57 protein-coding genes, 2 riboswitches and 1 other annotated feature (1 of these 60 running past the window's edge) are annotated in these 57,671 nt (G+C 42.9%); of the genes, 6 read left to right on the top strand and 51 right to left on the bottom strand.

Going from position 1 to position 57,671, the window contains the following annotated elements; all coding sequences use genetic code 11:
* Positions 1-141 precede the first annotated feature (141 nt).
* From moaA to WFH04_RS07800, 6 genes are read right to left on the bottom strand one after another with little or no spacing between them, the layout of a single operon-like run.
* Positions 142-1,152, bottom strand: a complete 1,011-nt coding sequence (gene moaA / locus WFH04_RS07775) for a GTP 3',8-cyclase MoaA (protein ID WP_336823503.1) — start codon at positions 1,150-1,152, stop codon at positions 142-144.
* A gap of 6 nt (positions 1,153-1,158) precedes the next feature.
* Entirely contained in the window at positions 1,159-1,728 is a 570-nt protein-coding gene (gene mobA / locus WFH04_RS07780) for a molybdenum cofactor guanylyltransferase (protein WP_336823504.1), read from the bottom strand.
* Entirely contained in the window at positions 1,728-1,961 is a 234-nt protein-coding gene (gene moaD, locus WFH04_RS07785) for a molybdopterin converting factor subunit 1 (protein WP_336823505.1), read from the bottom strand. Before moaD ends, mobA begins: the two co-directional genes overlap by 1 nt.
* Positions 1,958-2,404, bottom strand: a complete 447-nt coding sequence (locus WFH04_RS07790) for a molybdenum cofactor biosynthesis protein MoaE (protein WP_336823506.1) — start codon at positions 2,402-2,404, stop codon at positions 1,958-1,960. Before WFH04_RS07790 ends, moaD begins: the two co-directional genes overlap by 4 nt.
* The gene (gene mobB / locus WFH04_RS07795) at positions 2,391-2,903 is read right to left on the bottom strand and encodes a molybdopterin-guanine dinucleotide biosynthesis protein B (protein WP_336823507.1); all 513 of its coding nucleotides are present in this window, start codon (positions 2,901-2,903) and stop codon (positions 2,391-2,393) included. Before mobB ends, WFH04_RS07790 begins: the two co-directional genes overlap by 14 nt.
* On the bottom strand, positions 2,900-4,156 hold the full coding sequence (locus WFH04_RS07800; RefSeq protein WP_336823508.1) for a molybdopterin molybdotransferase MoeA: 1,257 nt from the start codon (positions 4,154-4,156) through the stop codon (positions 2,900-2,902). Before WFH04_RS07800 ends, mobB begins: the two co-directional genes overlap by 4 nt.
* 120 nt (positions 4,157-4,276) lie before the next feature.
* On the opposite strand from WFH04_RS07800, the gene moaC reads away from it, so the two are divergent.
* Positions 4,277-4,768: a cyclic pyranopterin monophosphate synthase MoaC gene (gene moaC / locus WFH04_RS07805; protein WP_336823509.1), complete on the top strand. Its 492-nt coding sequence runs from the start codon at positions 4,277-4,279 to the stop codon at positions 4,766-4,768.
* A gap of 4 nt (positions 4,769-4,772) precedes the next feature.
* On the opposite strand, the gene WFH04_RS07810 is transcribed toward moaC, so the two are convergent.
* From WFH04_RS07810 to ric, 13 genes are all read right to left on the bottom strand, one after another.
* Positions 4,773-5,282, bottom strand: coding sequence for a MogA/MoaB family molybdenum cofactor biosynthesis protein (locus WFH04_RS07810; RefSeq protein WP_336823510.1), 510 nt, complete (start codon positions 5,280-5,282; stop codon positions 4,773-4,775).
* Positions 5,283-5,318: 36 nt separating this feature from the next.
* Entirely contained in the window at positions 5,319-6,338 is a 1,020-nt protein-coding gene (locus WFH04_RS07815) for a ThiF family adenylyltransferase (protein WP_336823511.1), read from the bottom strand.
* 48 nt (positions 6,339-6,386) lie between these two features.
* Positions 6,387-7,898: a nitrate/nitrite transporter gene (locus WFH04_RS07820; RefSeq protein ID WP_336823512.1), complete on the bottom strand. Its 1,512-nt coding sequence runs from the start codon at positions 7,896-7,898 to the stop codon at positions 6,387-6,389.
* Between the two features lie 73 nt (positions 7,899-7,971).
* Complete coding sequence (locus WFH04_RS07825) at positions 7,972-8,136, bottom strand: hypothetical protein (protein ID WP_336823513.1); 165 nt, start codon at positions 8,134-8,136, stop codon at positions 7,972-7,974.
* A gap of 65 nt (positions 8,137-8,201) precedes the next feature.
* Positions 8,202-8,741 carry a hemerythrin domain-containing protein gene (locus WFH04_RS07830; RefSeq protein ID WP_336823514.1) on the bottom strand — a complete coding sequence of 180 codons (540 nt, stop codon included), beginning with the start codon at positions 8,739-8,741 and terminating at the stop codon, positions 8,202-8,204.
* 15 nt (positions 8,742-8,756) lie between these two features.
* Positions 8,757-9,404 carry a response regulator gene (locus WFH04_RS07835; protein ID WP_336823515.1) on the bottom strand — a complete coding sequence of 216 codons (648 nt, stop codon included), beginning with the start codon at positions 9,402-9,404 and terminating at the stop codon, positions 8,757-8,759.
* 55 nt (positions 9,405-9,459) lie between these two features.
* On the bottom strand, positions 9,460-10,530 hold the full coding sequence (locus WFH04_RS07840; RefSeq protein WP_336823516.1) for an ATP-binding protein: 1,071 nt from the start codon (positions 10,528-10,530) through the stop codon (positions 9,460-9,462).
* Positions 10,527-10,991, bottom strand: a complete 465-nt coding sequence (locus WFH04_RS07845) for a GAF domain-containing protein (RefSeq protein WP_336823517.1) — start codon at positions 10,989-10,991, stop codon at positions 10,527-10,529. The genes WFH04_RS07840 and WFH04_RS07845 overlap by 4 nt, the downstream gene beginning before the upstream one ends.
* Before the next feature lie 27 nt (positions 10,992-11,018).
* Positions 11,019-11,711: a respiratory nitrate reductase subunit gamma gene (gene narI, locus WFH04_RS07850; RefSeq protein WP_336823518.1), complete on the bottom strand. Its 693-nt coding sequence runs from the start codon at positions 11,709-11,711 to the stop codon at positions 11,019-11,021.
* Entirely contained in the window at positions 11,704-12,273 is a 570-nt protein-coding gene (gene narJ / locus WFH04_RS07855) for a nitrate reductase molybdenum cofactor assembly chaperone (RefSeq protein ID WP_336823519.1), read from the bottom strand. The genes narI and narJ overlap by 8 nt, the downstream gene beginning before the upstream one ends.
* A complete protein-coding gene (gene narH, locus WFH04_RS07860) occupies positions 12,266-13,873 on the bottom strand; it encodes a nitrate reductase subunit beta (RefSeq protein WP_336823520.1) in 1,608 nt (535 codons plus the stop codon). Before narH ends, narJ begins: the two co-directional genes overlap by 8 nt.
* Entirely contained in the window at positions 13,863-17,540 is a 3,678-nt protein-coding gene (locus WFH04_RS07865; protein ID WP_336823521.1) for a nitrate reductase subunit alpha, read from the bottom strand. Before WFH04_RS07865 ends, narH begins: the two co-directional genes overlap by 11 nt.
* Positions 17,541-18,219: 679 nt before the next feature.
* Complete coding sequence (gene ric / locus WFH04_RS07870) at positions 18,220-18,921, bottom strand: iron-sulfur cluster repair di-iron protein (RefSeq protein WP_336823522.1); 702 nt, start codon at positions 18,919-18,921, stop codon at positions 18,220-18,222.
* A gap of 300 nt (positions 18,922-19,221) precedes the next feature.
* Here ric and WFH04_RS07875 point away from each other — a divergent pair, with 300 nt between their 5' ends.
* The 3 genes from WFH04_RS07875 (at position 19,222) to WFH04_RS07885 (ending at position 22,028) form a co-directional block, all read left to right on the top strand.
* The gene (locus WFH04_RS07875; protein WP_336823523.1) at positions 19,222-20,235 is read left to right on the top strand and encodes a LytTR family transcriptional regulator DNA-binding domain-containing protein; all 1,014 of its coding nucleotides are present in this window, start codon (positions 19,222-19,224) and stop codon (positions 20,233-20,235) included.
* 240 nt (positions 20,236-20,475) lie between these two features.
* Positions 20,476-21,324 carry an ABC transporter ATP-binding protein gene (locus tag WFH04_RS07880; protein ID WP_336823524.1) on the top strand — a complete coding sequence of 283 codons (849 nt, stop codon included), beginning with the start codon at positions 20,476-20,478 and terminating at the stop codon, positions 21,322-21,324.
* Positions 21,321-22,028 carry an ABC transporter permease gene (locus WFH04_RS07885; RefSeq protein WP_336823525.1) on the top strand — a complete coding sequence of 236 codons (708 nt, stop codon included), beginning with the start codon at positions 21,321-21,323 and terminating at the stop codon, positions 22,026-22,028. Before WFH04_RS07880 ends, WFH04_RS07885 begins: the two co-directional genes overlap by 4 nt.
* Positions 22,029-22,113: 85 nt before the next feature.
* Here WFH04_RS07885 and WFH04_RS07890 read toward each other — a convergent pair whose 3' ends face one another.
* The 6 genes from WFH04_RS07890 to WFH04_RS07915 all read right to left on the bottom strand — a co-directional run bounded on the left by WFH04_RS07890 (position 22,114) and on the right by WFH04_RS07915 (position 28,806).
* The gene (locus WFH04_RS07890) at positions 22,114-22,623 is read right to left on the bottom strand and encodes a YfiT family bacillithiol transferase (protein WP_336823526.1); all 510 of its coding nucleotides are present in this window, start codon (positions 22,621-22,623) and stop codon (positions 22,114-22,116) included.
* A gap of 153 nt (positions 22,624-22,776) precedes the next feature.
* Entirely contained in the window at positions 22,777-23,985 is a 1,209-nt protein-coding gene (locus WFH04_RS07895) for a S41 family peptidase (RefSeq protein WP_336823527.1), read from the bottom strand.
* A gap of 66 nt (positions 23,986-24,051) precedes the next feature.
* Positions 24,052-24,876 (bottom strand): GNAT family N-acetyltransferase, encoded by an 825-nt coding sequence (locus tag WFH04_RS07900; RefSeq protein ID WP_336823528.1) that lies wholly within the window; start codon positions 24,874-24,876, stop codon positions 24,052-24,054.
* 266 nt (positions 24,877-25,142) lie between these two features.
* Positions 25,143-26,204 carry a ribonucleotide-diphosphate reductase subunit beta gene (locus WFH04_RS07905; RefSeq protein ID WP_336823529.1) on the bottom strand — a complete coding sequence of 354 codons (1,062 nt, stop codon included), beginning with the start codon at positions 26,202-26,204 and terminating at the stop codon, positions 25,143-25,145.
* Positions 26,150-26,599: a flavodoxin gene (locus WFH04_RS07910; RefSeq protein ID WP_336823530.1), complete on the bottom strand. Its 450-nt coding sequence runs from the start codon at positions 26,597-26,599 to the stop codon at positions 26,150-26,152. The genes WFH04_RS07905 and WFH04_RS07910 overlap by 55 nt, the downstream gene beginning before the upstream one ends.
* On the bottom strand, positions 26,584-28,806 hold the full coding sequence (locus WFH04_RS07915) for a ribonucleoside-diphosphate reductase subunit alpha (protein ID WP_336823531.1): 2,223 nt from the start codon (positions 28,804-28,806) through the stop codon (positions 26,584-26,586). Before WFH04_RS07915 ends, WFH04_RS07910 begins: the two co-directional genes overlap by 16 nt.
* A 176-nt stretch (positions 28,807-28,982) precedes the next feature.
* Positions 28,983-29,163: riboswitch (cobalamin riboswitch) on the bottom strand.
* 146 nt (positions 29,164-29,309) lie between these two features.
* Here WFH04_RS07915 and WFH04_RS07920 point away from each other — a divergent pair.
* On the top strand, positions 29,310-29,675 hold the full coding sequence (locus tag WFH04_RS07920; protein ID WP_336823532.1) for a PH domain-containing protein: 366 nt from the start codon (positions 29,310-29,312) through the stop codon (positions 29,673-29,675).
* A gap of 83 nt (positions 29,676-29,758) precedes the next feature.
* On the opposite strand, the gene WFH04_RS07925 is transcribed toward WFH04_RS07920, so the two are convergent.
* Positions 29,759-31,009, bottom strand: a complete 1,251-nt coding sequence (locus tag WFH04_RS07925) for an erythromycin esterase family protein (RefSeq protein ID WP_336823533.1) — start codon at positions 31,007-31,009, stop codon at positions 29,759-29,761.
* 570 nt (positions 31,010-31,579) lie between these two features.
* Positions 31,580-31,795, top strand: a binding site (T-box leader).
* Positions 31,796-31,860: 65 nt separating this feature from the next.
* On the opposite strand from WFH04_RS07925, the gene argS reads away from it, so the two are divergent.
* Positions 31,861-33,525 (top strand): arginine--tRNA ligase, encoded by a 1,665-nt coding sequence (gene argS / locus WFH04_RS07930; protein ID WP_336823534.1) that lies wholly within the window; start codon positions 31,861-31,863, stop codon positions 33,523-33,525.
* A 43-nt stretch (positions 33,526-33,568) separates the two neighbouring features.
* Here argS and WFH04_RS07935 read toward each other — a convergent pair whose 3' ends face one another.
* From WFH04_RS07935 to WFH04_RS08055, 25 genes are all read right to left on the bottom strand, one after another.
* Entirely contained in the window at positions 33,569-34,201 is a 633-nt protein-coding gene (locus tag WFH04_RS07935; protein WP_336823574.1) for a hypothetical protein, read from the bottom strand.
* Between the two features lie 153 nt (positions 34,202-34,354).
* Positions 34,355-34,530, bottom strand: a riboswitch (cobalamin riboswitch).
* A gap of 51 nt (positions 34,531-34,581) precedes the next feature.
* A complete protein-coding gene (locus WFH04_RS07940; protein ID WP_336823535.1) occupies positions 34,582-36,684 on the bottom strand; it encodes a methyl-accepting chemotaxis protein in 2,103 nt (700 codons plus the stop codon).
* A gap of 617 nt (positions 36,685-37,301) precedes the next feature.
* Positions 37,302-38,243, bottom strand: a complete 942-nt coding sequence (mdh, locus tag WFH04_RS07945) for a malate dehydrogenase (protein WP_336823536.1) — start codon at positions 38,241-38,243, stop codon at positions 37,302-37,304.
* A gap of 21 nt (positions 38,244-38,264) precedes the next feature.
* A complete protein-coding gene (locus WFH04_RS07950) occupies positions 38,265-38,624 on the bottom strand; it encodes a BMC domain-containing protein (RefSeq protein WP_336823537.1) in 360 nt (119 codons plus the stop codon).
* Positions 38,599-38,901: a EutN/CcmL family microcompartment protein gene (locus WFH04_RS07955; protein WP_336823538.1), complete on the bottom strand. Its 303-nt coding sequence runs from the start codon at positions 38,899-38,901 to the stop codon at positions 38,599-38,601. The genes WFH04_RS07950 and WFH04_RS07955 overlap by 26 nt, the downstream gene beginning before the upstream one ends.
* Before the next feature lie 15 nt (positions 38,902-38,916).
* Entirely contained in the window at positions 38,917-39,774 is an 858-nt protein-coding gene (gene pduL, locus WFH04_RS07960) for a phosphate propanoyltransferase (protein WP_336823539.1), read from the bottom strand.
* Between the two features lie 61 nt (positions 39,775-39,835).
* The gene (locus tag WFH04_RS07965; RefSeq protein WP_336823540.1) at positions 39,836-40,120 is read right to left on the bottom strand and encodes a BMC domain-containing protein; all 285 of its coding nucleotides are present in this window, start codon (positions 40,118-40,120) and stop codon (positions 39,836-39,838) included.
* A 21-nt stretch (positions 40,121-40,141) separates the two neighbouring features.
* Positions 40,142-41,605, bottom strand: coding sequence for an aldehyde dehydrogenase family protein (locus WFH04_RS07970; RefSeq protein ID WP_336823575.1), 1,464 nt, complete (start codon positions 41,603-41,605; stop codon positions 40,142-40,144).
* Between the two features lie 68 nt (positions 41,606-41,673).
* On the bottom strand, positions 41,674-42,324 hold the full coding sequence (eutL, locus tag WFH04_RS07975) for an ethanolamine utilization microcompartment protein EutL (protein WP_336823541.1): 651 nt from the start codon (positions 42,322-42,324) through the stop codon (positions 41,674-41,676).
* Positions 42,325-42,335: 11 nt separating this feature from the next.
* Complete coding sequence (gene eutC / locus WFH04_RS07980; protein WP_336823542.1) at positions 42,336-43,319, bottom strand: ethanolamine ammonia-lyase subunit EutC; 984 nt, start codon at positions 43,317-43,319, stop codon at positions 42,336-42,338.
* Between the two features lie 13 nt (positions 43,320-43,332).
* Positions 43,333-44,697, bottom strand: a complete 1,365-nt coding sequence (locus WFH04_RS07985) for an ethanolamine ammonia-lyase subunit EutB (protein ID WP_336823543.1) — start codon at positions 44,695-44,697, stop codon at positions 43,333-43,335.
* 14 nt (positions 44,698-44,711) lie between these two features.
* The gene (locus WFH04_RS07990) at positions 44,712-46,127 is read right to left on the bottom strand and encodes an ethanolamine ammonia-lyase reactivating factor EutA (protein ID WP_336823576.1); all 1,416 of its coding nucleotides are present in this window, start codon (positions 46,125-46,127) and stop codon (positions 44,712-44,714) included.
* A gap of 222 nt (positions 46,128-46,349) precedes the next feature.
* The gene (locus tag WFH04_RS07995) at positions 46,350-46,859 is read right to left on the bottom strand and encodes a EutP/PduV family microcompartment system protein (protein ID WP_336823544.1); all 510 of its coding nucleotides are present in this window, start codon (positions 46,857-46,859) and stop codon (positions 46,350-46,352) included.
* A 15-nt stretch (positions 46,860-46,874) separates the two neighbouring features.
* Positions 46,875-47,216 carry an ethanolamine utilization microcompartment protein EutS gene (gene eutS / locus WFH04_RS08000; protein WP_336823545.1) on the bottom strand — a complete coding sequence of 114 codons (342 nt, stop codon included), beginning with the start codon at positions 47,214-47,216 and terminating at the stop codon, positions 46,875-46,877.
* Between the two features lie 23 nt (positions 47,217-47,239).
* The gene (eutH, locus tag WFH04_RS08005) at positions 47,240-48,574 is read right to left on the bottom strand and encodes an ethanolamine utilization protein EutH (RefSeq protein ID WP_336823546.1); all 1,335 of its coding nucleotides are present in this window, start codon (positions 48,572-48,574) and stop codon (positions 47,240-47,242) included.
* 261 nt (positions 48,575-48,835) lie between these two features.
* Positions 48,836-49,405 carry an ANTAR domain-containing response regulator gene (locus tag WFH04_RS08010; protein WP_336823547.1) on the bottom strand — a complete coding sequence of 190 codons (570 nt, stop codon included), beginning with the start codon at positions 49,403-49,405 and terminating at the stop codon, positions 48,836-48,838.
* Complete coding sequence (locus tag WFH04_RS08015; RefSeq protein ID WP_336823548.1) at positions 49,374-50,822, bottom strand: sensor histidine kinase; 1,449 nt, start codon at positions 50,820-50,822, stop codon at positions 49,374-49,376. Before WFH04_RS08015 ends, WFH04_RS08010 begins: the two co-directional genes overlap by 32 nt.
* Positions 50,823-50,910: 88 nt before the next feature.
* Positions 50,911-52,308 (bottom strand): alanine/glycine:cation symporter family protein, encoded by a 1,398-nt coding sequence (locus WFH04_RS08020; protein ID WP_336823549.1) that lies wholly within the window; start codon positions 52,306-52,308, stop codon positions 50,911-50,913.
* A 1,411-nt stretch (positions 52,309-53,719) separates the two neighbouring features.
* Complete coding sequence (locus tag WFH04_RS08025) at positions 53,720-54,025, bottom strand: hypothetical protein (RefSeq protein WP_336823550.1); 306 nt, start codon at positions 54,023-54,025, stop codon at positions 53,720-53,722.
* Positions 54,026-54,280 (bottom strand): hypothetical protein, encoded by a 255-nt coding sequence (locus WFH04_RS08030; RefSeq protein ID WP_336823551.1) that lies wholly within the window; start codon positions 54,278-54,280, stop codon positions 54,026-54,028.
* Between the two features lie 100 nt (positions 54,281-54,380).
* Positions 54,381-54,737, bottom strand: coding sequence for a VOC family protein (locus tag WFH04_RS08035; protein WP_336823552.1), 357 nt, complete (start codon positions 54,735-54,737; stop codon positions 54,381-54,383).
* On the bottom strand, positions 54,734-55,522 hold the full coding sequence (locus WFH04_RS08040; RefSeq protein ID WP_336823553.1) for a nucleotidyltransferase domain-containing protein: 789 nt from the start codon (positions 55,520-55,522) through the stop codon (positions 54,734-54,736). The genes WFH04_RS08035 and WFH04_RS08040 overlap by 4 nt, the downstream gene beginning before the upstream one ends.
* Positions 55,523-55,666: 144 nt before the next feature.
* Positions 55,667-56,194, bottom strand: coding sequence for an isochorismatase family protein (locus tag WFH04_RS08045; protein ID WP_336823554.1), 528 nt, complete (start codon positions 56,192-56,194; stop codon positions 55,667-55,669).
* 235 nt (positions 56,195-56,429) lie between these two features.
* The gene (locus WFH04_RS08050; RefSeq protein ID WP_336823555.1) at positions 56,430-57,602 is read right to left on the bottom strand and encodes a serine hydrolase; all 1,173 of its coding nucleotides are present in this window, start codon (positions 57,600-57,602) and stop codon (positions 56,430-56,432) included.
* A gap of 28 nt (positions 57,603-57,630) precedes the next feature.
* On the bottom strand, positions 57,631-57,671 hold the 3' end of the coding sequence (locus tag WFH04_RS08055; RefSeq protein ID WP_336823556.1) for a hypothetical protein. Its footprint extends 262 nt past the window's final position; 41 of the gene's 303 nt are visible here — the last part of the coding sequence; its start codon lies beyond the right edge, outside the window — the gene reads right to left on this strand; its stop codon occupies positions 57,631-57,633.

The raw sequence follows: 57,671 nt of genomic DNA on the forward strand, positions 1-57,671 counted from the left end.
GCGTGCGCCTGGAACGGAAAGCGACGGTTGTCAGGGGTTCCCCATTTATTCTCCAACCAGAAAGGGACTATCACAGAAAATCAGTTTTCACTGACTTTCTGGACAGCCCCTCAGTTTTTTTAATTTCAATACCGTCTTTCTTCAACCGCCAATATAACTCATATTAATTTTCTTTTTATTTTTCACCGTCTGTTCTGTCCGTTCGTCAGAATAACGATCTCCTCTCCGTTCCCATACCGCGATAATTTCCTGCAGCAGTTCCTCATCTGTTTTACCGCCGCGGACCAGCTCTCGCAAATCAAACCCTTCTGAAGCAAACAAGCAAGTGTAAAGCTTTCCGTCAGAAGACAATCTTGCGCGCGTGCATGATGAGCAAAATGATTCCGATACCGATGTAATGAAACCTACTTCTGCCCCATTATCCACATAACGATAACGCTTGGCAACTTCCCCGAAATATGCTTCTTCCGTAGGCTCCAGTTCGTATTGACCCTTCAGCATGCCATAGATTTCTTGTTTCGTCACAACGCTATCAAAGCTCCACCCGTTGTCATTGCCGACATCCATAAATTCGATAAACCGTAAACTAATGCCCCGCTCTTTAAAGTAGGAAGCCATTGGTAAAATTTCACTTTCATTTACGCCCTTTTTCACGACCATATTAATTTTGATCGTAAAGCCGATCTCTTTAGCCCGATCGATATTGGAGAGGATTAGACCCGGTTTAATGCCCCTGCCGTTCATTTCGCCAAAAATTTGAGGATCCAATGCATCGAGGCTCATATTCAATCGGCGCAAACCTGCATCATACAACGGTTGCGCATACTGTCCCAACAATACGCCATTCGTCGTCAATCCGATATCCTCAATACCGTCGACCGACGTCAACTTCGCAATCAATTCCGGCATATTGCGTCTCATGAGCGGTTCTCCGCCGGTTACCCGAAGCTTCTTCACGCCTAAAGAAGCAAACAACCGTGCAAAGCGCTCAATCTCCTCGAATGACAATAGCTCACTCCTCGGCAAAAACACGTAATCATCTCCGAAAATCTCCTTCGGCATACAGTACGTGCAACGGAAATTACAGCGGTCCGTCACCGAGATTCTGAGATCTCTAATCGGGCGCCCTAATTTATCAACAATCGGATTCATCTTTCCTCAGCTCCTCTCCAAGATATCCGGTGTATTTACATTCTCAAATGCTATTCGAGCATTTTTCGTCAATTCGTGGCCATCTATCCATCGAACGCCATGATTTTCTTGGACAATCATTACTCTTCGCTGGCCATTTTCAAGTGCGTTTCGAAGCCCTTTCTTAACAGAAGCATCCCAAATCGAACAGAGCGGGTGGCGTTTTCCATCTACTTCGACGGCAGTTACACCACCATGATGCCGTCTTATTAATTCTCTCATGACCTCTTCTGTGGTGAATGGCATGTCGCAAGGCAAGACGATGTAACGATCTGCTTCAATAGCTTCCATTCCGGATAATATCCCTGCTAGTGGGCCATCTCCGACGAATGGCTCAATATCCGTCACTACGTGGAGCTCTTTTGGAAATCGATCGACCAATTCTTGTCGCGTAACGATAACAAGTTCTTCGCAAAGCTGCCCAATCGCATCAATTGAACGTTCATAAAATTGACGGCCTTGCCACGATGCAAAAGCCTTTGGAGAACCAAATCGTCTTGACAAACCGCCTGCTAAAAGAATGCCGGCAGTCTTCATTAGCCTCCACTCACTGGAGGAATGAACGCACAAACATCACCGGACTGAATGATGTCATCCAATAATGTATACTCTTCATTGACAGCGACTTGGACATAATCAGCACCAAAGCCGGGATATGTCGTTTCTGCCCATTCCAACAATTCTCGAACCGTTATTTCATCCCGTTCCAACATTTCTTCGCTTTTTCCTGTCAATTCCCTTAACCGCGCAAAATAATGCAGCTTAATCATTGTTGCGTAACCCCACTTTCAGGATATTTTTTCTGTGAACCAATCCATTCTTCGCCGTCTTCCCAAATTTCTTTCTTCCATATAGGCACAACTTCTTTTATTCGATCGATCGCATACTCATTCGCCTCGTAAGCGGACTTCCTATGAGGAGAGGAAACAGCTATGACGACAGCGATGTCAGAAATTTGCAGTTCCCCGATCCGGTGGGCAATTGCCACACGGATACCTGGCCACTTCTCTTCCATTTCCTTGCCGATCTCCGCCAATTTCTTTTCAGCCATCGGAACGTATGCCTCATACGACAAGTAGAGCGTTCGTACACCATGCGTCCATTCACGGACATTGCCAGTGAAAATCGTGACGGCTCCCGCAGACGGATGCAACACATAATCCGCATATTTTTGAATATCAATCGGTTCTTCTACTATTTCAAACGGTTTCATTGCCATCATCCTTTCCAATCCACTCTAAAAACCAACAATCGATTGCCTCAATTTCTTCTCTGCTTCGAATATGGCTCACTTCACCTGCTATTTCGGGACATCCGACTAACAAGCGAATCCCCTGTAGATCACAAAGCGTCTCCCAATCTGATCTGTCCCGCAGCAGCAGCACTTTATCTCCTTTTTCCTGTTTATATCCTTCAATTAATAAAACATCTGGTTTACCGATCGAAGCGATTTCCTTCAGCTTATGGAAATTAGGCTCTTCATTCCAAATGAATTGCACTGCCCCTCCGCCGGCTACTGCTGCCGCATCGGCACCTTCATACAAAAATTGCATCGTGTCAGTGTTTCCATCAGGCATTTGTGGTTTTCCCCCGTGGCCGTGATGTTTCAAAACGGAGACGGATAAACCTCTTTCCTTCAATAAACGGACCCACCGCGCAATTAACGTCGTCTTTCCGCTATTTTTATAGCCGACGATATGGAGGGTCTTCATACTGTCCACTCCTGAACACCAGTCTCACTTCCGATAAGCAAAAGATCAACGACAGCGCCTTTCTCATATCCTCTCGTTCCACTTGGCAAAACGATTAAGCAATTCCCTCTCGCAATTGAGGAGACGGCATTCGACTTATTGAATCCCGCGGGCAATGCGATTACCTTCCCATCTCTAAATTCCCACGTTGCACGGATAAAACGCATGAACGGATTCGGTTTCGTAAAGTCCTCCCATAGAACCGCTGACATCTTAGGCATGTAAGGCGCATTGCAGCCCATCATCTTTAGAATTGCAGGCCTTACAAACAATTCAAACCCAGTGAAGCAAGCAGATGGATTGCCGGATAAACCGAACAGCAACTTGCCATTCAAAACAGCCACAGTCGTCACGCTACCAGGACGCATCGCTACTTTATTGAACAGCACGGTTGCACCAAGCCGCTCATAAATCGCAGGTAAATAGTCGTAATCTCCGACAGATACGCCACCTGTTGTAATAATGAAATCCACTTCGCTTAACGCCTGCTCGACAATTTCCGTACATGTATCCAACTCATCCGCTGCCATCCCGTAGGAACGGCATTCAATCCCCATCCTTTTTAACTGCGCTTCAATCATCGGGCCGTTCGAGTTGCGAATTTTCCCAGGAACTAATTCATCTGCCACATCCAACAATTCCGTTCCTGTTGAGAGTATGCCAGCGACCGGCCTCTTCCCGACTGTAAGTTGTGCATAGCCAAACGTAGCCAACAACGCGACCGTCCCTGGATGGATCAATGAGCCAGCTTCAATAAGCAACTCGCCTTCTTTTGCGTCCTCTCCCTTGAACGAAACATTCTCCCCTGCTTCAAACGGCTTTCTTATTGTAAAACCGCCATCCAGCTCGGTCGTTTGTTCAAACATGACGACTGTATCTGCATCTTCAGGCAATTGTGCCCCCGTCATAATTCGATATGCTTCCTTTTCACCGATCGGCTTTTGCGCAACTTGGCCGGCTCCTATTTCTCCAATGACTGAAAAAGGAACCCGATTGTTACCGGATGCACCGGCTGAATCTACTGACCGAATTGCAAACCCATCATACGGCGATCGATCAAAAGGCGGTACATCGTGTTTAGCTATGATCGGCTCTGCAAGCACCCTTCCATACGCTTCATCCAATTTAACCGTTTCTATTCCAGTAGATGAAGCATGTTCCATCACTGCACGAACTGCCTCATCGACCGGAATCGGTTTTCTCATTTCCACCAAGCGAATCGACTCCCATCTTCTGATATAATTTAATGAACAAGTGCCGAGCACCAGCTCCAATAAGCGCATGTTGATTTCCGAACTGCTTCTTGAACCAAATACATAAAGGGGATGAATCTAGTGTCTGAACTAACGCATTTCAATGAACAAGGAAGGGCTAAAATGGTCGACGTTTCCGATAAAGCGGTAACGACGAGAACAGCGATCGCCACTTCTTCCATTATCGTCAATCAAGATATCCATTCGCAAATTACCGAAGGGACAAATAAAAAAGGTGATGTTTTTGCCGTCGCGCAAGTCGCTGCTATTATGGCAGCGAAAAATACATCCTCTATCATTCCGATGTGCCATCCGATCCCACTTACAGGCGTAGATGTCCATTTTGAGTGGAACATAGATGAAACATCCAATCATTATGAAGTGCTTATACAAGCCGAAGTGAAGACGAAAGGTGTCACCGGTGTCGAAATGGAAGCGCTAACCGCTGCTTCTGCGGCCGCCCTTACGATATACGATATGTGCAAAGCTGCCGGCAAAGAAATGGTCATTGGCCAAACGATGCTACAAAAGAAAACCGGAGGCAAAAATGGCGATTTTGAGCGGACAACTTAATCGATCAGTCCAAATGCTTCGTCAGTTCACGCACAATATGGTGCAGCTCAGGCAATATTAATTTCCTCATGCCTAATTCAACCGCTTTCGAAGAGCCGGGCAATGCGAATAAAACTTTCTCATGGATTGCACCCGCAACAGCCCGGCTCAAAAGCGCCTTCGATCCGACATCCTCCGAATAGCTTAAAAACCTGAACAGCTCTCCAAAACCATCCAAAGGCTTCGTAAAATACGGAGTTACCGTTTCAATCGTCTGATCCCGATGACTAATGCCCGTACCGCCAGTCAAAATGATTGCTTCTACTGTAGACTGCTTCAGCCATTCTTGTAGGTGTTTGCTAATTTGTGACGGATCATCTGTGGAAATTCGATAGTCTACGATCGAATGCCCCTCTGCTTCAGCCATCCGCTTAATCGTTGCGCCGCTTTTATCGTTCTCCATCGTGCGCGTATCACTTACCGTTAAGATACAAATAGCAACCGGCTTTTTCACCGTATTCTCTAAATGAGACAATGATGCTCCTCCTTTTTTCATTGTTGTTGCCTAAAGTTAACCGAAATATTGATGGTAAAGCTTCCTTCCCTCTTGCCTATCCTTCAATCCATGTATAAGCAATCTGCCATTGCCGAACAAAACATAACGGTAGCCTTCTGCTTGGAACTCTACGAAAAACGGTGTCTCTTTATACGGCATATTTAATTGTTCAGCAATTCGCACTCCATCCTGAATCGTTAATGTTCTATCACGACCTGGCACAACTTGGACTGCATTTCTACCACAAAGAACAGCGTAGTCTGTTTCCTCCGGTTCATAGATCGCAGGATATGTCGGTGCTTCGCCGCAAGTGGCGCAGTTCTCTTTTTGAAGCCTCGAAATTCCTGCCTCTACTTGCGTAGTATTCCAAACATCGAAGTGGAGTAGCTTCGTCATCATGGCCTCTTCATTACAGGTCAGAAATTTAAGCGCTTCTGCAGTTTGCCTCGCAGCAACAATTTGCACTGCTGGCGCAATAATGCCTGCAGTGTCGCACGTTTCATTCACAGAGGGAAGTGAAGGCAACAAACATCGAAAACAAGGGGTTTTTCCGGGAATGAAAGAAAAGACAGTCCCCGAACTTCCGACACATGCACCGTGAATCCATGGAATCCCTTTTTTCCAAGCCATGTCATTCATTAAAAGCCTTGTCTCAAAATTATCTGTTGCATCCATTATCAAATCTGCGTCCTCGACAATCGACTCAAGCAACGGTCCATCTACATGATCAAGTATCATACGAAGCTGGACATCTTGCCGAATCGCCTTTAGTCTACGCTCCGCAGCGACGACTTTCGGTATTTGTTCTATTGCGTCCTGCTCCGTGAATAACTGTTGCCTTTGCAAGTTGGAAGCTTCGACATAGTCTCTATCCGCGATTGTCAGCTTGCCAACTCCAGCCCTTACGAGTGTTTCTGCAATCGGCGATCCTAAAGCGCCACAGCCGATTATGACAACATGCGCTTTTCCTAATTTTTTCTGTCCTTTTTCCCCGATCGGTTTGAAAAGTGTTTGCCGTGAATATCTATTGTCCAATTCGCACACATCCGTTCATTTTTCAAATGAAGCGAGGGCTTCCGATCGTTATGATCGTCTGCCCTCTTCATGCGAAGGTGTAATATCGCTGAAAGTTCCGACATAACGCTCGATTTCTCCGGAACTGTTTCGCACTTCATTGATCGTCAGCAATTCCAAATACTCTTCGCCGTTTTTCTTCTTATTCCATATTTCACCTTGCCATGCACCTTGTTCTCCAATAATGCTCCACATCGTCGTGTAAAATTGCTTCGATTGCCTTCCCGAACTTAGAAGGTTCGGGTTGCTGCCGATAACTTCCTCTTCAGTATAACCTGTCAATTGCGTAAATGCAGGGTTGACCGATAAAATCTTTCCTTTATCATCTGTTACTAAAATTCCTTGGCCCGTTGAGTCGAAAACATCTTTCGCTAATGCAACACGGTCCATGTAGTAAAGCCAGACAACGAATACGAGGCTGACGAGTGCCACCTGTGAAAATGCCATAAATCCGATAGAGTAAGAACCTGTCATTGAGTGGATTGTCGAAAGAAGCAACGGAGGAAAAAATCCGCCAAGCCCTCCCATCATTGAGACAATCCCATTGACGATTCCGGCTTGCTTATTAAAATAGAAGGGCACTAACTTGAATATGACGCCATTTCCAATTCCAGCAGTTGTTGCGATAAGCATACTGCCAATTGTGTATAGGCCGATCTCCGGTGAAAACGCTAATAAAATGGCAGCAATCGTCAAGCCTGCAAAGCAGCCCATCAAAAGGAACAATGGTTGGAATTTATCAGCAAGCCAACCGCCTACCGGGCGCAATAATGTCGCAACGACTATGAAACCGGCTGTCCGCATGCCAGCGTCCACTTTTTCCAGTTCGAAATACGTAACTAAGAAGTTTGGAAGGAATACTGTAAACGCGACAAACGAACCGAATGTGATGAAATAGAACAACGAGAAAAACCAAAGCTTTTCATTTTTATAGACACCTTTAATTTGCTCAACGATCGATGTCTTCACCTTTACTTCTTGACGATCTCCGAAAATGAAGTTTAAAGCAGCAAACACTAGCAATAAGATGAGGTAGAGCTTAACAGTCATCGACCAGCCGATTTGCGTTGCAACTACAGGAGCGGCAAATGTCGATACGGCGGTTCCGATATTCCCCATCCCGTAAATGCCGTTTACGAGACCATGCTTCTCTTTTGGATAGTATTTTGGCAGCGACGTTACCCCTACTGAGAAGATTGCTCCCCCGATTCCAAGGAACGTACCACCGATAATTAATCCGGTGAATGAGGATGTTTCACTTATGTAGTACACTGGAAAGAGAAGCAAGATGAAGCTGATGATGAATATAATTCTTGCTCCGAAAATGTTTGCATAATAGCCTAACGGAATACGCAAAACAGAACCTAACACTACGGGTACAGCTGTTACTATCGCTAATCTTTCAGGCGGTATGGATATGTCTTCGGTAATGAAAGGCAATAAGGAGGATAATAATACCCATACCATGAAGCCAATGACTAAGTTGGCTGTCTGTAATGGCAACTGCGCTTTTTTTATCATGTCGATCAGTCCATTCTGAAAGTAGTGAGTAATTATAATGAATCACTTGTTTTTACAACAAAATCGAATACTATTAATTTCCGTTCCCGGCGGACGTTTTCCGCGTGCAAGCACCGAGCCGCTTCGCCCCTTTCAAGGTACAGCTGGAAAAGACGTAAAGAAGAACGACTGTTGCAAACAAATGCGAAGCTTGTGGCAGAGCTTGGACTTTCGCCGCCTTCCACTTCAATCCACTCATTAATAGATCATCTTGACTAAGAAATTCTTTTCCCGATAATGCTCAAATGAATGAATCATAGCATTTTACTTACCTATCTCAACAATCGGTGTATACAATTCTTCAAATAACTGGTCTTGTTCTTGGATTCGTAAAATGTTTATGACCATCGGAAAAATGATCGATTGCTCTTTGACGAAGTGTACGGTAATGACTTCGAATGCTTCGCCTGCGTCCTTTACGACGTCTTTCATGTCTTGCAACGTGAGTTCCTGTAAGTCGCCCATTGTGTGGTGGAGGAAATGTCCGATGTAGGCATCGATTTCTTCATGTTCTTCCTCGACCGCAAGAACTGGGCCTTGCTCGTCTCCGATGTATTTGGATAGCATTGGAAATAAGAACTCTTCCTCTTTGTCTGTATGGTTTTTGAAAGGCTCAATGAAGTCGACGATGAGCCGCCGCAATGTTGATAATGCTTCGCGGGCCTCCTCTTCTGTATAAATATCCCTTTCAAATCCTAAGACGATCGGATGCCATTGATCCATTAAATAGGACAAGTATTGGTGTTCATTCTCTAATACCCGCAATGCGGGCAAATCAAATTGAAATGTATTTTCCGTCGTCAAACTGAAACACCTCTTTCAGAAGTTCAGGAACTTCTTTCTCAACGCATATTCCACAAGTTCCGGCCTGCTTTTCAAATTGAGTTTTTCCATAATTTTCGACTTATGAGCCTCTACAGTTTTCACAGAAATGTATAGCATTTCGGCTATCTCTTTATTGCCATAGCCCTTCGCAACTAAAGGCAAAATTTCAATTTCGCGTCGGGAGAGGATTTTATAAGGGTCCGTCTCGATTTCCTTATCATCCTTCGTTACGAATTGCCGTACGAGGGAGGTGGCCATCGATGGATGGATGTAAGTGCCTCCGTCGTAAACAGTCCTGATTGCCTTTAGCAGCTCTTCGTCGGGGGAGTTTTTTAGGACATAGCCCGAAGCCCCGTTTTTTAGGACATGGAATAAATATTCTTCGTCATCATACATCGTTAAAATAACAATTTTTGTTTCAGGAAAATCCTCTCTAATTTTCCCTGTCGCAATGAGACCGCTTTCGCCGGGTGGCATGCTTAAATCCATTAGCAGTATGTCCGGCCGGTGCTTGGCAACTTGGTCATATGCCTCTAGTCCATCCGCCGCGGTCGCCACTACATCCATGTCACTTTGAAAGTTCAAAATATGCATGAAACCACTGCGAACGACTGCATGATCGTCAGCGATAATGATCTTCACTCTTTTATTCTCCTTCAAATTCATTTAGTCAGCCCAGCATTTATTAAGAACCTATTTAACTATCGATCGGCATTTGCTCTCGCAAAGGAACATCCAACTGCACTATCGTTCCTTTACCAATTTCCGAACGGATTTGCAAATTTGCCTCCACTAAATCAGCTCGTTCCTTCATGCCATAAAGTCCCAAACCTGTCCCTTTAGGGGCATTATTGTCAATCTCGAATCCTACTCCCTCATCTATGACAAGTAAATGGAGCATATGATCCGCCTCGTACAACCTAACGACAATTTCATCTACTCCGGCATATTTCAGCGCATTCAAAACTGCCTCCTGGCAAACTCGATAGACAACCGTTTCAACTTCTCCGTTATAACGTTTCGCTTCAAGCTCCGGATTGAAATGAACGACAACGCCATAGTTTTTCTCTATCCACTTAAAATGGGTCCGAAATGCGGCCATCAATCCAAGATCATCAAGCGTTGCCGGCCTCAGTTCCACGGACATATGGCGAATGTCGTCCAACAATCGCATAAGAGAGCCTTCTGCTTGTTGAAGTTTTTTCAGTACGTCTGCTTCTACATTCATATATTTCAAAACTCGCAAATCAACGAGTGAGCTAAGCATTTCTTGCGCTACACTATCATGGAGCTCTCGGGAAATACGCTTTCGCTCATTTTCCTGCGCCTTAATGATCTGCTTCATCATCAACTTCTGATTTAGCTCTTCTTGCGTCTTATATTGGCGCGTCAAGTCCCTTAACATGAACACACGGATGCCTGTTTCAGGATCTATCGTCTGGATGCTTGCCGAATAAGGGATGACCCCTTTCCCTTTCGTATCGAAATATACTTGGAAAGAGCTAATATCTTCTTCCGGATTCGACATATAACAGGATAGGCACGTCTGCAATTCATCTGTACTCGTATACCCTTTGCATGTACGGCAAATCGCTTTCGTGCTTCCCGCCATCATCTGCTCATAAACATCATCCGCCAAAATTTCCTCAGCTGCCCGATTCATTGATAAAACCTTGCCATCGCGATCAAAAAAAAAGATGATTTCGTCTGAATTAGCGTATAGCTTTGTCAATAAATTCATGACGCTGCTTTCACCGTTCCGCTTCATTCTTTCACCATCTCCTTGTCATAAAATGGGCCAAAGCCGTCTTTGATTGTCTCCTTGAATTGCTCGAAAATCGTTTCTGTCAGTTTTCGTTTCGCCCGGAATCCAACGAGCAATACACCTTTCACTTGATTGTACTTATAAAGCGGTACTGCACCAAAGCTTTTCAATTTTTCCGTCATGATGATTGGATAATTGAACAGATCGTCCGGACTCAAATCCGTCTCAGCATCTCCAACATAGATTGGTTTTCCTGTTTTGAACACCAAACCGGCGACTCCTTTTCCCGATTGTAAAACAATTCGCCGATAACGCTCACTCCGATTGCCCACTACATTCGTCCATCTCAATTCAAAATTCCGATCCGGCGACTGTATTAGCGCGATTCCAACAAAATCAAAGCTAAAGGATTGCTGGATCCGCTCCAATTCCCCTTGAAAATTAACATTTGCCCACTCGTTCATAAGCCATTTCTCCTCATTGAAAATACCTTATCTTCTAGTCGCTTTAGCGGGCGACCTTCTATAAAGAATATAGCTCCTTCCCGCATAATTCAATGGTACGCTCCATACGTGGACAAGTCTTGTGAACGGCCACATAGCAAAAATAAGGAAACCGCTTAAAATATGCATTTTAAATGGTAGTGGAACGGACGCCATATATCCTGCATCCGGTCGGAAAATGAGCAAAGAACGGAACCAGACGGAAATCGAATCGCGATAATCGAATCCCGGATTTACATTATTCGTCACGAGAGAACTGTAAACACCGATAAAAACGATAAAGAGAAGCAATGAGTTGACAATTAAATCCGATGTCGAAGACAATTTCCGGACATTTTTGTTCGAAAATCTCCTTGCAGTTAAAATGAACATCCCCGCAAGTGTGACAACTCCAAAAAAGCCGCCTCCCCAAACAGCACCCATATGGTACATATGGTCGCTAATGCCAATTGCACGTGTCCACTCTTTCGGAATACCAAGTCCTGCAACATGCCCCAAAATAACCGGTATGATGCCTACATGGAAAAGAAGGCTTCCGATCATTAGTTGTTTCTTCTCAATAAATTCACTAGACTTAGCCGTCCAGCCAAACTGATCGTGACGGTAGCGAAAAATATGTCCGACAATAAAAACAGCAATGCATACGTAAGGAAAAATCACCCATAAAAATTGATTAGTCATTGGCAAGAACCTCCTGTTGGATACAAGCCTTAAATGCCTCCCTCATCCCTTTGACAAGATAAAAATAAGGGCTCTCAATTTTCTCCAGTGCTTTCATCAAATGATAGGAGCCATCCTCCATAACAGCCAACAGCATGGAAAAGCTCTGCTGGGCACGTGGATCTCCTTTCCAATCCGCAGCATAGATGAACTCACACATGAGCGGGAGGAAATCGGATAACTCATTGTCCGGCATCAACAAACCGAACATTTCATATAAAACTTTCAATCGGGCAAGCATTTGCCCCCGTTCTTTCGAATCTTCGTACTTCACATAAGTCATGAACAGCGTGCACTGCTTCTCGAAATCAAAAGTCTCTGTATACAACTGTCTAATTTCATCAAGACTTAATTCATGCATTGCGTCCCAATATTTTTTTACGTCCGGATAGGCGGGATCAGAAGAGTCAATTGACTCTTCCAATGCCGCAGGATAGAAAATTTGTTTCTCGGGATAGGACAAATGATGAGCGAAAAAGCCGAAGACGCTTTTTTCATCGTAAAGGCGGTTTAAATCAATCACGCCAAATCCCCCCGTAGAAGTTTTCTTCATAAATTTCCTTGCCTGTTTTGCCCTTTGCAATCGGTCCACAGCCATCACAGCTTCCATCAGCACCCATCATCGAATAGCCAAATTGGCTTGGTGAGTTGGAGATGCTCTCACCGTGTGTACCCATCTGTTCGTTATAACCCGTAGAACCTTGTGAACGGTATACGTTCATGCTCCCCTCTTTATGAGAAGTCGGGATAACAAAGCGATCTTCGTACTTACCGATTGCAAGCAGCCGATACATCGCCTTCGTTTGGCGAGCAGTCAAACCGACCCGCTCTAATTTTGATTCATCGAACTCTTTTCCTGACGATACGGCACGCATATAAGCACGCATCATTGCCATACGCTGCAATCCTTCCTTCACAGTTTCCGTATCGCCCGCAGTTAGCATATTTGCTAAGTATTGGATCGGGATGCGCATTTCTTCGATTGCCGGGAAAATCATATCCGGATTTTTGATTGAATCTTTCCCTTCAAAATAGTTCATAATCGGGCTAAGCGGTGGCACGTACCAAACCATCGGCAATGTCCGGTATTCTGGATGTAATGGAAAAGCTAATTTGTACTCAATCGCCAACTTGTAAACAGGCGAATTTTGTGCAGCTACAATCCAATCCTCCGAGATGCCGTCTTTTCTTGCCTGCTCAATCACTTCTGGATCATTCGGATCTAAAAACAAATCACATTGTGCTTTATAAAGGTCTTGCGGATTTGGCGTTGATGCTGCTTCTAACACGCGGTCTGCATCATATAATAGAACGCCTAAGTAGCGAATTCTGCCTGTGCAAGTTTCTGAGCATACAGTCGGCAATCCGGACTCTATTCTCGGGAAGCAAAATGTGCATTTTTCCGCCTTATTCGTCTTCCAGTTGAAATATACCTTTTTATACGGACAGCCCGTCATGCAATAGCGCCAGCCGCGGCATGCCTCCTGATCGACTAAGACGATACCGTCCTCTTCGCGTTTATAGATGGCCCCTGCAGGGCAGGACGCGACACAACTTGGATTTAAGCAATGTTCGCACAATCTTGGCAAATACATCATGAATGCTTGTTCAAAATTGAATTTAATGTCATCTTCTATTTTTTTAATGTTCGGGTCTTCCGGTCCTGTAATATGTCCGCCAGCCAATTGATCTTCCCAGTTCGGCCCCCATTCGAGGTCCATATATTCTCCTGAAACGACCGATTTCGCTCTTGCCACAGGTGTATGCTCTTGTTCCGGCGCGGTTGTCAGCTTTTCATAATCATACGTCCAAGGTTCATAGTAATCCTTAATTTCGGGCATATCTGGATTGTAGAAAATCTTCCCTAAGGCAATTTTGGACATTTTGGATCCGGACTTCAGCTGAAGCTTGCCGTTTACAAGCTCCCAGCCACCTTTATAGACTTCCTGATCTTCCCAATTTTTTGGATATCCGATTCCAGGCTTCGTTTCAACATTGTTGAACCACATGTATTCCGCGCCTTCCCGATTTGTCCAAGTTGTTTTGCATGTAACGCTACACGTGTGGCAACCGATGCATTTGTCCAAATTCATCACCATTGCTACTTGAGCTTTAATTTTCAAGCCAGTTTACCTCCTTCATCTTGCGTACCGCTACGTATTCATCACGCTGATTACCGATCGGCCCGTAATAATTGAATCCGTAACTGAGCTGTGCATATCCTCCTACCATTTGCGTCGGCTTCATATGAATTCTTGTAGGTGCGTTATGGCTTCCTCCACGCTCTGCCGAAATTTCCGATCCGGGCACTTGAATATGCTTATCCTGTGCGTGGTACATGAACATCGTCCCTTTCGGCATTCTATGACTGATAACAGCCCTTGCCGTCACGACGCCGTTCCGGTTGTATACTTCCAGCCACTGATTGTCTTCGATGTCGTGTTCGGCTGCATCAAGATCTGAAATCCAAACAGTTGGACCACCTCGGAATAACGTCAACATATGTTGGTTATCTTGATACGTCGAGTGGATGTTCCATTTACCATGCGGCGTCAAATATCGTAAAACGAGTGAATCTTGGCCACCGACAATCTGCTTGTCTTTTGGTCCTAACACCATCGGCGGCAAAGTCGGCTTATAAACCGGCAAAGATTCTCCGAAATCAAGGAACAGTTCATGATCAATATAGAAGTGCTGCCTTCCCGTCAATGTTCGGAATGGAACGAGCCGCTCTATATTTGTCGTGAATGGTGAGTAACGTCTACCCATCTTGTTCGAGCCACTGAAAACAGGTGTTGGAATGACTTCCCTCGGCTGTGCGGTAATGCTTGCAAACGTGAAACGCTCCGCTGCACGATCTGCCGAAATATCTTTCAGCTCTACTCCCGTATCTTTTTCCGCAGCTTCAAAAGCACGTTGCGATACACGGCCGTTCGTTGCGGATGATAGTGTAAGAATAGCTTCCGCGGCGTTTTTCGCAGTGTAGAGCTTCGGCAAGCCATCCTTTATTGTTTCATCTTCATAAATGCCATTGATCGCTTTCATCATTTCATACTCTTCCGCTACGGAGAACGAGACGCCATGTGCACCAACTTTTCCAGTCGATAAAAGGGGCCCTAACGTAATGTATTTGTCGTACACTTTCGTAAAATCCCTTTCGACCATTGTCATATTAGGCATTGTTTTTCCGGGGATTGCTTCTACCTCACCTTTTTTCCAGTCTTTCACTTCTCCATATGGTTGTGCAATTTCTTGAACGGAATCATGGCCCAATGGCGTTGTCACCAAGTCCTTGTAAATACCCGGCAAGTACGTTTGCGCCATATGTGAGAACGTTTCCGCCAATGACCGGAAGATATCCCAATCCGAGCGCGATTCCCATAATGGATCGACAGCCGGATTGAACGGGTGAACAAATGGGTGCATATCAGTCGATGACAAATCGACTTTTTCATACCAAGTTGCCGCAGGAAGGACGAGATCTGCATATAACGGTGTTGTCGTCATCCGGAAATCCAGTGCTACAAGCAGATCCAACTTTCCTTCCACTTCATCCCGCCAGACGATTTCTTCCGGCTTCATATCCTCATTTGGCTTTGCCAACAATCCAGATGATGCCCCAAATAAATGCTTCATGAAATACTCTTGCCCTTTTGCCGAACTGGACACTAAGTTTGAACGCCAGACGAACAATGATCTTGGGAAGTTTTCAGGTGCATCCGGGTCTTCAATTGCAAAATTCAACTTGCCTGATGTTAATTGTTCAACTGTGTAATCGACAATCTCTTTCGTTGTCTTTTTGCCCGCTTTTGCTGCTTCTTCTGTCAGCATAAGGCTGTTCCGGTTGAATTGCGGATAAGAAGGCAGCCATCCTAATCTTGCAGCCAATACGTTATAATCCGCCGGATGCTCGTAACGGGATTTCTTGCCTAACGGTGAAGATAACGAACTCGTTCCTCCTTCTTCATACTTCCACTGATCAGTCGCGAAGTAGAAAAAAGACGTTCCATTTTGCAATCTTGGCGGGGCTTGCCAATCACGAGCAAATGCAATTGTGCTCCAGCCTTCGATCGGACGGCATTTCTCCTGACCAACGTAGTGCGCCCAGCCCCCGCCGTTTTTTCCTTGGGATGCCGTCAGCGTCACTAAGTTTAAAATTGAACGATAGATAGTATCGCTATTAAACCAATGATTGATCCCCGCTCCCATAATAATCATTGATCTTCCGTTCGTATCGATCGCGTTTTGAGCAAACTCACGAGCAATTTGGACGACCAATTCAGGCTTGACGCCCGTTACCTTCGCCTGCCATGCAGGTGTGTAAAATGATTCGGCATCATCGTAGCCTTTCGCATCCCATTTGCTGCCTGAACGCTGGATGCCGTATTGACTCATCATGACGTCGTACACAGTTGCAACGTAACGCTCAGTTCCGTCAGCACACTTCACTTTCTTCGCTGGAATAGCGCGAGTGAAAACGCCATTGCCGCCATTGTCAAAGTAAGGGAACTGGATTTCTTTCCATTCGGCGCCGTGGTCAACAACGGACATCGCCGGTTCAATTTTTGTGCCATCTTCATTTTCAAGGATCAAATTCCAATCGGTATCTTTTTCCCAACGTTGCCCCATCGTTCCGTTCGGCACAATTACTTCATTTTTCACTTCATCGAATATGAGTGGCTTCCATTCCGCATGCTCAGATTCTTGACCTATGTCGCTCGCTCGCAAAAACCGACCCGCTTTATAGCCCCCTTCATGCTCTTCGAAAGTGATTAAAAACGGCATATCCGTATACTGTTTTGCGTAATCGATAAACATTGGCTCTTTCCGCTTTTCATAGAATTCATCCAAGATGACATGAGTCATCGCTTGTGCAACAGCTGCGTCTGTACCCGGGTGTGGAGAAATCCAATCGTCAGCATGGACAACGCTTTCCGCATAATCCGGAGCGACCGAGACTGTTTTCGTTCCTTTATACCGTACTTCCGTCATGAAATGCGCATCAGGGGTACGAGTGAGCGGTACGTTCGAGCCCCACATAATGATGTAACCTGCGTTAAACCAGTCGCTCGATTCAGGCACGTCTGTCTGTTCTCCCCAAATTTGCGGTGAAGATGGCGGTAGGTCTGCATACCAGTCGTAAAAGCTAAGCATCTCACCGCCTAATAATGAAATGAAGCGTGCCCCCGAAGCGTAGCTGATCATCGACATTGCAGGGATCGGCGTAAACCCGGCAATCCGATCAGGTCCATATTTTTGGATTGTGTAAATCAATTGCGCGGCGATTAAAATCTTGGCGTCATTCCAATGAATCCGGACATGCCCGCCTTTTCCTCTCGCTTTTTTGTATTCTGTCGATTTGACGGGATCTTCAACGATACTCGCCCAAGCTTTAATTGGGTGCTTATGTTCAGAAAGTGCCTCACTCCACATACGCCATAATTTTCCTCGTATGTATGGATATTTCACTCGCAAAGGGCTGTACTCATACCACGAAAAAGAGGCACCACGCGGACAACCCCTCGGCTCGAATTCCGGCATATCAGGGCCACATGATGGATAATCAATTTGCTGATTTTCCCAAGTGATAATGCCGTTCTTTATGAAAACCTTCCAGCTACAAGATCCCGTACAGTTAACTCCATGCGTCGTACGAACAACTTTGTCATGCGACCAACGTTGACGGTACATGTTTTCCCAATCACGACTTTTTTCTTCAAGCACTGACCAATTGCCTGAATAGCGTTCCACCGGCTTAAAATACTTCATACTAAACTTGTTCTTAGACATAGAACCATTTCACTCCCTCTATCAGAATGGCAGTAATCATGAGAAAGAGACGTACTATCCAGACTGTAGTCAAAGTATCTTTTTACTTTGTCTACAGTCTTTTTAAGGATTTCAGTTATGAGATAGGTGTTTGCCCAGCTTGGCTTGAAAACGCTTGTCAAGGAAGGCAGTATAGATGCGCGACATCTTTCCACAAAGGGCGCGTAGGAGGCAAATCGAACCCTTCGCTGTTCGATTCGCAGTATGCGAGCGTTTGTCAACAAGCTGTATCATCGCCTTATACGTTACATGTTAAAGATTAATCAAAATAGAACCATTAGGGTTTTCCCTATTTCTGGTTTTGTTCACATGATTCAAACAAAAAAGTCACCATTTCGGCAACTTTTTGTCATAAAGATTCAAGTTAGCTTTAACAATTATTGTTAACAACAAGACGTAGAGATTGTTAATTTCCATTTATGATGGTTGCTTTCCACCAACAAAGTGATCAAAAAGGGATATGAGTTCCTACTATTTTCTCAGCAATTAAACTGCGCCCTCCCTTTTAGTACTTCTCTTTTGTTCGTAGAACCCGATCTTCGTTACCGTGTTCTCAACGATCTGCTCTAGCCCAACTTCCACTCCCATCAACAAAGCTTCGTTAATCGATGCAAAAAAATCAATTATTTTAAATTACTCATTAATTTAAATGAGTTTTCACTCGTTCAAATAGAATATTGTTTTCCAAATGGACATGTTCAAATGTATCCTTCTCCAATTGTTCGAGACGCGCATAAACGAGGCGATACGTTCCGCAGGCGTCCTTAGGCGGAGTGAAATGATTAGTAATTTCCCTTAACTCATGGAAAAGTGCACCTGTATTGTCATGCTCCTCTTCTAACTCCGCTACATGTGGTCTAAGTTTATACTTTAATTCTTCTGACGGATTCTCGAAGAATTTTAGTATCATCGGAAACACATTTAAATCCTCATCATCGGTATGATCGATCAATTCTTTGCGCAATGTATTAAAAATCTCCAGCACCTTCAATAAATGTGGATCACGTTCTCCATGCACACGGGCCACCTTTGTAACATAAGGAGACAATAACGGAAGCTCTTCACGCAAGCTTTCATGATATTTTTCTTGTATGTAAGCAACCAAAGTCTTTTCTCCGAATGAAGAAGGATGCATACTTTGGCGACTTACCCATTTCTCCTCCATTTTTTGTACCTTCGCCAGCACATCGATCGGGTCAAGCTCCCTTTGTTCCGCGGCTTCCCGAAGTGAAATTTTGCCCCCACAGCAGTAGTCAATCCGCAGCTTACGGAACAAATCAGCGCTTTGAGGCAGAACAGTAACGATTTCAGAGACATTTGTTTCAATTGTAAGTTGGCTCATCGATAACTCCTCCTTCAAATTTTCAACTCTTCTTGCTTCCCATCATAACGAAGCCTGCATGCTTCCGATATTAGGGAAATGCCTATTTCGGCAGCAATCTGTTAAAAGATGAAAGTTCGGAAGTACGAAGTCTGGTATGTTGCCGCTTCCAAGCTGACACTTTTTGTTCAAAAGTACGAATGGGATCCTTTTGATCTATCTGTTCATTACGGTCCTTCTTTTCATCAGCGCGTTTTGAAAGCACTCAAATACTGGTATACTATTTTTAGAAAAAAGAGTTCAAAAAACGGGGGCTATGATGTGTCACTTCACTTTATCAAAGCAGAAAAGCGGGTTCTTGATTCGGTCATCTTCCCTGCTTTTGATTTATTGGTCAATCCAGGAAAAATTGCGGCTGTGCATTCAAGCGTCAATATCCGTGAACAGTTGATCGAACTGTTGCTTGGAAGAACGGTGTTATCAAATGGAGAAATTTTAATTGGTGGGAGTAGCTTTTCGGAAAAGAAATTAACAATTGGTTTTCTTTTTTTGCAGAGTGGATTATATGAAAGGTTAACTGTTGAAGAAATGTTGCGGTTCACACAGAGGCTATATCATTCAGATACATCTGTAGATGGGACAATCCGTACGATTCAATTGGAAGCGAAGCGTAAAGTGAAAATTAAACAATTATCCTTTTCAGAAAGAAAACGGGTTCAATTTGGCTGTGTACTTTTACAGGATCCAGATATCTTTCTATTAGAGGAACCTGACCAAAACATTGATCTTGAATCAAAACGTATTTTTCTATCGATCCTCCAGTCGCTTAAAAAACGTGGAAAAACGATATTCATTTTGACAATGAACCTCGAAAGCGCAATTACGAGCGCAGATGAAGTGTACCGTTTAGATGAAAACGGTTTACACAATGTTTCGATCGAAAACCCAAAAGAAGATATAGAGGAAACTATAGCAGAGCCGATACTTATTCAGCCTGTCCGTTTAGAAAAAATACCGACGAAAGTAAACGATAAAATCGTGTTATTTGATCCGTTGGAGATTGACTACATAGAAAGCAGTGATGGGCAATCTTTTTTACATATAAAAGGAGAATCCTTTCCAAGCGTTTTCACATTAAATGATTTAGAAGAGCGACTGTCGCCGTTCGGCTTTTTCCGTTGCCATCGGTCATATATCGTCAATTTGCAAAAGGTTCGGGAAATTATTACGTGGACAAGAAACAGCTACAGTCTCATATTAGATGATGCCCCAAAATCAAATGTGCCATTGTCAAAAACAAAAATGGCTACGTTAAGAGATAGGTTAGGGCTCTAATTTGTAGAATCATGTTTTATTTCCCCGGAAATAATTCGACGAAATGTGACTTATCCATGGAAATTTCAAGTCAAAATAGACTCCGTTCATAAAAAAAACAATTTCATTCAACCGGAAAATTGCTCTTATTAGATGCCAATTCGCTCTTTTCACGGAGAATATAATGCCCCTTCTCCCGCACTCCTATAAGCTTGAATCAGGTTAGCAAATCGACCTCAAAACGACATAGGGGGAAGCGAGATGGAAAACATTATAGAAGTTGAACGACTGGAAAAGATTTTCGCCAATCAAACTGCAATAGAAAGTGTCAGTTTCCAAGTTAAAAAAGGCGAAATTTTTGGTTTCTTAGGGCCGAGTGGTTCAGGAAAAACAACTACTATTAAAATATTGACAGGACAGTTAAACCCGACGAGCGGCGTTGCGAAGGTGTTCGGAGAACCAGTCTCAATGTTAAAGAAGCCTGCTTTTCGAAAGCGATTTGGCGTGTTGACTGACAATAGTGGCCTATATGTACGATTATCAATTTACGATAATTTGAAGCTCTATTGCGATTTATATGATGTGCCTCATAAGAAAATCGAAGAAGTGTTGGAATCTGTCAATTTAGTAGATGAGAAATCAAAACGGGTTGCTGCATTATCAAAAGGAATGAAACAAAGAGTGACGCTTGCTCGTGCTTTGCTACATGAGCCTGAACTCCTATTTTTGGATGAACCAACATCGGCATTAGATCCTGCGAATACGGTGCATATTTACAAAGGGCTGCGTGCTCTTAATGAAAAAGGAACGACCATTTTTCTGACGACGCATGATATGCACGAGGCAGAAACGCTATGTAATCGAATTGCATTCCTAAATAAAGGGAAAATCCAGTTATTGGATACACCAAATAATCTTAGAAAGCAACATTCTGATTCAACGATTACAGTTGAACTGAAAAATGATGAAAAGCTTGTTATTCCGACAGGTGTTGAGGGAGCCCAAGTTTTGTTTGAGCATATGAAACGAAATGAAGTAGCAACGATTCATTCGAATGAGCCGACTTTAGGGGATATTTTTGTAAAAGTGACTGGGAGGGAACTAATATGACATTTTCATGGAAGCGGATGAGCGCAATTTTAATTAAGGATTATAAGGACTTTTCACGGAATATGGCTGTATCAGTCGTCATTTTCATGCCGCCTTTATTAGCTGCCTTTTACGGCAGGATAGGTGTCGAATCGCTTGACGCGTACTATATGATTTTCAATATGACGTTTGCAATGGTCGGCGCATTTGTGCAAAGCTGCTTAATTGCTGAAGAAAAGGAAAAGAATACGTTGCGTGGCCTTATGCTATCACCTGCCAACACTGCTGAAATATTGAGCGGCAAAAGTTTGCTATCATTCATTCTAACGATGGTCGTTATCGTAGTCAGCGCATTCCTTAGCGATTACTATCCGCAAAACATTTTTGTTATTACTCTATCGTTCATCATTTCCGCTCTTTTCTACATTGCTTTAGGCACATTAGTTGGCCTTTTCGCAAAATCAGTAATGGAAGCATCCGTCTATGTATTGCCCGTCATCGGCATATTCACATTCGGTTCATTCATCGCTGTATTTGCCGACAAATATCCTGTATTAAAGGCGGCTAACTATATGCCGAACGCCCAGCTAATCGAAATTGCCACCGCTGTGGAAACAGGTGCAGGATTCGGTGATGTCTTATCGAATCTGGTTGTTATTCTTGCCTGGGTTGTTGTATTTGCAGTTTTGACGATCGCTATTTATCGGAAGAGGATGGTAGATTAAGCGAAAATCGATTATTGTATGCAAAATCGCAAACAAAACCGCTCCTATTCCGAGCGGTTTTGCTGCCTATTAGATACATATGATGTCATTTGGATAATGCGATTTTTATATGGGCCAAATGATGCTCTTCGTGCCAACAAAGCTTTGCAATTTTTGTTGCAACTGCGATTTCACCGTTTTCTTGATGAGTGAAAATCCGCTCCAATTGATTCTCGGTTAAGTGATGACCTAAAGATACGACGCGCTCGTTGATTCCTTCCAACATTTTAATCGAACTTTCTACAGGCAAGTTGGTATCCGGCTGGACAGCCCATTTGTCTTGATCAAAGGCGGGCACTACGGGATTTTCATCAGTTAAAGCCAACTTCAAACGTTGATACATATTTAACTGGGAATCCGCAATATGATGAACAAGTTGACGAACTGTCCAGCTGCCATCACGATAAGTTTTGCTTAATTCCTCATCGTTTAATGAGTCAACAGTGTCTCGCAATCGGTCCGTATAGGTTTCGATTTCCTTTAACCATTTTTGAACATCTTCGAAATTTACTTTTTCAGGAACTTGTAATTTCCCAATCGGAAATTGCACATCCATTTTAAATCCCCCTTTTCATAATTAAATAGGTCATTCCCTCTTCTTCCTATTCATTAATTTTCACCATTTCCAAACGTAACCAAGATGCCCTTCCTTTACTGTTCAAAATAGAAGCAGTATCTATAAAAAACATTTCGATTCAACATAAGTGATTTAGTTCTGATTAACAATTGAATCAAGTGCCCTTTCCAATTGCCGATCCTCTTCATTTAAAAGCTCTTCTGCTGTTTTCGATATAGGCATATCAATTAGTAAAGTATTCTTTTCATCCTTAGTGGCTGGTCTTATAAATTTTGTTTGGGAGATTGCAATCTTTATATTTGAATTCGGCAATTCAATCAGTAATGGATCGCCAAAATGTGTAGGGTTTTGACCCACTGGTCCCCCTATAATTTTACCCAAACCATTATCTTTCATAATAGTTGCAAACATTGCACCAGAACTAAAAGTTCCCGAATCCGTAAGAATATAAATATCTTTTGAATAATCACCGTTATGTTGCCTTACAGATGAATCGTTGTAAAGTCTGTAGGAATCAACATTTAAGTGTTTCAAAAAAGAATTTATAACTCTTGAATCCCCACCGCTATTAAACCTTAAATCAATTAAAATACTTTCTATATTGTTTTTATCCACGGAGTCAAAAAATTGATCAATTGTCGATTCATAATGTTGATTATATATTGAATCAACTAGTTTAAAATATCCTATTTTAATACTGTTTTGCATTTTTATTTCCCAGTTATAGGGAGGTCCCTCTTTGTCTTTCTCAATTTTATCAAAGCCTATTTCATATTCTATTATTTCACCATCTCTTTCTACTGTTAAAATGATTTTGTTTTGTTCCAAAAGGCCCAGCGACTCCAGCAAAAAATCCAGGGTCAGAAAATTAATCTGGTGCTGAAACCAAGCTTCATTATCATAAGATATATATTTTCTTAGCTCATTTATTACTACGTTTATATTTTTCCCTGATATTTGAAGGACCTTATCCCCTTTTTTTGCCACTTGACTGCTACTACTGATAATAATAATTTCCGAATCCAAATTCAAAAGTTGAATCGGTAATTTAGTCGTTTTCTCATCTATTAACACACCTGTATGGGAATCCTCAAGTATTGCGAGTATCTCCATTATCTTCACCTTAAAATAATTTTCGGATACTTCTTCTGTTAGTGAACTTCTATATTCATCTACTTTTTTTGAGACATATTCAATTTTCTCTATATCCGGATGAATTTCATTAAGTTTTTCATTCAGATAATTTAGATCCTCTTTCAATTCCTTCACATTCAAATGATTACTTTGATTGGAACAACTAACCAGTAACAGAAATAACATTAATATAGATAATTTTTTCAATCATTATCACCATCAAAGCCTTATACATAGTTTTATTTATAGCACAATAAAACTGGAAATGAACAATCACTCCAATGGAAACTCATATCCAACATAGTTAAACACATTTTTAAACCCTAAGCTTTCTGCGACAGCAACAGAAGGTTTGTTCATTTCCATGCAATCCCAATAGGGAATGATCTTGTTCTCCAGACAATCTTTTACGAAACGATGGGCGATCCTTTGGGCTAGTTTTTTCCTTTGATGAGCCTTTACGGTTTCAATATGAATGCCATGAACATTGTCAGCGACAAAACCTGAAAAACAAACACTTACGACTTCATTTTGATGAATGATACAGTACCCTTTTCCACTTCTAAAGAAAGCTTCAACTGAGGGCCAAAACTCTACTATTTTTGATTGCAAAAAGTCAATATTTTTTATGGATTCATCAGTAAAAAGCTCTTCCTCGATCTGCAACACTTCATATCCGAACTCTGTAATGGGTACGGATTGTTCTCGATAATCTTCCAGGTGTAGTGTATAAACCTTTTGATTCCAACTTCCCAACTTACGATGCTCAAATATTGCCTCTATGACAGGACCCCATTTTTCATGATTACCCATTGCTTCAAACCATTTCAATTGGACTTTTTTAGCTTCCGGTCTAATTGTATTGTCAATAAATCCATTTATTTCGCTAGTGAAACTCTCGTTTTGTTCACTTCCAAAAAATATGAATCCATCATTATTCCCTAACCATATCAGTCCTGATGCAGGATTGTTGCCATCATCCACAAAAATACGGCCCGGATTTATATTTTCAACAACTGCTAACGCTTCTAATTGCCCTTGTTCGTGTAATATTTTTCTGCATTTGCGATATTCGGCTTTATCCAATTCTATGATCATAGTACGTCTCCCTCCTCTTTTATTTCTTATTTGCCAATGCTATTTCTACCAACCCTGTAGCTCGTATAACTATATATGAGACACTAAAATAATTATACACTGAATTGTTCAATTTTACTTAACTGTCTATAAAGTATTGTGACAATAGAGTTCTATGTCAATTGAATGAATGGCAACGCAAAAAGGATACAAATTCATTCCGAATTGTATCCCAATGCTATTTATTTTATGAGTTCTTACTTTTATCGCACTGAAAACGGAACGCCTTACAAATCATCAAACCCATTCAAATCGCTCGTCTTCACGTATTGTCTTGACGTCTGTTCAAAGAAATCCGTTTTCGTGTCATCAAAATTATCGACGTAGGCGCGGATCCATTTCATCGGATTGTCCGTGAATTCCGGGTAGATTTCGCTTAATCCCAACATGCGAAGCATTTTGTTGGCGCGGTATTTCACGTAACCCGCCATTTCATCGAGATCGATGCCTTCGATGTCTTTCAATACATAGCGGCTCCAGATGATCTCCTGATCGACAGAATGACGGAATTGATCGTAAATCCACTCTGTGAACTGTTCGGTGTTGTACTCCGGATTTTCAGATAGTGCGGCACGGAAAATGTCACTAATTGCCTTGCCATGCTGGAGCTCGTCACGGTTAATATAAGAAATCATCGTAGACGTTCCAACCATTTTCTGATGGCGTGCCAAATTATAAAAGAAAGCGAATCCGCTGTAGAAAAAGAGTCCTTCCAACAATGTTGTGTAGATCATTGCCTTCAGCACTGTTTCAATCGTTGGATTTTCTGCAAATTCGTTGTAAATATCCACAATCCGCTCATTCCGTTTCATAAGCACTTCATCGGTACGTCCCATTTCAAAAGAAGCTGTCTGCTTGTCCAACGTCGTGACCGACGATAAGACGTATGCATAACTATGGTTATGCTCGCTCTCCTGGTCGGCGATTGTCGCCATAATCGATTTGACGGATGGATCCGTTGCAAAGTCTGCAATTTTCATCGCAATAACGGTTTGCGGACCGTCCAACGTTGCAAGCAAACCAATGATTTTCAGAAACGCTTCTTGTTCACCTTTCGATAAATTCGGGAATTGCTTAACATCTTGTGTCATATCCACTTCATTTGCCGTCCAGAAAAGTGCACGGATGCGCTGGCGCAGTGTATAGAAATGCGGATGCGCCAAGTCATTCCAGTTTAAAATGCCGCTTGCCTTTCCTCCGAAAATTGCCGTTGATTTGTTTGGATGTGCTGGATTCAGCACTTTAACGCGTGTAAGTGTTTCCAATGTTGCACTACTCCTTTCGACCATTCAATGACTGTTTGCTCCTGTGAACCGCGCGGACTTTGCTCGATTTTGAGCGGTGCAATGGCAGAATGATAAAACCACGCCAATTTGACTGCCGCATTACAAAAGAGATCATCTCCGCCAAATTGTGTATCGCCAGTTCCGAAGACATATACATGCTCCGGTTTGTAGCCAACGTCTGCGACGAAATCTTTCACTTCGTCAGGCGTCGCTCCCCGGTCCCAAGTAAAGCTGCCGATGATCATTGCATCAAACTGCCGAACATCCGGGACAGGGACCGTACCGATGCGATGTACTACTACATCTATTCCCCCTTGTAACAGCGTCTCCTCGATGATTTCCGCCACTTCCTCTGTATTGCCGCTCCAAGATGCATAAGCGATTAAGAATGGCACCATTCACACTCCTCTATATCCGAAGCGGTCGACCGCATGTAATAAGAAGTTTTCATGTTTGATTCCCATGCTTGTAAATGGAGGTCAAGCAACACAGAAGCCCGGATATTATTCGGAACATAAATATTAAATGAAATCGACTGATCAATATGTCGCTGCCTTGCTGCATTTTGCTTGATGGACCAGCGTTGATCGACTACATACGCGGATCTACGATAGACATCGTACGTATTATGATCTAAATCCGGGGCAATGACAGGAAGTCTATAATCTTTCTTTTCTTCATGATAGAACGGCTTGAAAATCGGATCGATCGAAGCAGTCGAGCCAGCAATGACCGATGTTGAACTATTCGGGGCAACCGCCATTACGTAGCCGTTGCGCATACCGTTTGTTGCGACATCGACTCGCAGTTCACGCCACTGCATCGAATCATAGCCCCTCCGCTCAAAGTATGTTCCCGTTTGCCAGTCGGATCCTTCGAATAAAGGATATGCCCCTTTTTCCTTTGAAAGTTCCATTGAGGATTTGATTGTCAAATATGCGATCTTTTCATAAAGCTGATCCGCCAATTGTACTGCCTCTTCCGATTCCCATCGGATATTGTAAATTGCCAAAAGGTGATGCCAGCCGAATGTTCCAAGGCCGATGCCGCGATAATTCCCGTTTGTCCGTTGTGCCTGAAGCACCGGGATTTTATTCAGCTCGATGACGTTGTCCAACATCCGCACTTGAATTGGAATCAGCCTTTCTAAAACGCCTGCTGGAACCGCTTTTCCAAGATTGATAGAGGAGAGATTGCATACGACAAAGTCTCCCGCTTTCGATTTCGTAACGATGACATCATCTTCAAGCTTCACAGATTCAAACGTCGTTGCGCTCATGTTTTGAAGGATTTCTGAACATAAGTTACTTGAATAGACGATTCCTTCATGCTTATTCGGATTCATGCGGTTCACTTCATCGCGATAAAACATGAACGGCGTACCCGTTTCAAGCTGGCTGCGCATAATACGCTTCATGATTTCAATCGCGGGAACGGTTTCTTTTGTTAATTCCGGATGATTGACGCATTCCTCATACTTCTCACGGAATGAGCCGCTTCCTCGCTTTTCATCATAGTAATCTTCAAGAGAATAGCCCATCACTGTGCGCACTTCATGCGGATCAAACAAATGCCAGTCTCCCCTGCTTTTTACCTTCTCCATAAACAAATCAGGAAGGCAGACGCCTGTAAAGATGTCATGCGCACGCAATCTTTCATCTCCGTTGTTCAATTTCAAATCCAAAAAAGTATAAATGTCTCGATGCCACACATCCAAATAAACCGCGACTGCGCCTTGTCTTTGCCCCAATTGGTCAACGCTCACTGCCGTATTGTTCAATTGTTTAATCCAAGGTAAAACACCGCTCGATGCACCTTTAAAACCTCGAATCGCAGCTCCGCGAGAGCGTACTTTTCCCATATAAACCCCGATGCCACCACCATACTTGGATAAGTTCGCAACATCCGTGTTGCTGTTATAAATACCTAACAATGAATCATCAACCGTGTCGATGAAGCAGCTCGACAACTGGCCATGCGGCTTGCCCGCGTTCGCAAGCGTCGGTGTCGCAACAGTCATATATAAATTGCTCATCGCCCAATAAGCTTCCGCAATTTTGACATTCCGGTCGTCCGTTTCATTTTGCATTAGCGTCATCGCAATGACGAGCCAACGTTCCTGCGGCAATTCAACAGGACGCTTGTTATAGTCAACTGCTGCATAGCGGTCCATTAAAGTTTTCAAACCGATATATGTAAATAGCTTGTCCCTTTCCGGGTCGATCAATTTCCCAATAGCAGAAAGCTCCTCGCGCGTGTACTTCTCCAAAAGTTCGGGCGCATAAAGACCCTTTGCAACAAGATCTTCAACATGTGCAACAAAATCCGAATAAGGCTCGCGTCCACATAACTGCTTTATTTGTGTATACATTTCCCGCAAATAAAGCCTCGCTGCCACGAATGTCCAATAGCCAGAAACTTCATCAATATTGCTAAGTGCTTCCAAAATCATTGCTTTTGTCCACTCGGAATCACTGTGTCCCGGATTACGCTCTTTATAGCGTTCGCTAGCCTTTTCTAATAATGCAATTTTATCGTACCCAAACTCTTCCTGTAGCGCTGTCAGTCTCTCTTCAACTGCTGTTTTTCTCGTAAAAATGGTCATCTTTTGATTCTCCCTCCTAAAATGAAACGCAAAAAAGCGATGATGCCACCTCTTCGGCAGCGTCATCGCGCATAGATGTTGTGTAGGAAACAATTCGGGAAGCCCTCATTTACACTTTCATGAAAAATGAAAACAGCAAACCCGCTCGCTTCCACCTCTCAACCCCCGAAGAAAGTGTTGCTTGACGACGGACGGCAGGTCTCCTGGCTAACGCTTCATTCTCCCGTCTCCCTTCCCGCAATCACGATTGCAGTGGTTTTCAAGACGGTCGTCGGCGATTACAGTTGCGGGGACAGCTCCGGATTTCCGGATTCCCTTTTTAAACCGATAACGGTACCATTCCATCGTTCAATACTATATATTGTGTCTTATGTACATCTACTACCCTAACATGTTGTGGTTTAATCGTAAATAGGTAAAAAGATATTTTGAAAGTTTTTTAGCTTTTTCTATACTTTTGATCTTTCATATGTGATGATAAATAGAAAAAAGGAGAATTGCAAATGGCCGATTTAACAGCTATTACAGCTTGGACATTCACAGAAGAAGTACCCGTTCCAGATGACATCGCTGAATTACTTATTGAAGGTGAAGTTGCCGAAGTTGCATACAAAACAATTCGTGATGTTGCAGTTGTTACGAACAAAAGATTTATAATTGCGGACAAACAAGGACTTTCGGGCAAAAAAGTTGAAATCTATACGATACCTTTCAGCTCAATCATTATGTATTCAAGTGAAAATGCAGGAAAAATTGATTTGAATGCTGAAATTGAATTATGGACAAAAGCAGGCAAGCTTAAATTAAATTTGAATAAAAAAGTTGATATCCGTAAATTAGATAAAATCATCGCAAATGCAATCTTATAAAATCACCAACAATCCAATAAAAAAGGACACTCAAACTGGATTCCGTAAAGCTTTGATTCCACTGAATCCAGTTTGAATACTTTTTACAAAGGCTCCAACGCATTCGTCCTATCCATGAACATAAACCCGTCGTAACGGCTGCCAACCCTTGACGATACATAGTTCCCATACGCTTCAAACTCCGGGTTATAGACAACTCCGATAGCGCGATGGCCAATCCATTCATTGAATAAATGACGGTTTTCCTCTGTAAACAAGATAACTTGATCCTTAGGATTCGCTGCATGCATCTGCCCTTCCCATGAGTTGAATTTGGCGGGTGGAACGTTCATTTTTTGATGAGGCTCCCCCCAGCCTTCGCCAGCAATGACGCATCCTTCATACGTTCCGAAGCCGATGGCAAATGTGTCCTTCCTTCCATACTTTTCGCGGATGAGCTGCCCGACATTAATCATTTTATGGTCGGCCATCGAAGTTTCCGAAGCATCGCCGACATGAGTATTGTGCTCCCAAATGATGATTTTTGCATCGTCGCCATGGTAGTTCAAAATCTCGTCGATCGCCTCCATCATATGCATATCGCGTATATTCCAAGAGATGGCGTCGTCCTGCATCATCGCCCGATAATATGATTCTGCATTTTTCGCGACTAATGCATTCATCGTCATATTCAAGTCCTTCTCCTGCTCATTCAAATAAAGATCCTCATGGCTACGGATCGTTGTCAGCAAACTGGAAACTTCACTTATGCACTCATCCGTGAAGTGGGCAGTCGACAGCGCATAATGCTCTGGCATCCGGTTATACGGCTCAAAACAGGAGAACGCCTTTTTCGCCAACTCCAAATCCGCTTGAAACTGTGGATTCTCTCTTAGAAATCGAAGCAATTCATCGATTGATTCATATAGGCTATACATATCGATTCCGTAAAATCCTGTTTTATTTGCTGCAGCTTTTCCTTCATTTTCACGTTTCAACCACTCAACAAGCACCGCAACTTCTTCATTCGCCCACATCCAAGTCGGCCAGCGATTGAAGGATTGTTTCAGCAATTGCTGAGCGGATTTTCCTTCTTTATCAAAACCTTTCACATAGCGATTGACCGCTTGGGCGGACGGCCAATCTCCTTCTACCGCAATAATAGTGAACCCTTTTTCTTGAATAAGCCGTTTGGATAATGCCATGCGAACTTTGTAAAACTCAGAAGTTCCATGCGTTGCTTCACCGAGCAGGACCATTCGGGCATCCCCAATTGTGTTCAAAACTATCTCAAGTGCTTGATCATTTAACGGGAAGGCATACTCTTGGATGGCAGACACTAATCTTTTCGACAAACTAATCCCCTCCTCTATCGATAGCATACCCATGGTGGCAGTATGGAAACCGAGAAGGATGAATCAAGTCTATTTCAACGAAGATTTCTTCATAGAAAATGTTTACCTCCGATTCACGTACGTTTACCACCGATACGGGCGTGTTTACCAACGATTCGAGCAATTAGTCATCGAAAGGCTACAATTCGAGATGATTTGGAATGAATTTCTGGCCATTTCCTATAGTGAGAAACGTATCACCACTCTGATAATCGTTATCACTGCTCAGCCAAGATTTATCACCATTTGACCAATATTCCCCATAAAAACAACCCAGACTGTAGACAAAGTATCTTTTTACTTTGTCTACAGTTCTTTTAAGGTTTGTAGTCATGAGATAGGTGGTTGCCCAGCTTGGCTTGAAAACGCTTGTCAGACAAGGCGCGAAGTCGAGCGAAGACCCCACCTAACAGGATCGATAAGATATATTTCATTCCGAAACCTCCCACTTTTGAAGTTAGACGGATGAATCGTGTTGAAGTTACGACAATTCCCTATTGACACTCCATTCCCAATTTGATACATTCAATTACAATATCTACGATGAAGAGAGTAATGGACGATATTCCTTTAAGCGAATCGGGGGTGGTGGAAGCCCGATGGTAAACGTTCATGAAGCGCACTTCGGAGATGCTTTTCTGAATGAAGTAGGAGAAGCCGGTGTCTCGCCGTTAGGAGAAAGGGGCCTCTATCCAAACTTATAGAGGTAATTTGAGTGGTACCGCGGAACAAGCTTTCGTCTCATTTATTTGAGACGGAGGCTTTTTATATTTAGTCCAAGAAAAGCATGACAGGTGAAAGGGGTTCATCAAATGAAAAACGATATTCTTTCAGCATTGCAAGCCGCTAGTCCAGTTACAATAACAGAGCAGATGATTGAGCGTCCCTCGCAAGCGGGGTTAGGCGATTTTGCTTTGCCAACATTTCCATTCGCAAAGGAGCTGCGTACTCCTCCAAAATTGATTGCCGAACAGATCGCTAATGCGATCAACCATCCTGCTATTCAAAGAGCAGAAGCTGTAAACGGCTACGTGAATTTATTTCTCAATCGTTCATCCATCGCCCAAAACTTGCTGGACACGATTGGAGAGCAGAAAGCTTCCTATGGTTCTTTGAATGAAGGCAACGGTGCCAATGTACCGATCGATATGTCTTCTCCTAACATTGCAAAGCCTTTTTCCATGGGGCATCTCCGATCGACTGTTATTGGCAACTCCATTGCTTTGCTGCTCGAAAAGATCGGCTATCGTCCGATTAAAATCAATCATATCGGCGACTGGGGAACTCAGTTCGGAAAACTGCTCACTGCCTACCGCAAATGGGGAAATGAAGTCGAAGTCCGCCAAGCGCCTATTAAGACACTATTGCAGCTTTACATCCGTTTCCATGAAGAAGCGGAAGAAGATCCTACCCTCAATGATGAAGGAAGAGCTGCGTTCAAAGCACTTGAAGAAGGAGACGAAGATGCACTTTCGCTTTGGGAATGGTTTAAAACGGAATCATTAAAGGAATTTCAACGCATATATGATTTGCTCGGAGTTTCTTTCGACTCAACTAACGGAGAAGCTTATTACAACGACAAAATGGAGCCTGTCGTTGAAGAGCTATCCGCTAAAGGATTGTTAGTAGAGTCCGATGGAGCATTAGTCGTGGAGCTGTCGGAAGGGATGCCGCCAAGTTTAATCAAAAAATCAGATGGCGCTACTCTCTATGCAACTCGCGATTTAGCCGCTGCATTGGAACGGAAAAAAGTGTATGATTTCACGAAAGCGATTTACGTAGTAGGAAATGAACAAAGCCTTCATTTCACCCAATTAAAGCAAGTGTTGCAAAAGATGGGCTATGACTGGGCAAATACGATTCACCATGTCTCATTCGGCTTCATATTGAAGGACGGAAAAAAGATGTCGACCCGGAAAGGAAAGATCGTTCTGTTAGAAGAAGTTCTGTCGGAAGCAATTTCGCTTGCTGAGCATACAATTGCTGAAAAAAATCCTACACTGTTCAATAAAAACGAAGTTGCACAAGCAGTTGGCGTCGGCGCAATTATTTTTAGCGATTTGAAACAGCATCGCAAGCATGACATCGAATTCAACTTAAGCAGCATGCTTCAAACCGAAGGAGAAACCGGACCTTACATTCAATATACGCATGCAAGGGCAAATTCCATTTTGCGCAAGGCTGGTATTACCGGACCGTTTACAGTTGAACAAGTGAATGACTATGAATGGGCGATTTTCAAGCTACTATATGCTTTTCCGTCTGTCGTGAAACGGGCAGCAGAAGATTTGGATCCTTCCATCGTAGCTAAATATGCAATTGACCTTTCACAATCATTCAATTCATTTTACGGAAACGTCCATATCCTTTCCGACTTGCCGTTAAAAAATTATAGAATCGCACTTGTTCAAAGCGTTGCTACTGTCCTACAGGAATCATTACGCCTTTTAGGGATGAAAGCACCAAAAGAGATGTAATTCATTATAGGGAATAGAACTTGATTTTACCCACGGTGGCGTATTAAGTTCTTTCCCAGCTGCATTTTGTCATTTGAATGCCTAATCTCCAAGCATTCAAATGATCACGCAGCAAGTCTTCCTCTCGCAGCGATATTCGGCGTGGCAATATTCGTTGTTTGAAACTTCCATTCAACCAATGCTGCTCCGGAAAACGCAAAGTCTCCTTGCATTGATTTCCACATAATCGATTCGCGCTGTCCCGATAAAAGAATGCTGGCCCACCTGAAGCTATTTGGCATTGCAAAAGATGTTTCATAAGGCTGACGGCAGATACTTCAACTTTTCGGATTATAGGGTGCTGTACGCAGGCATCATACTTCTCGTGAAATGCACCGATTTCTTTTTCATCATAAACATCTGGTAACGAAAACCCCATAACCTCCTTAATCTGTCTTAAATCAAATATAAAAAATGATCCATCCGCTTCCACTTGCCGCATAAACAAGTCAGGAATGCAGACCCCTTTCAACGGCAACTCATTCGATAGAAAGGCGAAAACATCAAGATGGAAAATGTCTATATAAAGCCGACTGAAATTACTATTCATTGCCATCATCGCCTTTTGCAATGGAGCCTCTCCAACATAATCCATATAGAGCATTGAACTGAATTCTTCCGCGGTGTGCAGTCTCATCACATTGTCTCCTCCCACTAAAAAGCGATCTGTTCCACCAATCGGGTGGAGCAGATCGCTCATATTGTTCGTAGGAAACTAAACGGAATCGGCCGAAAAAATGCCATGCCGAAAAATCCGTTCGCTCCCCCCTCTCAACCCCCGAAGAAAGTGTCGCTTCAACGATAGACGGCAGGTCTCCTGGCTTTCGCTTCATCCTTCCTCCCTGCCTTCCCGTCTTTTGACAGTGGCATTTAGGGGGAAGTCGGCGATTACAGTTGCGGGGACAGCTCCGGATTTCCGGATTCCCTATTAAACCGATTTCGGTACCGCTCTATCGTTCATATTCGTATTCTTTTACTTCATTTTACCATCAATTGACCGCAATGCAATCCTAGAACTTAAGATAGTTGGAAACGACCTACGATTTCGCGCAATTCACCTGCGATTTGTTTCATTCGATTTGTAGATTCTGCAACACGTTCAAGCTCGCTTTGCTGTGTTGCGGAAGATGCGCTCACTTGCTCTGCGGAAGCCGCAGTCTCTTCAGATACTGCAGACACACTTTGAATCGAAAGAAGTGCTTGATCTCGATGTGATAGCATTTCAGCAAGCTCTGACGAAAACTCTGCAATTGCTTCACTCATTCGCTCCGTCAATTCAGCATTGCGTGCAAAGGAAGCTTCCGTGCTTGAGACCGATTCGTTTTGACCTTCCATCAATGCTAAGTTAGAAGCAACGACTTGTACAGTTTGTTGAGATTCTTCTAAAATTTCCTGTACAGTTTTTTGAATCACTTCAGTTTCTATTCTCGACTGCTCCGCCAATTTGCGAACTTCCTCGGCAACAACCGCAAACCCTTTCCCATGCTCACCGGCACGCGCCGCTTCAATGCTTGCATTCAGCGCCAACAAATTCGTCTGTGCAGTAATATCGTGGATGGAAGCAATGACTTGATCGATTGAACTAATTTTCGATGCCAATGCATCCATTTGCTGACGAACTTTTTCATTCATTTCATTCATCGAACTATTGTGTTCACGCAAATTCTCTACTTCAGACATACCCGTTTCAGTTGAAGCAACCGTTTGATTCGAAAGCTCTTTCATATTTTCTGAAAGAGTGGATAATGCATTGATCTGCTCAGCTAAATCGGCCATTCTACGCCCAGTCTCTTCCGTATCCTCAGACTGCTTCGAAGCACCTTGTGCGATTTCGTTCGTCGCCAATGAAACCTCTTCACTGGAAGCGACAACTTCTTCAAACGCTTGATGTACCCTTGTCGTGGAATCATTCAATTCGATCGATGACTCACGAACTGCATGAATCGCCTCGTTCGTTTGGCGCAGCATATTATTATACGCAAGTGTGACAGCACCGATTTCATCATTGCCTACCTTGCTTTCATCGACATAATGTGTCATATCCCCTGCAGCCGCTTGTTCAATCGATGTTTGCAGCATTGAGAGTGGTCTCATCTGTTTGAAAATATACCAAGCCGTTACAGCCGCCATTAAAATTACCATTACAATACCAAAAATCACTGTCATGAGAAGGACATAATTAAAGGTTTCCATTATTTTCGACTTTTTAATAGATGTTTGCACTGTCCACGTTTCATCGATTCCTTCTAACATGATCGGTGCAAGAACATTAAACGCCATTTCGTCCAAGTTATCCGATTCGGCATATAACGAACCTACTTGCCCTTCGTCAAGCTTCGATTTCATTGCATCCCAGTCCAATAGACTACGCAAATCCGTGCCATTCAAATCCTCTGTTAAACTATTCGCTGTTATTTCACCATTATCCGTCAAGATAGTAGCGTAACCGCCTTCCGGTGCAATGGATGAGACTAAGTCAGTTAAGAATTCAACCGACAAATCTGTCGTCAATACACCGAAAAACTGACCATTCTTATCAATTAACGGTACTGAAATCGTCGTCATCGATATCGTCTGACCGCCTGCATCATACGAATACGGCTCAGTCAGCACAGCTCGTTTTGAGCTTTTAGGCACTTGATACCAGTCACCGTCTCCTTCCGTCTCATATCCTCTTACTGCTTCTATTGTAATTCCATCGCCATCTTTGTATAAGTAAGGAATGAAACGGTCTTCATCATCAAATAACCCTTTATCGGCATCATCGTCAATTGGAATGGAACCCTTTTCCAAAATCGCTGCCACACCCATTGCATCTTCATTCGATGCGAGATTGTTTTCTATGACATCTAAAACTTCTTCAGTTGTCAATTTTCCATCGGCTTGCAGTGTTTCAAAAATACGCTTCGTAGTATTCAAAATTTGATTCGTTTGACTAAATCTATTACTTATTTCTTTCGCATAAAAATTAGTATTTTCAATTGCAAATTCTTCAGCGTCATTTGAGCTCTCCTTATGAATAATAGAGCTTGTCGTAAATGTATAGGCGATAAAAAGGATCAAAAATAGACCGATAATCAGCCCCGACAATTTCCAAGCAATACTTCTCTGTTTCTTCAATTCAGTATCCTCCTACAAAACAATTCTAATCATCACAAAATCAATGCAACATAGAAATGAATGGATCTAAATCCGACTTTTACACGACGTACGAGCAGCATGCTCTTATCGAAATGCCCTATTTTACACATCAGAGCTTTTATACGTCGATCGTCTCAATGATATGTGCGCTTCAACTCTACTCACTTCCACAAATTCATAAAGGGAATTATGAGCGCAGAAAACTGCTTAAAAACGCATAATGCATCATAGAAACGCATACTACGTAAAAATTGCGCATAACTACTTCTGACACGCGCGGAAAGCAATGCAAAATCAGATACTTCTTAACTCAAAGGCGCGTGACTGTTAGTTAAGAAAAATTACCGTCATCCTACGGCATATGTACCTAAAAACAGCGAGATAAATTGCTTCAATTATCACCTTTCCTTATCCTCATTTCTTCATAAAAAATCAACAATAAAAAACTATTAATCTACTGATAATTATACCATTTTCATAACCGAAAACATAGCTAAATACCTAAGATAATGCTATTTATAGTATTTAAGTCCTCTCAATTTTTTCGACATGCAAAAAAGCATCCCATTCACCTTTCAAGGGATGCTTTTCAAATATTATCGATTACAAATATCGATCACTAACTGTACAGATTGCGCTGACTTATCAAGCGCCTTTTTCTCTTCTTCCAATAATGGCAATTCAATCACGCTTTCAATGCCATTGCCGCCTAAAACGGTAGGCACGCCTAAATAAATATCGTGATAGCCATATTCACCTTCCAAATAAGCAATGGATGGCAAAATGCGCTTCTTGTCTTTAATGATTGCTTCAGCCATTTCAACAAGCGAAGCTGCAGGGGCGTAATACGCACTGCCGTTGCCCAATAGGGAAACGATTTCTCCCCCGCCTTTTCTCGTCCGATCGACAATTGCCTGCAAACGATCCGCAGGAATAATCTTTTCAAGCGGAATGCCTCCCGCATATGAATAGCGGACAAGCGGCACCATATCGTCTCCATGACCGCCTAAAACGAACCCAGAAATGTCTTCAACAGAGATATTCAATTCTTCCGCCACGAATGTATTGAAACGAGCTGTATCTAATACGCCAGATTGGCCAATTACACGATTTTTAGGGAAGCCGGTTGTTTTATAGCAAACGTATGTCATCGCGTCTACCGGATTACTTAAAATAAGTACCGTGCTATCTGGAGCATAACGCTTAATTTGCTCAGATACAGCACGCATGATTTTCGCGTTTGTCGCTACTAAGTCATCCCTGCTCATACCTGGCTTTCTTGCAATTCCAGCTGTCACAATCACCATATCTGCGTCTTGAATATCTTCATAGTTGGAAGTACCAATGATTTTCGCATCAAAGTTTTGTACGGGGCCAGTTTGAAGAAGATCCAGAGCCTTCCCCTTTGTAGGGTTGACCAAATCAGGAATATCTACTAACACGACATCGCCCAACTCTTTTTGCGCAAGCATCAATGCAACTGTCGCACCAGTGTATCCTGCCCCGACAACAGCAATTTTATGTCTGCGAAAAGCCATATCCACTCATCCTTTCCGCGATTATGATTTCTTCGTTGTTTTCGGTTTTGAAGCTTTCGCAGGTTCCGCCAATTTTTCTTGCTTCTCGGCAGATTGCTGTTCAACCTTCTCATTAGGCTTCACCATTCCATAGACGGACTCATCCGGTCTTGGAATAACATGAGCGCCCAACAATTCGCCGACTCTTGCCGCAGCATCCTTGCCTGCATCTACTGCCGCTTGAACAGCACCAACATCGCCTTGCACGATAACTGTCACAATGCCGCCGTCGACTTTCTCTTGGCTGACCAATGAAACATTGGATGCCTTAATCATCGCATCTGCCGCTTCAATGGAGCCGATCAAACCTTTCGTCTCAATCATCCCGATCGCTTGACTCATCGTAATCGCCCCTTTCCACTTCAGTCGAATCAATGATTCCTATGATGACCGCATCAATAGGAATCGGATTATCTTTCATAATGTAACGCGAAGAGCCTCCGCTCGTAACAAGGACATCATCACCTATGCCCGCACCAATCCGGTCTGCCGCGACAAACTGCGTCTGGTTCGGCTTTCCGAAAGCATCCAAAGGCTGAACGATTAATAACTTCAATCCTTGCAAGCCATCTTCTTTACGCGTAGCCCAAACATTACCAATCACTCTTCCCATTCGCATGCGTCATCACACCTTTTACTTAATGGAAATCACTTTTCCGATCTCTCTTGCTGTATCTTTTGCAAGTGCCGTCACAATCGTTCCTTTATCGACAACGATTTCATCTTCTTGAATGGCACGAATGTCTTCATTTGAAAGCAATTTCTTTTTGAAATAAAACGCTTTTTTCTCTGGTTGCACCTGAACTTCATTATGCGTAGCAACTACGTCATTTGAACACTCAACACCCGGCTTTCTTAGCTTGCCGATTGTTCCTTGCGTAATAAACCCTGCATTTGCTTCGTCCGTATCTATATGCATTTCCAGTCGATAGCGCTCAGAGACTCGAATTTTCACTTGATTAAACGAGATTGGACGAATCCCTTCGACATCTATCGTAACAAAATCGCCGTCCCGCACGCCTAACCGGTCTGCGTCTTTCGGTTCCATATGAATATGGGATTGGGCGACAATTAGCCCTTCATCCAAATAAAGGCTGCCTTTCGGCCCGATCAACGTAATGCCTGCAGATCCCGCAATATTCCCGGATTCGCGAAGCGGTGGCTTGACGCCTAATTTCATAGCATCAGTCCAGCTCACTTCCACTTGGGACAATGAACGGGCAGGGCCAAGGATCCGCACTTTTTCGATGCTTCCCCTTGGACCCGCAATGACAACTGTTTCATTTGCAGCGAATTGACCCGGTTGAGACAAATCGGATCGTTTCGTCAGCTCATATCCTTTTCCAAACAGAACTTCAATATGCTCCGGTTTTAAATGCACATGGCGAGCGGAAACAGCAATTGGAATTTCATTGTTCGACAGTTTTGGCTCTTGCTTTTGAAGCTGGTCCATCACTTCTCCAACGATTCTTTCAATCAACTGCTGATCCATATTCATCCGCCTTTCAATAGCCGCCGATCATTGACGGCATTATCGTATCCGATTCTATTAATCAGTTTTCTTTAGGCAAGATCATTTCTAATTCGTTATGCGGTCTTGGGATTACGTGTACTGATAGCAATTCCCCAACACGTTGTGCAGCTGCTGCACCTGCATCTGTCGCTGCTTTAACTGCGCCTACATCACCGCGAACTAATACAGTTACGATACCGCCACCGACATGCACTTTTCCGACTAAGTTAACGCTTGCTGCTTTCACCATTGCGTCTGCTGCTTCGATCGAACCGATAAGACCTTTCGTTTCTACCATTCCTAATGCTGTACCTTCTCTATTCATGTTTGTTTCCTCCTAATAGGTTTATTTAGATAATTGTTTAACAATCTCACTCACTAAGTTTTTGACCATTTCAGGGTCGATTGAATCTTTTGTATCCACTTGGCCCATTACATGAGAAACGACTTGATCTTCTACAGATGCAGAAGTTTCTGTATGTCTTGGCAACTGGACATCTTTAATGCCATACGCCATGCGTTTCGTGTTCATTAGATGTCTTGCTGTAACGTTGTCCGAAACAATATTGCCACCGAACGAACCGCAGCCCAATGTAAGCGACGGCATAAGGCCTGTCGTTCCGCCAACTGCACCGACAGAAGACATCGTATTGACTAAAATTCTTGAAACCGGCATTTCAAGTGCGAATTCACGTGCAATCGAGTCCGTTTCTGTATGAATGGACAAGGAATGCCCTTTTCCTCCGTTTTCCAATAAACCGTGGCAAAGCTCCTTCGCATGCGCCAAGTCTTCCGCTACGTAAAGAGCGAAGACCGGTGATAGCTTCTCAAGAGAGAATGGCACGTCTTTACCGATTTTCGTTTCCATCCCGACGATAATGCGTGTATTTTCTGGAATGGAGATGCCAGCCATTTTCGCTATCGTTTGCGGGCTTCGGCCAACAATTTTCGGATTCACTTTTCCTGGAGCCGGGGAAACAACTTTTTCCATAATTGCTTTTTCTTCGTCAGACAGTATATACGCACCATTTTTCTTCAACTCGCGTTTTACTAAGTCCAAGACATGTTTGTCAACAACCATCGCTTGTTCAGTTGCACAAATTGTTCCGTAGTCAAAGGACTTACTGTTGACGATATCTTCCACAGCTTTGTCGATCTTAGCAGAGCGTTCAATGTAAACCGGGACATTTCCAGGTCCAACCCCATAAGCAGGTTTTCCTGAGCTGTATGCCGCTTTTACTAAAGCGCCTCCGCCTGTCGCCAAAATTAAGTTAATATCTTTATGCTTCATCAATTGCTGCGTAGCTTCCATAGAGGACATTGTCAAACATTGAATTAGACCTTCCGGAGCTCCTGCCGCAACTGCTGCTGCATCACAAACTTTCAATGCTTCATGCGTGCAGTTCACCGCGTATGGATGCGGGCTGACAACAATTGCATTTCTTGTTTTCAATGAAATCAACGTTTTGAAAAAAGCAGTAGACGTCGGGTTTGTTGTTGGGATAATCGCTGCCACGACACCGAATGGTGCAGCAATTTCTACCACTTTATTAATTTTGTCTTCACTAATGACACCGACAGTTTTCAAGTCTTTAATGCTTTCATAAACATCTCTTGAACCGACTTCGTTTTTAATTTTCTTATGGGCTGCAACACCCATTCCTGTTTCCGCTACAGCTAATTCACCAAGTCGAGCGGATTCCTTAAATGCTGCGTCTGCGACGGCTTTAACGATTTTATCCACTTGTTCTTGAGAATAACTCATGAATTTCTGCTGAGCTTCTTTTGCAGTTTTTACTGCTGTGCGCATTTCTTGCAGTGCCAATAAATCAGCATCGATTGCTTGTACCAAATCGATCACTCCTTCCTTCGCTCTGGTCAGTAACTGATCGGGTTCCTGGCCATGTTCATAACAGCTTCCCTAAAAGCGTCTGTCGCCGCTTGGCAAGAAGACTGGCTGCCCGTCAGCAGTCCGCCGCCAAAGTTCGTTTCAGACGGTGGGGAAAAGAATTCACACAATGTTACATCTGCCGCTTTCATGGCGGCATCTATGCCGACAATCGCTTCCATCGGCGGGGCGATTAAGTAAGATAGAGACTGCCCGACCGGAATACCTGCCACCTCAGCCAAGTAGCTTCCACAGCTTGAAACAGTGTGTGCATAAAGCACATGATCCGGATTGCCATTGATCGCCTCAAAATACGCGTCATGTTCCACAACGATGCGTATCGCATCTAGACCGCTTTTCACTTCTTCAGGAGATGGACCCGCAATGACGCCGATGAACTCTCCCGATAATGGACCGGAAGCATGTGCAGATCCGGCATAAAAACTTTTTGCATAGACGACTTCGACATCAGCTTTCTTTGTTGCTTCGTCGATGGCTGTATAGCCAACATCATCAATCGTCATCGTGACCAATCCGATGCTCCGTTGATATGGTTTCAACTCAAACTTCTTGGCAAGACCTTCATCCACATTCGGAATGACTTGCATCGCCAAAATGTCAGCTTGAATTTTTCCAGTCATTTGCAGACCTCCTATCCTTCTTTTTTCACTAAGGAAACGCCGCTCGCTTCATATTTCAGCACTTTTTGGATGACAGTACCTAAGTATGCACCCGCCTCAACCGGAGGAATGCCTCCTTTATGAATATTCGAGATGACCATCCGATCCGCTTCGATCGTGCCGATCCGGGGCTTATAGCATAGATAGGCACTTAAAGATTCTGCGGAGACCAACCCTGGGCGTTCTCCAATTAACATGACAACAACGTCCGGCTGTAGCATCTCTCCGATCTCATCCATAAGGGCAACCCTCCCCTTATCAATATAGAAAGGAGTACCTACTTCAATGTTCAAGTTGGCAAGGGATTGCTGCAAAGATAAAAAGACGTCTTTCAAGTTCTCTTCAATTGCTTTTGCACTCAAACCGTTTGACGCGACAATTTGGACAGTTGGGGCATGCTTGCATTTTTCTTTAACAATCGCTTTAGAGTCATCGGACAACCTTCTGCCTAAATCGGGGCGTCTAATATATTCCTCTTTATCCTTTACTTTTGAATGGACTTGGAAAAGATTCAATTGCTGCAGCAAATCGTCTGGCACTTCACCATAAACCGCGTCAACCGCAGCTGCATGATCCAATCTGAATTGCAGCCATGCATTCGTTTTCGGACGGGAACCGGCCCGGCCGACACCAACTCTTGCAGGAGTTTTCTTCCGCAACTCTTCAAGATTTACATGTTCTGCAGGTTGTTCTTTTCGAGCTACCTTGCACGAATCGTTTGTATTCACAGTTTTAACGGCTGGCGCTGCTACGTTCTTTTCTGCCGTATTGTGGAAAGTGACTTTTCCATCAGGTACTCTGTCTGCGGATTTTGTTTCGACCGATTGCCCTGCAGGTCTATCCGAAAACAATTTCACAGGCATTTCCCTATCGCTTGGGCTGGATTGCCCTTGCTTAGCCGTCTGTAATTTCTCGACAACCATCTTCGTAATTTGTTCAACTAACTGTTCATTCACAACCATCCACCTCCTATCGGTCGAAAATCGTCAAGTCGCCTGCGCGGGCGCTCAGACGGCCATCCTCGTAGATGCCCATTTTTTCAAGCCATTTCAAATAGTCCGGTGCGGGCGTTTTGCCCATTGTTCTTAAAAGCGTAGCAACATCATGATAGCTCATCGATTGATAGTTCAGCATGACGTCATCGCCCATCGGTGCAGCAATAATGAAATTCACGCCTGCCGCAGTTAGCAATACGCCTAAGTCTTCAATATCATTTTGATCCGCTTTTATATGGTTCGTATAGCAAATGTCTACACCCATCGGAATGCCATGCATTTTGCCCATGAAATGGTCTTCCAACCCAGCACGGATCACCTGTTTGCTGTTATACAAATACTCTGGCCCAATAAAACCAACGACCGTGTTGACGATGTATGGGTCATAGTGTCGTGCGAAGCCATAATTCCGCGATTCCAATGTAACTTGGTCGATTCCGTAATGTGCCTCTGCTGAAAGCTCAGAACCCTGGCCTGTTTCGAAGTACATTACTTGCGGCCCTGTACCAGTGCCTTCCTTCATCGCTAAGTCTTTTGCTTCCGCAATCAATTCCGCAGATATTCCGAATGAGCGATTAGCTGCTTCTGTTCCTGCAATGCTTTGGAAAACCATATCTGCAGGCGCACCTTGCTGGATCGCTTTCATCTGTGTCGTTACGTGTGCCAACACACAGTTTTGTGTCGGAATTTCCCATTCGTTAATGAATTCTTTCGTTGCATTCAAAACACGTTTGACACTCTCGACTGAGTCATCTACCGGGTTGACACCGATCACCGCATCCCCAATTCCATATGATAATCCTTCCTTTAGAGAAGTGATGATGCCGTCGATGTTATCCGTCGGATGATTCGGCTGAAGTCTTGAAGATAGCGTTCCTTTTTGTCCGATCGTAATATTGCAAGTAGACAGGATTTCGATTTTGTTTGCCGCATGGACTAAATCCAAATTCGACATAAGCTTCGCAACCGCTGCGATCATTTCAGATGTTAATCCTCTGCTTAAACGCTTCAGCTCCCGGTCACCTGTATCGTTGCTCAAAATATATTCGCGCAGTTCCGCAATGCTCCAGTTTTTGATTTCATTGTAAACTCTTTCGTTTATATCGCCTTCAATAATTTGCGATACTTCATCATTCTCAATTGGAATGAGTGGGTTGTTCCGAATATCGCTTACCAAAAGCTCACTGACAACCGCTTTGGCAGCAATTCTTTCTTGAACGGTTTCAGCGGCAATTCCCGCCAAACGATCTCCCGATTTTTCCTCATTCGCTTTCGCCATTACTTCTTTCAGGTCTTTGAACACATAGCGTTCTCCACCCAAAACTGTTGATAAATTCAATTGCAACCCCTCCTTTACGCCGAGTGGAATGTCAGCGTTTTCACGACTACCGGCACAACTCCTGAATCAAGTGACTTGCCGATGTCTATGTAATCGCCTGTTTCGACGTCGATTTGATCGATGCAAATGATACTTTGCCTAACATTCATCGCCGTCAATGTTTGCCCGATCACTTTTGCATGATCGGTTTGCACACATAGGATAATCGGCTGATCAGGGTCTGGTCGGCTTTCCATCATTTGAATAATAGCCTTTGCCAATGCTTGGATATCTTTGAAGCCCATATAAGGCAGCTCTGAAATATACAGCGCAAAATTTTGCCCTTCTTCAGTCGAGTCATATAGTGCAATCGCATGCTGGATCGCTTCGTCTAACCGATTCAATCCTTCCTGCAAGTCATGATGAAAACTATATTGATAAATAGGCACATTTTTTAAGGGCAGTTCATGTGATGCAACTTGGATCGTCGCGCCGCTAATTTCTGTCGTTTGAGTTCCTGCACCTAAAACAGTCGCCCGCACTGTCTCAATCGGCTCCTGCCACTGAAAAGCTTTAAGCATCTCGTTGTTCATCAATGAATTCGCCAGACGGATACCAATGTCATCATAATGAGCAACTTGTTCGTGTTCCGCTTCGTGGCGATACATACATTCCGAAATGCCGCCCGAAAAAACAATTGTATCGACATCTTCTTGCCAATTCGGCAAATGGCCTAATAATAACACTTCGTCTTCTGGACGAGCTTGACGATTCAAGATACGCGCAAGAGACCCTGCCATGAATTCCGTCGTAAACTGAACAGCCGTTTCGTTAATCGGCTCTCCTGCCTCCAAACTGATGTCATACGATTCGAGAAGCCTTTTAACAGGAGGTGAGATAGTTGAAACCCGGCCATTATTAAATTCGATGAGCCTACCACCGATATGCATCGTACAAGTGCCTAACAACTGTTTATCTTTATAAACAGCTATATTTGCCGTTCCTCCGCCGATATCGATATTGGCAATCACTTTCCCGCTCTTTCCAGAAGATTCATAGGCGCCAGAGCCCTTTGCGGCAATGATTCCTTCTAAATCTGGACCCGCAGTAGCAACTAAGAAATCCCCCGCCTCACTCGACAAATGATGCAGCATTTCACTCGCATTTCGCTTTGTCGCTGTTTCACCTGTTATGATGACAGCCCCTGTCTCGATTTGCGAAGGAAGGATGCCCGCCAGCTCATATTGTGAACGGATAATCTCTTCGATCCCTTCCACATCGATCGTAGAATAATCTTTTAAAGGCGTCCTGAATACTGGACTTTTATAAAGAATTTCTTTGTCCACAATTTCAATCCTCGGAACATGGGTCGTTCCAGCTGTATTCATCAATGAAAAGCGGCTAATGATCAACTTCGTTGTACTTGTGCCAATATCAATTCCGGCACTCATGATTGATTCATGTTTTTTACTGAAATTGCCCAAGGATTACACCTCGTTTCCCCATAATCATTTCCCGCAGTTTCATAAGTAGAACAGGCATAGGAAGAGAAAAAAAGACACCTTTACAACTCGAAGTGCCACATGGGCCCTTCAAGGAGTAAAGGCGTCTTTGCCGATTTTCATGAACTTGTATGACTTCAATATATCAAACTTACAAAGTTGTGTAAAGTCCTAAAGGCTGTTGCTACCAATGAATTTCAATTGCTCATCAGACGCTTCTGTCACATACTTTTGCAGCTCCGCCATATTATTTATTTTTATCAATTCCTTAAGATGATTGATCCCAGTGCCGGCTACAGAAGATGTAATAACGATCGGCCCCCTATGGATCACATCTTGCAACATGCGTACAGCGCGCTCAACATCTGCATCGGGATGATCACTCTTCGTCACAACCCCGATCGGCAGCTTCGGAATCCCCGAACTAAATCCCGGCGGAAAAATTGTTTTGCTATTAGTAGCATCTTGCAAATAAAAGATATGAGTCACTTCTAACGCCGTCGCCATAATGTTCTTATAGAATAACGGATTCTCCGTATATTCTCCAGGCGTGTCCACAATCCAATCATTGTAGACAAGTGCCTGTGTTTTAACAGCATCCGTTTGTTTGTCTAATAAAGCATTGGTCAGCGTAGATTTGCCCGCTCCGACAGCTCCGATCAACATCGCTTTGTTTTGCATGGCATGTACACATCCTTACGATTTCGTAATTGGTGATGGCGTATATCCCAACATTTCAGCCAAAAATCGATTGATTTCCTCCATCGCCATTTCGACCTCAGAAACACTGCCAACGATGACTAAACTTCCTGTAAATCTATCTAAGAAACCTAATTTCACATTTGCTGATTTAGTAGCCAAATCACCAGCAATAATAACCGTTTCACTTGGCGTACACGTCATAATTCCAAGCGCACCCGCTTCTTGAATGCCTAATTTCTGAAACATATCTGGATCAGGATTGGCGATAAGATGACTAAGCGTCAGTTGTTTCCCCGGTACAAATTCCTGTATAAACCGTTTCTTCTCTTCGCTCATACTTACACTTCCTTTATCCTATTTTAAGAGTTCGTCAATACTGCCTCGTTTTCTTTTACTTCTTTGTTAACGGGCTCCTCAACATTTTCCTCTTCTTGGCGTTCAGCATTTACTTCCTTTTTATCATCTTCAAGATATTCTCCTGGTCGAATGACTCCTTCTTCACGATCCTTTGCTTCAAGTTTCAATGCAGTCGGAACAGAAAGCTTGTACGCAATAGCAATCGCACAAATTCCGGCAATCAATTTACCCAAGATAACCGGTAGAATGATCGTTGGCTGGAAGTTTGCCGTAAAGGATAAATGGTCTCCTAAAAGGAATGCCGCACAAACCGCAAAGGCAATATTTATTACTTTATCTTTTGGCTTCATATCGCGAACTAATGAGAACATCGCCAAAATATTCGCCATAGTTGCCAAAATCCCTGCACTACCCGCAGAAGATAAGCCTAATTTGCGGCCAGCCGCTTCCAACGGTTTTGCACCGTATTTACGCAGCAAGTAAACCATCGGAAACGCACCAGCTAACATTATACCGATATTACCAGCTGTTTCAAGCGCGCGAAACTGGTCTTCCTCGTCTGCCATAATTGGATCGAAGCCCCAAGCGCCGAACAAAGAAGAAAATACTCCTGTGAAAACTTCGACAATTGAGAATACAAGAACTAACTTAATGGCAGCATCCATTACACGTCCAAAAATCATAAAGATGTTAATCATAGCACGCGGGAAGAATTTCAATCCCAACGCAATTAGCACTACAAATATGATCAAAGGTAATAAATTAATTAAGATTTGCAAAAAGCTAATCGTGAATGCATGATTCGAAGCTGCTGTTGTACTAATGACTTCACGGACATCCGTGTTGAAAATTAAAATTAATGATGAAGCAATGAAAGCCCCGATCGGAATTGTCAATACACCCGACATGACCCCTAATGCCATATATTTATGGTCGCGCTTATCTAACATCGCAAGTCCCATCGGTATGGAGAAGACGATTGTCGCACCAGACATGAATCCTACAACTAAAGCCATAACCCAACCTTCATAGGAGGTTTTTAGCGCATCAGCTAAATGATACCCACCCATATCCGATGCAAGAATTGTTGTAGCTGCAATAGCAGGGTCTGCTCCTATCGAATCAAAGATTGGACCGATAAATTTACTAATGAACCAAGTTAAATATGGAATAGATGCCATAATACCCGCCGCTGGCACAAAAATATGTCCAACTGCATGAATACCGGACATGAACTCTTTACCAAGTCCTTCATCCGGATTTTTAATTGCGGCAAATGCCCCTAAAACCGCACAGATCATAATGATCCAAACTATGACCGTTCCGATCATTTCCATTCAACTTTCCCCCTTTTTATAAGAATAACGAAAGGCTATTTTCAAAGAAAACGTAATATTTCCCTACACTTCACCACCTTTCCATTTCTTTGAAAAATCAACAGAATTTCTATCGAAAAACAGCAAAAAGACGCCTAAAGAAGACTTCTCTTTAAGCGCCTTTGCTTATGAATTATTCACTTCTATCAAAACTTAATTGTTTTATAAATGGATCCTTATTAAATACAAGAAATGAACTTCTTGGTTTGATCGGCCAGCCATTCACTCATATGATTCAATAATTTCTTTGGCAACCGACTCCATTGTCATTTGCCGAGACATACTATCGTCTCTCATTTTCTTGAAAGCGTCTTGCTCGGAAAGCTGTTCCGCATCCATCAACATCCCTTTTGCACGCTCAACAAGCTTTCTTTTTTCGACTTGCTCCTTTGCACGCCGAATATCCGTCTTGAGCCGCTTCGCCTTATCGGCTTGATGGAGAGCTACTTCCACCGCTGGAATTAAGTTCACCTCAGAAATCGGCTTGACTAAATAACCTACAATATTGTCCTGCTGCGCCTGTTCAATGAATTCCCTTTGGCTATAGGCTGTTATAATTAAAATTGGCAAATCCAATTGGCTGCCAATTATTTGGCTCGCCTTTAAACCGTTGATCTTCGGCATTTTTATATCCATCAATAAAAGGTCCGGTCTATGTTGGAACGCTAGTTCAATTGCACGGTCTCCATCTCCAGCTTCAGCAACGACTTCATAGCCGTGATCTTCCAATGTCATTTTGAGGTCCATGCGGATAATCGATTCATCTTCCGCTATCAATATCCTCTTTTTCATGAAAAATCTCCACCTCCGGACTTACAGGAAATATGATGACCGCATGCGTACCTTTCTTTGTCGGTGCATAATGAAAATCTCCATTTAAATCATTCGTGACCAAATTCCTAATGATTTCCATCCCTAATGATGACTTTGGATCATTCATACCAACGCCGTTGTCGGTAATATGTAACTCCAAAAATTTTTCATTAGAGAAAAAGTCTACTTGAATCTGGCCTTCATCCCCATGACGAAAAGCATGTTTCAAAGAATTTTGTATTAACTCATTGACAATGAGTGCGATTGAAACCGCTTTCCGTGAGGTAGTTATAATTTTATTGCCATTCGGCTGAATAATCAAGTCTAGTTTTAGCTCCGTTTCATTGATTACCATTGCCGTGCAAATTTTTCTCGTCAACTCTACTATATTTACATCGTCATCATCGGCATGCTCTTTAGCTAAAATAAGTTCATATACAGAAGAAATGCTATAAATCCGATTCAAAGTATCTTCTAAAGAGGATTTGCTTTCCTCGGGCACACCTTGCCGCATTTGTAATCGCAACAGGCTTGCAACAGTTTGCAAATTATTTTTCACACGATGATGAATCTCTTGGATGACGACCGATTTCATCATCAATTCCTTCTCTTTCATCCGCAGCTCTGTCAAATCCTGTATAATGAGCAACGTTTCCTTTGTCTTATCCTTTTTGCTCATCCGGATTTTTTTCACAACGAGGCTTTTCCCGTCAATTGTCAAATCAAAAACGAAGACATCTTCCTGCTGATCATACACCGGTTTTAAAAATGGCATCATTTCAATAATATTCCGGTTTAACGCTTGGTCCGTGTGCCCCATTTCAGAAATGAATTTCAAACCGACAGGATTCGCGTAAATAAGACGATTTTGCTGATCGGTTAATATTAGCATCTCCATAAGCAAATCCGTAACAACATGCATGCCCGACTCGTTCGTCTCATCGGAAACATCGGGAACTATGGAGATATTATCTTTCTGCTGAAAAACGGCAGACTCGACTTCCTTCTCCTGTATAAGCACCCCAATCACTTTATCGCTCTTATTTTTAATAGGAACAACAGTTTGATCGACCGACTTTCCTTCTTGCGTAACAGCCTGATGAATGATTGATTTTTCACCTTTCCGATAGCTATAAAACACACCCGGCTCAAAAGATTCAAAAACGATTTTCCCGACAACCGAATTTTCATAAATTGTATGCTCGGATTGCGGGAACGCTTCTGCAACAACGATTGCATGATCGTTATTTTTTATTTTACAATCAATGAACATGTAAGATTCAGATAAATCCGCATAGAGCTGCAAAGTTGCAGCCACTTCTTTCAAAGTTTCAATATCTTCATCGTTCAAATCTGTGTAAAGGACGCAAAGTTGCTCCAAAGTTGAAGTTTTCATCTTACCCACATCCCAGACCTTTAAATAGACAGACTATTCTACAATCACTTCAAATATTATTATACAGAGGGACTTACAACTTTACAAATCAATCTTTCTCCTCTTCCCAGCATTCCGCCCCTTTTAAATTCGGCATGGCGCTTGCTTTAAATACCGGGTTTTTCCCTTGTTTTCGTTGCAATGTAAAATCATCCAACACCTTAAATGCAACCTTGCCTAACAGTACAATGACTATTAAATTCAGCACCGCCATCATCCCCATGAACAAATCGGCCATATTCCAAACGATATCAACTTTCGCCATTGCACCAAACATCACCATGACAAGCACTAAGACACGATAGATCGTCATCCAAGATTTATGCGCTTTAATAAATTCAATATTTGTTTCCCCATAATAATAATTACCTACAATGGAACTGAAACCGAAAAACGTAATCGCAACCGCGACAAAATATGGTGCCCAAGATCCGACATGCACCGCCATTGAAGCTTGCGTCAACAGGATTCCGCTAGACTCACCAGTGTCATACAATCCTGCAAGAATAATGATGAATGCAGTAGCAGAACAAATAACAATCGTATCGAAAAACACACCTAAGCTTTGAACGAGCCCTTGTTTTGCAGGATGCGTAACATTTGCAGTAGCAGCCGCATTCGGTACACTCCCCATCCCAGCCTCATTTGAGAACAATCCACGGCGTACACCTTGCATGATTGCTGCACCAATACCGCCCCCGACCATTTCCTTAATGCCGAAAGCATGTTCAAAAATGAGCGCAATCATCCCCGGGATTTCCTTAATATTTACAATGACTACAAACGCAGCTATAAGCAGATAAAACACTGCCATAATCGGAACAATCGCTTGAGTAACTTTAACAATCCGCTTCACACCGCCAAAAATAATAAACGCTGTCAAAACAACTAATAGTAGACCAACTACCCAAAATGGCAAATGGAATACATCATGAAAAGACTGGCTAATTGTATTGGATTGAACCGCATTGAAAATAAACCCAAAGCAAAGCGTTAATAAAATCGCAAACACGATACCTAATTTTCTCGTACCAAGCGCTTTCTCCATATAATAAGCAGGTCCACCTCGGAACGTATCGCCATCGCGCACTTTATACACTTGAGCAAGCGTACTTTCAACAAAAGCCGTCGCCATTCCGACAACTGCAATGACCCACATCCAAAATACCGCGCCCGGCCCACCTACACCAATTGCCAAAGCGACACCTGTCACATTTCCTGTACCGACACGGGAAGCCGCACTAATCGTAAACGCCTGAAAAGCAGAAACCCCGTCACCGCCCTCCTTTTTCTCAACAATCAATCTAAACATCTCTCGGAACAAACGGATCTGCACAAACTTAGTTCGAAATGTAAAATATAAACCGATTGCTATTAGTAAACCAATTAGTATGTACGTCCAAATAAAATCATTCAACGGCCCTACAAGCCATTCCAAAATCTTCACACATAACACTCCTTCTATCAAAAATGAATCCTTATCTCACCTTTACCCTCAATTCCACCAAAATTACCACGTCAAATAAAAAACGCCGAGCCAATAGGCGCCCGAGCGGCAAAATCTTTTATAGGTTAGCACCTGAACTTTGTAATCGGTTTCACTTTAAAGCATGAGATTCAATTCCAAACACAAATTTGATTGTAACCTCTCCCAACCAATTTTGCACGATGTATTGATATTTTTCTAATGGAGAGTGCGGACGGTAGGGGTAACTCTTTACCTAAAAAGACACTTTATCCATTACCATTTATCTCTTCAAACTGATATAGCCGCACTCCGACTCTCAGCAAATCATAGAGTTTATTGTTTACCACCGATTTGAGATGATTTACCACCGTTGTGCCATTTCCCTATCCAAAAAAGCGCACTTCTCTTGTGCGCTTCAGACTGTAGACAAAGTATTTTTTCACTTTGTCTACAGTCTTTTAAAGGTTTTTAGTTATGGGATAAGTGTTTGCCCAGCTTGGCTTGAAAACGCTTGCCAGACAAGGCGCGAAGTCGAGCGAAGACCCGAATAGAACTTAAGGTTCATGAGGGGACGAGCGAGACGAGCAACGCAGTATGCGAGCGTTTGTCAACAAGCTGAAGCGCACTTCTCTTGTGCGCTTTTCACACTTCCATAGTGTATGTACGATTCCGATAGGTTTCTACCGCTTTCAACTGCATTGATGTTAAAATACGATAAGCTGTTTGTTGTCATTCAATTAGTAGAAACGCTCGACAATCTTTATTTCTATCCTACCAGGAAATAATAGAAACCAATCACGGATAGCTTTCAGACTGCAGACAAAGTATCTTTTTACTTTGTCTACAGTCCTTTTAAGGTTTGTAGTCATGAGATAAGTGTTTGCCCAGCTTGGCTTGAAAACGCTTGTCACGTGGAAGGCAGTCTAAGTGCGCGACGTCCGCAGTGCCTTAATTTCCGCAAAGGGCGCGTAAATTAAGGCAAATCGAACCCTTCGCCGTTCGATTGACTGCATGACCTGCATCGTGCAGGCCCGCGCGAAGTCGAGCGAAGACCCGAATAGAACTTAGGTTCATGAGGGGACGAGCGAAGGACAGGCAACCTAAAACCGCTGCATCCTGCAGCAACGGTTGCATGACCAGCGTCCTACTGGCCCCAACGCAGTATGCGAGCGTTTGTCAACAAGCTGAAACCAATCACGGATAGCTTGCATATATGCACAGCGGTTTGTACTACCGCACGCCCGACAGAGACAGCCTTTCTATTTTTCCATGCCAATAAAGCCACAAATAGGGCAAATGACACCGCTTCGAATGTCGCTATGTTGTATAGAGTACATTTCACAAAAAGATGGGGGTATGTACGGTCGATGACTCTTGCTAATCCGAGAAGCTAACGTTTCAAATTCACGATCGTCCAACTTTGGGGGGCTGTTTGGAATCGATCGAACAAAAGATGGAACAATGTTAGGAAACAAAATGGGGGTTTTTGAATGATTTGCTTCAATGCGCTGCTTTGCATAAGCAGCATGACGGCACTATAAACCGGTATAGACACGCCTCTCTTATGCAGCCAATCACGGTAGAGTTCGCAGTTTTGCTGCAATTGAGCGACAGGGCTTTGAAAGCCATTTACTTGGCCCGTTTCTGTCGTCCGTATTAGCTGTGGCGGATTCTCAACTAACGTTAACTCGACCACTCAATTTTTCACTTCAAACAGCACAGCATATGCCGGGGTGATCAAAAATGTTTCGACTTGAAAATATGTACTCGAGACAAGTGATAGATCATGGAAAATTCCATGTTTCATTGAAAAATACCGATCAAATACTTTATCCAATTCCTGCTCGACGCCAAAGCCCGCTTGTACGGCCGCAAGTTTCGTTTGAATAATAGGCATCGCTACGTGGCTGACCGGCAATCGTCTTACTGCCGCTTCCAATCCTTCTAACAATTGAGGCGCCTTTCTTCTTTTGTAAATGAATCAAATCATCCCTTTCTTATTCAATTAGCTCCTTAACATATCCACCCAAAAAACCAGTTGATACTGACAATCATTTCATGAACTGCAAATACTCCCACACATTACCGAAAGGGTCTCTAAAGATAATATACTTGCCAGGTGGACAGTCCGCAGGTTCCCCGATAATTAGTTCCACATTATGCTCTTTCAGAACTGCAAGGGATTGATGAATATCATCCGTTTTCAGCGTAAGCACAACTCCTGACGTGGATGCATTATCGGTTGCTATTTCCGATTCCTCAATTACAATCGGCAACTCACCGTGGACCAACGTAAATAGTTTTGGACCGTACTGCTTATTCACTTCAAACCCTAATACATTCTTATAAAATTCAATCGCCTTTTCCACATTTGGAACGTAAATGCTAATTGCACATACTTGCGTCATTTCACTTCTACTCCTTCTCCTTTAAACTCATCAATCATCATTTTTAGAAATTTCATCTGCTCACTTTCCACGTCCCACTGCTGCCCTATCCATTCATATTCCCGATGGAGCATCCTGCTGATCAACACCGCTGCCTGTCCGTGCTTCTTTGGCGTAATGCATTCCATAATCTCCTTCAAATCCAAAACAACGGACTCCGGCAATGATCGTTCAACCGTTTTCAATCCCAATACTGAACGTTCCGGCGCATATCGATAGAGCAGCACCCTTGCCAAATGATGCTCGACATTCTTCAGCATCTTCACAGCCCAAATGTCGTTTCCACGCGCCGCAGATTGTCTATACTGGTATAAAAACCAGCCCACATCCATAACACCATCCCGATATTGCTGCTCCGTCAGCATTAATCCTTGCGTTTCCTCAAACTCATCCAACAACCGATGCGGATCATACACTACCTTGAAATAGTCGCCGCCGACAAACGTTTCCTTCGTCACCGTGAACAAATCAATATGCAATAAATCATCGAACACAGCAATTATTTGAGGAGCAACGATAAAAATATCATCCGATAGAATTACGTCGCGGTATGCCCTTAAATGCAGCAGCCGATTAGAAAGAAACCTCTCCTTGTCTTCTTCCTTCACTAAGCAATATAGATCGATATCCGAATGTTCGTCATGCTCCCCTCTCCCCATCGATCCCTTTAGGAAAATGGCCTGTACAAGCGGATCACTCTTTAAACTTTCACTAATTTTTTCTACGGCTAATTCTTGTTGCAGCACGATGCTCCCTCCATTGGTAAAGCTCATTCTCTGTTAAACTTTTCATGTAATGCAATTGAAAGTCGGATTCAATAGTTTTCCATACAGAAAATTGGGACTTATTCCGATATGAAACACCTAAAACCGCCATTCATACAACTTCGTTTACTTGTAGTTTTCCACATACTCCTCATAATCCAAAACCTCAATGGCATCAGACCAATGCAGAACTGTTCCGACAAAATCCCTTATATCCAATCCCGGCATTTCATAGGATTCCGCTGTATTTGCTGTACCGGTCGCGTCTTCGATAAATGTTACTTGATAGCCACGATCAAAAGCAGAAATCGCCGTGAACATACAGCAAAACTCCGTATTGAACCCTATTATGAACACATGCTCCACACATAGTTTGTCCAGCGTCTCTGACAGTCCTGTTTCAAAAAAAGCGCTTGGCGTCCGTTTCTCGACAATCGTTTCTGCATATGCCTTCAATGAATGATGCAATTCGGAACCTACCGCTCCCTCAAAAAGAGAGCTCTCTTGTTCTTTATCTAAATGCCTCACAAAAATGATCGGTTTTTCCTTCTTTTTGAAATCCTCGATAACCAACTTCATCAATGACAGTTCACTCTTGAAATCGCCACTTTCCACGATTCCATTTTGCACGTCTATAACCAATAATGCTTCCATATATCCCCTCCCCTTTCTACATAAATAATTCGCCACCAATAGCAAATACCCTTTAAGAAAGCCATCATCAACTTAAAATTGACGATGGCTCCTTAACATTATGATTCGGAAAGTTTCTTCTGGACCTTCAGACGGTAATTATCGCTACCAAGTAATTTAGACTCGAAAGAATTTAAATTTAGGGCAAGCTGAAGTTGTTGCCATCTACTTAGATTATCAGTTAGAAAAACGATTTCTATTTTTTACCATTATGGTCTTCCGCATACAGTGCATCATTCAGAATGAATGCTGTCGAACCACCTTTTGCTCCTAAATGAGCAAAACGTTCGTGATTTCCTTCATTTATTTCCATTGGCCATTCAAGTAAATCTCTAATTGTTTGATTTGCAATTGATGGGAGTTCATTATTGGATATTACCGCCAATAATTTTCCGTAATCATTTGCCGAAGCCCCAATTAGGCGATCCGACCATACTCTTTGCAAATCGAGAGGCATATTAAACATATAATCTTCTATCTTGAGAGTGCCATCTTTCAGTTTTCCACTTAATTTCTTGGCTATATCCCGATACGTTTCGATCGGCATTTTTTCAAGCTCTTCTATTAATTTTTTCTCATCCTTCGTCTCGTTTTTCAGATAGTCTGGAATTAATAGCGCACTTACAATTGGATAAATATCTTCATGTTGCGTAAGTCCAAGCAATTTTGCACGTTCATTAATGGAACTGATGCCAATCAAATCGATTAAGTACTCTGTATTGGCATTAGAGCTATATGTGATCATCCCTTTTGCCACATCATGCAGCGTTACTTGATTATTAGCAACTTTCCCGGCACTTTCCATTGCTTTTAACCATTCTTCATGTGCATTTCCATCAGAGCCTTTATAGTAGTATCGGCTTAAATCATTTAGTGACACATACTGATCTTTATTCAATGTTCCTTCATCAATTTGCATCGCATATTCGACAGCTATTAACATTTTCACTGTGCTCGCTAAAGGACGGACAACATCCGATTGATAGGCAACGATTTCCTTACTATTTTCCGCAACATAAAGGGAGCTTGTTTCCGGATGATCCTTTAAATGATTCAGCACATAATCTGGATTGTCCCGCAATACGACATAACCTACGATTCCAATAACGAGTATGATTGCTCCATAAATCATTAATCGTTTCTTTGTGTACGTCTTTTTATCGAATAAAATCATTGCAATGGCACCAACTATAAAAGCAAATAAAAAATTTACATGAAAAATGATAACCGCAATGATGATACCTATAACAATCAAAATAGTTATGATAGCACCACGTATCTTTTCTTGTGTCCTATTTTCTTTTTGAATAAAAGGCAAAAGTGTAAAGAGTATGATTCCTAACAACCCAATCCAAGCAAATATCGTCATCGAAAACCTTCCTCTCTAAAATTTTCAATTAATATTTTCTCTTTAATACGGTTAAAATACTTGCATGGA

Source organism: Sporosarcina sp. USHLN248, from assembly GCF_037144575.1.
GTDB classification, from domain to species: Bacteria; Bacillota; Bacilli; order Bacillales_A; family Planococcaceae; genus Sporosarcina; species Sporosarcina contaminans.

What these genes read in the sequence shown, in the direction of transcription:
- WFH04_RS08010 (WP_336823547.1), bottom strand. Translation starts at nt 49,405, where the DNA reads ATGAAAAAGAGGATATTGATAGCGGAAGATGAATCGATTATCCGCATG.
- WFH04_RS07790 (WP_336823506.1), bottom strand. Translation starts at nt 2,404, where the DNA reads ATGAAACCGTTTGAAATAGTAGAAGAACCGATTGATATTCAAAAATAT.
- WFH04_RS07910 (WP_336823530.1), bottom strand. Translation starts at nt 26,599, where the DNA reads ATGGTGCCATTCTTAATCGCTTATGCATCTTGGAGCGGCAATACAGAG.
- WFH04_RS07995 (WP_336823544.1), bottom strand. Translation starts at nt 46,859, where the DNA reads ATGCAAAACAAAGCGATGTTGATCGGAGCTGTCGGAGCGGGCAAATCT.
- WFH04_RS07885 (WP_336823525.1), top strand. Translation starts at nt 21,321, where the DNA reads ATGACATTTTCATGGAAGCGGATGAGCGCAATTTTAATTAAGGATTAT.
- eutH (WP_336823546.1), bottom strand. Translation starts at nt 48,574, where the DNA reads ATGGAAATGATCGGAACGGTCATAGTTTGGATCATTATGATCTGTGCG.
- WFH04_RS07970 (WP_336823575.1), bottom strand. Translation starts at nt 41,605, where the DNA reads ATGCGCACAGCAGTAAAAACTGCAAAAGAAGCTCAGCAGAAATTCATG.
- WFH04_RS08045 (WP_336823554.1), bottom strand. Translation starts at nt 56,194, where the DNA reads ATGGAAGCATTATTGGTTATAGACGTGCAAAATGGAATCGTGGAAAGT.
- argS (WP_336823534.1), top strand. Translation starts at nt 31,861, where the DNA reads ATGAAAAACGATATTCTTTCAGCATTGCAAGCCGCTAGTCCAGTTACA.
- WFH04_RS07845 (WP_336823517.1), bottom strand. Translation starts at nt 10,991, where the DNA reads ATGAACGAGTGGGCAAATGTTAATTTTCAAGGGGAATTGGAGCGGATC.
- eutL (WP_336823541.1), bottom strand. Translation starts at nt 42,324, where the DNA reads ATGACTGGAAAAATTCAAGCTGACATTTTGGCGATGCAAGTCATTCCG.
- WFH04_RS07865 (WP_336823521.1), bottom strand. Translation starts at nt 17,540, where the DNA reads ATGTCTAAGAACAAGTTTAGTATGAAGTATTTTAAGCCGGTGGAACGC.
- narI (WP_336823518.1), bottom strand. Translation starts at nt 11,711, where the DNA reads ATGACTAATCAATTTTTATGGGTGATTTTTCCTTACGTATGCATTGCT.
- WFH04_RS07950 (WP_336823537.1), bottom strand. Translation starts at nt 38,624, where the DNA reads ATGAGTCAAGCGATCGGGATGATTGAGACGAAAGGTTTGATCGGCTCC.
- WFH04_RS07920 (WP_336823532.1), top strand. Translation starts at nt 29,310, where the DNA reads ATGGCCGATTTAACAGCTATTACAGCTTGGACATTCACAGAAGAAGTA.
- WFH04_RS07820 (WP_336823512.1), bottom strand. Translation starts at nt 7,898, where the DNA reads ATGATAAAAAAAGCGCAGTTGCCATTACAGACAGCCAACTTAGTCATT.
- WFH04_RS07915 (WP_336823531.1), bottom strand. Translation starts at nt 28,806, where the DNA reads ATGACCATTTTTACGAGAAAAACAGCAGTTGAAGAGAGACTGACAGCG.
- WFH04_RS07905 (WP_336823529.1), bottom strand. Translation starts at nt 26,204, where the DNA reads ATGGTCGAAAGGAGTAGTGCAACATTGGAAACACTTACACGCGTTAAA.
- WFH04_RS07880 (WP_336823524.1), top strand. Translation starts at nt 20,476, where the DNA reads ATGGAAAACATTATAGAAGTTGAACGACTGGAAAAGATTTTCGCCAAT.
- WFH04_RS08050 (WP_336823555.1), bottom strand. Translation starts at nt 57,602, where the DNA reads ATGACGATATTTGCTTGGATTGGGTTGTTAGGAATCATACTCTTTACA.
- eutS (WP_336823545.1), bottom strand. Translation starts at nt 47,216, where the DNA reads ATGAGCGAAGAGAAGAAACGGTTTATACAGGAATTTGTACCGGGGAAA.
- WFH04_RS07825 (WP_336823513.1), bottom strand. Translation starts at nt 8,136, where the DNA reads ATGAGTGGATTGAAGTGGAAGGCGGCGAAAGTCCAAGCTCTGCCACAA.
- WFH04_RS07955 (WP_336823538.1), bottom strand. Translation starts at nt 38,901, where the DNA reads ATGCGAATGGGAAGAGTGATTGGTAATGTTTGGGCTACGCGTAAAGAA.
- WFH04_RS07990 (WP_336823576.1), bottom strand. Translation starts at nt 46,127, where the DNA reads ATGAGTGCCGGAATTGATATTGGCACAAGTACAACGAAGTTGATCATT.
- mobB (WP_336823507.1), bottom strand. Translation starts at nt 2,903, where the DNA reads ATGAAGACCCTCCATATCGTCGGCTATAAAAATAGCGGAAAGACGACG.
- WFH04_RS07890 (WP_336823526.1), bottom strand. Translation starts at nt 22,623, where the DNA reads ATGGATGTGCAATTTCCGATTGGGAAATTACAAGTTCCTGAAAAAGTA.
- WFH04_RS07840 (WP_336823516.1), bottom strand. Translation starts at nt 10,530, where the DNA reads ATGAAGCGGAACGGTGAAAGCAGCGTCATGAATTTATTGACAAAGCTA.
- moaD (WP_336823505.1), bottom strand. Translation starts at nt 1,961, where the DNA reads ATGATTAAGCTGCATTATTTTGCGCGGTTAAGGGAATTGACAGGAAAA.
- WFH04_RS08035 (WP_336823552.1), bottom strand. Translation starts at nt 54,737, where the DNA reads ATGACGCAAGTATGTGCAATTAGCATTTACGTTCCAAATGTGGAAAAG.
- WFH04_RS07935 (WP_336823574.1), bottom strand. Translation starts at nt 34,201, where the DNA reads ATGAGACTGCACACCGCGGAAGAATTCAGTTCAATGCTCTATATGGAT.
- mdh (WP_336823536.1), bottom strand. Translation starts at nt 38,243, where the DNA reads ATGGCTTTTCGCAGACATAAAATTGCTGTTGTCGGGGCAGGATACACT.
- moaA (WP_336823503.1), bottom strand. Translation starts at nt 1,152, where the DNA reads ATGAATCCGATTGTTGATAAATTAGGGCGCCCGATTAGAGATCTCAGA.
- pduL (WP_336823539.1), bottom strand. Translation starts at nt 39,774, where the DNA reads ATGGATCAGCAGTTGATTGAAAGAATCGTTGGAGAAGTGATGGACCAG.
- WFH04_RS07965 (WP_336823540.1), bottom strand. Translation starts at nt 40,120, where the DNA reads ATGAATAGAGAAGGTACAGCATTAGGAATGGTAGAAACGAAAGGTCTT.
- WFH04_RS08015 (WP_336823548.1), bottom strand. Translation starts at nt 50,822, where the DNA reads ATGAAAACTTCAACTTTGGAGCAACTTTGCGTCCTTTACACAGATTTG.
- WFH04_RS07900 (WP_336823528.1), bottom strand. Translation starts at nt 24,876, where the DNA reads ATGATCATAGAATTGGATAAAGCCGAATATCGCAAATGCAGAAAAATA.
- ric (WP_336823522.1), bottom strand. Translation starts at nt 18,921, where the DNA reads ATGAGCCAACTTACAATTGAAACAAATGTCTCTGAAATCGTTACTGTT.
- mobA (WP_336823504.1), bottom strand. Translation starts at nt 1,728, where the DNA reads ATGAAGACTGCCGGCATTCTTTTAGCAGGCGGTTTGTCAAGACGATTT.